Origin of the sequence: Burkholderia aenigmatica, assembly GCF_902499175.1 — a bacterium.
GTDB lineage: Bacteria > Pseudomonadota > Gammaproteobacteria > Burkholderiales > Burkholderiaceae > Burkholderia > Burkholderia aenigmatica.
In genome coordinates, this window is sequence record NZ_CABVQC010000001.1 from 114,142 (window position 1) to 169,469 (window position 55,328).

Here is a 55,328-nt window from a genome sequence, read left to right on the forward strand (position 1 = left end):
CCAGGCCACCATCCCGGGCAGGCACCCGTGCGCTATCTGGAGTCGGTGCCCGCGCTGCAGATTGCCCGCGAGCAATGCCCGGACTGGCTGTTGGGCGCCGCGTTGAACCCGTTCAAATACCGCGAAGAAGAAGGCGGCGCACAGTATCTGAAGGCGCAGAAAAAGCTTCTGGCTGGCGCTGATTTCTTTACGCTGCAACTGGGTTTCGACGCCGCCAAGCATGTTGAAGCCCAGACCTGGATGCGCGCTCAGGTACGCATGAAACCCATGCTGGCCTGTGTGATGAGGCTGACCGACAAACGCGCGGCCGCTCTGCAGACCGTGCCCGGCGTCGTCATCACCGAATCCATGCGCGAGTTGTTGGGCAGGGAGCAGCGAGTATCGCAGGCCTATGCCAGCGCACGAAGCCTCGAGCGTCTGACCCTGCAGATCGTGGGCCTGCAGCTGATGGACTATGCCGGCGCTCATGTGTCCGGGGTGCATACGCTGGATGAACTGCTTGCGCTGGAGCAGGCGATTACCGAGCAGCGGGACAGCGTGACCTCACTGACCGAGTGGGACGAACGATGGCGGGCAAGTTGGCAGATGCCTGGGGCGCCCCAGGTATGCTTCGCTCCCGAAATCGATGCGTGGGAAATGGGGCAATCCGATGTCACCGCCACCCGCCGGGAGCGCCTGCGACACACGCTGCTCTCTACCGCACATAGCCAGGTCTTCGGTGGCACGGGATGGCTCAGCAGAGCATTTGGCTGGAGCGTGACGCGTCCGATATGGAAGATCGGTGTGGCGGCTGATGCGCTACATGCTGTCGAGCGGACGGTCAAACGACCGCTGGTCGGCTGCGATACCTGCGGCAGTTGCCGCTTGCATGACACCCTCTACGTATGCCCCGAGACATGCCCCAAAGGTCTGGCGAACGGCCCCTGTGGCGGGACCCGGCTCAATCGTTGCGAATTCGGCGACCGGGAGTGCGTGCACAGTGTCAAATACCGGATTGCCAAATCGGCCAATCAGTTACCGGTACTGGCGCAGACATTGATTCCTTGTATCGAGGCGGGCAACCGGCACCGCAGCTCGTGGCCTGAATGGTTCGAACCAGAAGAGTCGACGCCAGGACGCTGAATCGAACCCCGGGAAATGATGGCTGGCCAAACACCCATGGCCCCACCGAGTTGCCCGGCCAGGCAATCAACGCAGCCGGCATACCAAGCGTGATCGCTACCTCGGCGCCCCTTTTGATGGATTGATGCAGTGCCGCTTCGGCTCCGGTGCCGAGCGTATTCACCGAGATGGTCAGGCGCTCAATTGATTGACACTTAAAAGAGGCCCGCGGAGGTCAACGCTCAAACCGCGTCATGCGCGGCGATGTTGCGATATTGCCCTTTGAAATACAGCAATGGCTGCGTAGCAGCAGCCTCTTGCACGTCCAACGCTTTCACTTCGCCAATCACGATCAGGTGATCACCCGCGGCGTGTTCGGCGTAGATTTCGCAATCAAGCCAGTGAAGGCTGCCGACAATGATCGGGTTACCCAGCGGCGACGCCTGCCATTCGACTCCGTGCCACTTGTCCGCGCCGCGTCGAGCGAACTGGTTGGAAATCCCGACTTGCTCGTCTGACAGGATGTTGACCACGAATCGACCTGCCTGGCGAATTTTAGGATAGCTGGCCGAGCTGGACATGACGCTGAACGACACCAGCGGCGGGCTCATCGACACGCTGTAGAACGACTGGCAAGTGAAGCCGATCGGCTCGTCATCAACGTGCGATGTAATGACCGTGATACCGGATGCGTAATGCCCGAGCGCTTCGCGAAAGCTCAATGGCTCGATGGCAGTGCTGGAAAGAGACATGGTAGACACTGAATACCGGGTGCGGCTCGAAAATATCAAGGAAGGCCTGAAGTCGTCAGGTCATTTTGGCTGACTTCAGCGGTTGTCAATTGTGCAAGCGGCCCATCGATCAAAATCGACCCGATAGCCCACTCGCTTCTCCGCGCTCGGCCGTCGCGAGCAGGTCGCGGCGACAATTTTGCGCATGACGGGCACACCGCTTCGGCGCCGACCGGCACATATCGGCGTGCCGGCTTTCTATAAACCCACTCGGCATCCGTGCCGATGTGTGCCGTCGTACCGAAGCAGTACGCGCCAGCCAACCTTCCGCGGCGCCACCTGATCCGCTTCGATCGTCGACAACTTCCTGCCGGCCTGCTTGTGCTCGTCGGCTTGATCGGAATCGAAAAGGGCCCCTGCTTCATCTTTACGCGGGAAATCCGGGCGGCGTATTCCAACGGAATCAGGGAGCCCGCTTGAGGCTCCCCCTGAAATCCACATCCGCTTCAATTTCCCGAGCCCCCCTTCCGACTACAGCCAGGAATTAGTTCGAGATTTCTCGTCGGACGATTTCCGCGCCTGCACTCAAAGCATTCAGCTTGCCTCGTGCGACTGCACGAGACAACGGAGCCATCCCGCAGTTGGTGCAAGGATAGAGCTTGTCGGCATCGACAAACTGCAGTGCTTTCCGCAAGGTGCTGGCGACTTCCTCGGGCGTTTCAACGGTATCCGTTGCCACATCGATCGCCCCCACCATCACCTTCTTCCCGCGAATCAGCTCGATCAGATCCATCGGAACGCGGGAGTTGTGGCACTCCAGCGAAACCATATCGATACTGGATTTTTGCAGCTTGGGAAAGGCTTCTTCGTATTGCCGCCACTCCGACCCCAGCGTCTTTTTCCAATCCGTATTGGCTTTGATACCATAGCCATAGCAAATATGCACGGCAGTCTCACACTTGAGACCTTCAATTGCCCGCTCCAGGGTCGCAACACCCCAGTCATTCACCTCATCAAAGAAGACATTGAATGCAGGCTCGTCAAATTGAATGATATCAACGCCGGCAGCCTCCAGTTCCTTGGCTTCCTGATTCAGGATCTTTGCGAACTCCCACGCCAGTTTTTCGCGACTTTTATAATGATCGTCATAAAGCGTATCGATCATGGTCATGGGTCCCGGCAGCGCCCATTTTATGGGTTGCGTGGTTTGCTGGCGCAAGAACTTGGCATCTTCGACAAAAACCGGCTTTTGTCGAGCAACGGCACCGACGACCGTCGGCACGCTTGCATCGTAGCGATCGCGAATTCTAACGGTCTTGCGGTTCTCAAAATCAACGCCGCTGAGGTGCTCGATGAACGTCGTCACAAAATGCTGGCGCGTTTGCTCGCCGTCACTGACGATATCGATACCTGCATGTTGCTGCTCTTGCAGTGACAAGCGCAAAGCATCTTGCTTGCCCTCAATCAGCCCCTCATCCTGCAATTTCCAGGGCGACCAAAGCGTCTCCGGTTGCGCGAGCCAAGAGGGTTTAGGCAAACTGCCGGCAGTTGAGGTAGGCAACAGTTTCTTCACAGTAGATGACCTTGTGTTTTTGATGAATCAAAGAGCGTAGTTAGCGGACCACTGTTCAAGGACAGCGTGGTACGGTTTGATGAAGTGCTCTTCGACAAACTTTCCCTGCTCGATAGCCAGCCGGCTGCGTTCTTCCCGATCATAAACAATTCGAGTTAGCGAAAAATCCTGATGCTTCAAACTTGGCTGATAGGATTTTCCCGCCGCAGAATTCGCATTGTAAATCTCGGGCCGGTAAATTTTCTGGAACGTATCCATCGTGCTGATGGTACCGATAAGCTCGAGATCACTGTAATCAGCAAGCAAATCGCCGGAAAAATAAAAAGCCAGCGGCGCGACACTATTCGGCGGCATGAAATAACGAACCTTCAAGCCCATTTTTTTGAAGTATTCGTCAGTCAGAGAGTATTCGTCCTGCAGATATTCGATACCCAAAACCGGATGCTGATTGGCGGTCCGATGATAAGTCTTGCTGCTCGAGACACTCAGGCAGATAACGGGCTGCTTTTTGAAGTTGGCCTTGTAGGCGCTTGAGTTCACGAAGCATTTGAACAGCTTCCCGTGCAGATCCCCAAAATTCTCCGGGGTGCTGAATTCGGCCTGATTCCTGGTGTGCTCCAGCAGCAGAACGCTGAAATCATAATCTCGTACGTAAGACGAGAAATTATTCCCTACGATGCCCTCGATGTGCTCACCGGTTTTTTGATCGACAATATTCGTTTTCAATATTTCAATCAACGGAAGGGAGGCGCCGTTGCTTTCACCGTCGATGCTCATTTCGACGGAAATGATTTCAAGCTTGACGGCATAGCGGTCGCCTTCAGGATTATCCCAATGCGCCAACGCATTGAAACGATTGTCGATCATCCTGAATGTGTTGCGCAAATTCTCTTGACGACTCGTTCCTCTCGCCAGGTTGGCGAAGTTGGTCGTGATACGCGTACTGTCTGACGGCCGATAGTCTTCATCGAAGCTAAGGCGCTTGATGGCAAATGTAAAATCTTGACTCATGTTGATCTGACACCCAGATTTCCGAGATGAAGCCTGAATTCATCCCTTGGTTTTTCAATGCTTTCCGATTTTGTTTTCTGGCTCTTGCTCAGAAATCTTCAAGATATCGGCATTCAAGACAAATTTTATGCCGAGCCATCCATGAATAAAAGTGAATAGATTTCATCAAACCATTAATCATGTTCATGGCCGGGGGTGCAGGTTGGCCTGCTCGCCTCTCTCCTTCCGCACCTTCATTGCGCGATGCAGTCAGCGATGCAGTCAGCGACGCGGTCAGCGACGCGGTCATATGACGCTTCATGCCCCAACGCGCTCGCGTCCCGGCGCATCTGCGTCAGGGGCTATCCTTGCTTGCGGGGTTTGACCGCCCCGGCGCTCGGCCACGCAGAAGGCCTGATCGCGAAGTCATAGAGCGAGCTTGGGGAACGCCTTGCGCGACCAGCGGGTTCGTTTGCTTCGGATCGAATCTAACGACGAACCGTGAAATGACGCGCGCGAAAAAGAGACGTCCGTCGCTGCGGGCCAACGAACGAGGATCGCAGCAGATAAGGGGCGCAGGACGGTTTCGAGCTGCTTCCGATGCGTCAGCGGAATGCCAAGCGCCTGCGCCGCGGCGATCAGTGGCATGCCTCCGACGGTACGCAGCCCGACCAGAGTTTTGCGCGAGTACGGGATCTTCAAGCCGTCCCGCTTGTTGATCCGGGAACGGATGGCGAGCTCAGGATTCGATTGCGGAGTCGTCGTCGCCGTAGAACTTCACGCCCAGCTGAATGCGTTCGCGGCCACTTTCCAGGCGATGCCGATTGGTGTCGCGTAGCGAGTAGACGCAGCCGCAATATTCTTGCTGGTAGAAGTTTTCTCGCTTGCTGATCTCGATCATGCGCGCCGAGCCGCCGCCTTTGCGCCAGTTGTATTCCCAATACAGCATGTCGGGATAGTGCGAGGCCGCGCGCACACCGCAATCGTTGATCTGTTGCATGCTCTTCCAGCGCGAGATGCCCAACGAACTGGTGATGACAGGGAAGCCGTGCTCATGGGCATACAGTGCCGTGCGCTCAAAACGCATGTCGAAGCACACGGTGCAGCGGATGCCGCGCTCCGGTTCGTTTTCCATTCCCTTGGCGCGCTCAAACCAGTTGTCACGATCGTAGTCGGCATCGATAAATGGAATACCGAATGTCTCTGCAAACCGGATGTTTTCCTGCTTGCGTAGTTCGTATTCCTTCAGCGGATGGATATTCGGGTTATAGAAGAAGATCGTGAAGTCGATGCCCGACGCCTGCATGGCTTCCATCACTTCGCCCGAGCACGGCGCGCAGCAGGAATGAAGCAGCACTTTCTTGTGCCCGCCAGGTAACGCCAATGGCTTGCGTTCGATTGTGGTTGCCATGAGAAGTGTCAATGAAATACGCCCGCGTCCGCCGGACTGGGGAGCCCGGAATTATGGTCTCCGCCCGGGAGAAATAAAAATGGATATATTTCATGTTCCCATGAACCACGTTCATGGATCCCGCTGCCACGAAGCATCACGCCATGTCAGGTCTCGTCGCGTGTTCGATACATGCACGCAGGCCATCGATACCCACGTCCGCCGCGCGAGCACCCGGAAAGATGTGTTTGGCAATGCCGTTCTCGCCGAGCCGTACTGGCACCACATCGAACTGGAATGTTTGTTTGACGTCTACGACCCCATCCGGGCACGCGGCACGAACGAAACAACAAACGGGCTTCCGAGACAGCCCCTCCCGAAAGGAACCCATCTCTCTGCCTGCTCGCAAGCCAGGCTCAACACATTGCCAGACGGCTCGACGAACGCCCGCGCAAGACACTAGCTTTCGATTCACCGGCTGAACGAATCCATCAACCTGTCGCATCGACCGGTCGAATCCACCGTCGACTACAGCCCCCGCCCGCTAAGACGCGTCCCGCGCCGCCACATGCTCAAGCAAATGCGCGACAAAGCGCGTCAGCTTCGGCAGCGGCCGCCGATCATGCCGATACACGACATGAATCGGATGCGGCTCGGGCAAGTACGCTTGCAACACCGGCACCAGCGCGCCACTCGCCAGATCGTGAGCCACCAGCACTTCAGGCTGCAACAACAACCCCGCCCCCGCGATCGCCGCCATGCGCAGGCCATGACCATCGTCGCACGTGAAAACCGGATCCTTCGAAACCTGCGGGCCATCCCAGCCTTTGAGCTTCCACCCGTTACGGCCATTCCACACCGAGTGAGACAGGCAGCGATGCACGCCCAGGTCCTGCGGCGTCTCCGGACGCCCATGCCGCGCGAGGTAACCGGGCGACGCACAGATCACCATCCGATACATGGCCAGCGGCTTCGCGATCAGGTCGACATCGCCCAGCGCACCAATACGAATCGCCAGATCGAACCCCTCGTCAACCAGATCGACGACGCGATTGCTCAACGCCAGCTCGATACGCACGAGCGGGTACATCTGCTGGAAAGTCGCCGCCAAAGGCGCGACGACACAGGACCCGAAGGTAATCGGCGCACTGATACGCAACGTGCCGGACGGCGACGCGCGCAACCGTTCGACCGACGTCTCGGCAATACGCACATGCTCAAGCGCGCGCTTGGCATCTTCGTAGAACACGCGCCCCGCATCCGTCAGGCTTTGCCGTCGCGTGGTGCGCTCCAGCATGCGCGCACCGAGGCGCTCTTCGAGTTCGCGCACATACTTGCCCACCATGACCGCCGATATGCCCAGCCGCTGCGCCGCCTCGGTGAAGTTGCCCCCTTCCACGACGGCAACGAAGGTTTCCATCGAACGCAGCTTGTCCATATTCCGAACCGGCGATTAGTAGTGTCGGAAATTAGAGCACATTTATCGCAATATTGGTTCGATGAACAATGGCCGCTCCAACCTGAAATCGAAAAGGAGTGGTTCCATGAAGATCGTTGTAATCGGCGCCGGTGGCGACGTAGGGCGTGCCGTGGCGGATGAGCTCGCGCGCGACGGAAAACACGACATCATTCGCGTGGGTCGCACCTCGGGCGACCATCAGGTCGACATCGCCCGTGACGAGAGCGTGAGCGCGCTGTTCGGAAAGTTCGGGCAAGTCGACGCGATCATCGTGGCCGCGGGCAATGTCGTCCTGGCACCGATCGAAAAGATGACGGCGGCCGAATTCCACAAGGGATTGCAGGACAAGCTGCTGAGTCAGGTGCGCGTCGCACTGGTTGGTCAGCACGCCCTGTCCGATGGCGGGTCGATCACGCTGACCTCGGGCATCGCAGTCGATGATCCGATTGCGCAAGGCGCCAACGCCGCAACGTCGAATGCCGGGATTGAAGGCTTCGTGCGCGCGGCCGCATGCGATTTTCCCCGGGGCATCCGGATCAATGCCGTGAGCCCGACCATGCTGACGGAATCCATCGACCGGTTCGGTCCGTTTTTCCCCGGCTGTGAGAGCGTGCCGGCGGCACGCGTGGCCATGGCCTATCGGCGCAGCGTGGAGGGGGTACATAGCGGTCGCGTCTATCGGGTTGGGCACTGACGTTGAGGGCTCGCCCCGCGAGCCCCCATCCCGCGCTCCGCCGCCTGCCCCAGATTCCGCCAGGCCATCACCGCACCGACCACCAGCAGCAGAACCGACACGATCAACGCCCGCGCCATCCCGTGCACAAACGCCACACCCCCTGCCTCGCGAACGAAGAAGCCAAACAGCGCGACGCCCATCACGCCGCCCACCTGCCGGGCCGTATTCAGCAACCCCGACGCCACACCTGACTGCGCACCGCTCACCGCCGCGAGCGCCGCATCCGTGATGGTCGGTATCGTCAGCGCGATGCCGCTGCCGGCCAGCAGCATCGGAATCGCGAGCAGCGCGTTGGAGTGCACGGCGATGGCCGGCCACATCGCCAGATAGCCGGCGGCGGAAATCGACAGTCCGGCCGTCGCCAGCGTGCGTGCGCCCAGCCGGCCGGTCAGTCGCCCGGCAACGATGCTCATGGCCATCAGCACGCCCATCATCGGCAGAAACGCCACACCCGTGCGCACGGGTGTCATATGCCAGACAGACTGAAACAGCAGGCTCAACGTAAACACGATGCCGTAGAACACCAGATTCGCGATCGCACCGATCACGATCGAACTGCGGACGATCCGGTCCTGCCACAACGTGGCCGGCAACATCGCGTCCGGATTGCGCGCTTCCAGCCGGATGAACGCGATGCCCAACCCGACGCACAACGCGAACGCACAGACGATGACCGGACTGCGCCACCCCAGCGCACTGAGCTCGGTCGACGCGAACGTGAGCGCCGCCAGCGCAAACGCACCGGTCAGTTGCCCGGGAAGATCCAGGTGCCTGCCGCGCTGCGCTTGCGTGTCGGGCGCAAACCGCCATGTCATCCAGATACCGGCCATGCCGACCGGCACGTTGACCAGGAAAATGCTGCGCCAGCCGACTGCCGCAATGAGCAACCCGCCTGCCAAGGGCCCCGCCGCCAGCGCGATGCCGCCGCCGGCGCCCCACCAGCCGATCGCGCGGCTGCGCGCCGCCGCGTCGTCGAATGCCAGGCGCAGCACGGCCAGCGAGTTCGGCACCAGCAGCGACGCGCCGATCCCCTGAACGAGACGCCACGCGATCAACGCGCCCATCGAATGCGCGATGCCGCAGCCGATCGACGACAGCGTGAATATCGCGTAACCGGCCATGAACACGCGCTTTGCGCCCAGCCGGTCGCCGAGGGCGCCTGCCATCAGCAGGGTCGCCGCGAACACGAGCGCATACGCGTTGACGACCCATTGCAAGTCGGTGACCGCTGCGCCAAACGCCGTGCGCAATGCATCGAGCGCAACGTTGACGACGCTGACGTCGATCAGGACGACCGCAAAACCGAGGCACGCCGCCGTTTGAACCAGCCGCGGATGAGGTGTGGAAGATGTCTGCATCGGCAATCCTTCGCATTCGGAGGATTGAAGCGTAGAGGATCGCCTTCTGTGCGAATATTCCGCAAAACAGCACAGCAACCTGGAGAAAATGCACCGATGTTCGACTGGGAAAACCTGCGTTACTTCGTTGCCGTCGCACAGGCGGGGAGTCTTTCGGCGGCGGCCAGGCGGTTGAATGTCGACCATGCGACCGTCAGCCGTCGCTTGAGCGCACTCGAAACCGAATTGAAGGTGCGCGTGATCGACAGGTTGCCACGCGCGTGCCGGCCGACCGCCGCGGGCCGGCAGATGCTCGAATTCGCCGAGAAAATGGAGGAGCACGCGTTCGCGATCGAGCGTCTCGCGCTCACGGAACATCTGCCGATGCACGGCACCGTGACGATCAGCGTGCCGCCCGTACTCGCCAACAATTTCTTCGCGAATCATCTCCATGAATTCGCGCAATTGCATCCGGGCATTCGACTGTCGATGGCCAGCCAGGCGCAAAGCGTATCGCTCGCCCGCCGTGAAGCGGATATCGCCGTGCGCCTGTTCCGCCCCGAGGAGCCGCAGAACGTGACGCGCAAGCTGGGCGAGATGCCTTTCGGGCTCTATGCGAGCCGCGACTATGCGCACGCGTCGACGCCCGACGATTGGGGCTTTATCTGCTACGACGCGCAATTCGCGGAAATGCCGCATCAGAAGTGGCTCGAGTCGATCGCTCGAGGCCGCCGCATCGCCTGCGAAGTCAGCGATATCACGACGCAGCAGGTCGCGGCCCGCACGGGAATCGGCGTGGCAGGGCTGCCCGTGTTCATGGGCGACCGCGATCCCGGGTTGCAGCGCCTGCCGTTCGACGGGGAATCGTACTCCCGCGAAATCTGGCTGGTCGTGCATGCCGATCTCCGGCATTCGCCGTCGATTCGGGCGGCAATCGACTTTATCGGAGACGTGACGGGCAGGACCTTCGCACCGGCTTCCGCGCGGTAGCAACGGCCGTCACGGCCGCCTGCGATACCGGGCGCGGGCGTCCGATCGTCCTGTCACGCGTGCGGCGACGGCTCGTACCTGAAATAACTCAGGTTGAAGTACCAGTAAGGATCGGAGGTCGGAAGATCCTCGTTCGGCCGCGCCCGATTCGGCCATCGAGAGACCTTTCGCAAATTGAAATTCTGCGGATCGGGCCAGCCGAACGCCCGGAAGATGCACTCGGCCAGTTCATCTTCGATGCTGTTGCGGAACTTCCATTTCCCCAGGAAGTAAAAAAACATCATGACGATGGCACCTGCGACCAGTGCCCCTCCCATCATGATCGCGAAGTCGCCGATGCTGCCTTCGCCACGAAATAAGTTGATCCCCAGGAAGACGGCCATGATCAACTCCACGAACACGAAGAACCCCAGCGTGCCCTTCCGCTCGAATCGGCCACGCGCCTTCGTACCCATGATCGCATTCGGATAGATCGACACCACGGCGTCCGAATCGCGCTGGACCGCATAGGCGAAATAGCGGTGCTCGCCGATTTTTTCGGCGACGACCTTGACCGCCTCTCCACTGCGCATCGGCATCATCCACAGCACACCGTGAAAATGATTGCCGTCCATCTCGAACTCCACCCAGTCCGCTTCGTCTTTCCAGCTCGATCCGTCGGTCGCATCGACCATCACCCGCGCCTGGTCGCCCATGCCCAGCAACGTCGCCGCAATCGCGGTCGCCCCCACGACGCCCGCTGGCGGCGGAGGTATCTGAGGCGGGGCCGCCGCGCGCTTTTTCGACACACGGGCCAACGTGCCCTCCAACAGAACCAGATTGTCCTTCCACCCCGGCACCTGGCCTTCCGGTTTCCCGGCTGCGCGCCGGGCCGCGATCAATGCCTGCAGTTCGTCTTCCATCAGCCGCTCCATGAAGTGACGATCCACCCGATATGGCGCGGGGGCGCTCGTCTGTCGTGGCGTCTCGTCGGCGCACGCGCGTCGAAATTGTGCCATTGCCCGGAAGATGCCTGCGCCGTTTTGCGTCACCCGTGAATGTCCATTCAGCCGCCCGCTCCCTCAAACCATCGCCCTCAACCACCCGAGCAAATCCGCCTGCTCACTCCCGGCCGCCACCGGTTCCGGCGTCAACAAGCAGTAATGCGAACCATCCTCGACGAATCCGAGCGGCGCGACCAGCACACCGCTTTCGATGTCGTCGCGAACGAGGTGCCACGGGCCGATCGCGACACCGAGCCCCGCGACGGCCGCCTGCAGGCTGAAGTAGAAATGGTCGAACGTCTGCCCGCGCCCGCCTGTGACGGGCTGATTCGCCGCTACCGACCATTCCTTCCACGCGTCCGGGCGTGTCCGCGTATGCAATGGCGGAGTGTCCTTCTTCAACGAGCGATCACCACGACGCGTGGCACACCACGCATCGACTTTATCTGGCCGGCAAACCGGCCCGACCCGCTCTGCGAACAGACGCTCCGCGTGATACCCCGCTGGCCACGCAAAGTCATTGCGTCGAATCGCCATGTCGATGCCGCTGTCGAATGAAAACGGGCCGCCCGCGGCAGCCAGGTGAATGTCGACGCCCGTATGCCGCGCCTGAAAATCCGGCCAGCGCGGAATCAGCCAGCGCATCAGCAGCGTCGGCTCGCATGACAGGACCCAGCGCCGCGCCCGGGCGGCTTCGGTGCGCAATTCGTGCGCGGCGTGACGCATCAGGCCCAGCCCATCATGGACGGCCTGCGCCAGCTTGCGGCCCGCATCGGTCAGGAAGACGCGACGGCTGCGCCGCTGGAACAGCGCCACACCCAGGTCATCCTCGAGCAGCCGCACCGCGCGGCTGACCGCGCCATGAGTCAGGCACAGCTCGTCGGCGGCACGGCTGAAATTCTCGTGACGCGCCGCCGCCTCGAAGCAACGCAAGGCCATCAGCGACGGCAGGCTGGCGCGAACGGATTGTGAGTCAATCTCACCATTCTGGTCAGAAATCATCGCTTTTCCCGATGTAACGTGACCCATAAGATTGCGTCATCAAGCCATCAATCGCAAGGACAAGACGATGACCGAACTGATAGTCGTAGTCACCATCACGCTGCTGGCCGTGATCAGCCCGGGCCCGGACTTCGCAATGGTCACGCGCAACAGCCTGATGCTGTCTCGCCGCTCGGGCGTGCTCACCGCGCTGGGTATCGGGCTCGGCGTGACGGTTCATGTGAGCTACACGCTGCTGGGCGTCGGCCTGCTGATCCGCCAGTCGCTGTGGCTCTTCAATGCCGTCAAGCTGGTCGGCGCGATCTACCTGATCTACCTGGGCGTGAAGATGCTCATGACGAAGGCAAGCAACGGGCAGCCCGACACACGCGTCGCGCCGCTGTCCGACCTGGCCGCGCTGCGCACCGGCTTCCTGACCAATGCGCTGAACCCCAAGACCACGGTGTTCATCGTCAGCCTGTTCATGCAGGCCGTGCGGCCCGACACGCCGTTGATCGTGCAGATCGGCTACGGCGCGTTCATCGCCGTCGCACATGCCGGCTGGTTCAGCCTGGTGGCGCTGTGTTTTTCCGCAACGGCTGTCCGCGATCGCCTGCTGGCGCTGCGGCACTGGATCGACCGCACCTTCGGCTGCCTGCTCGTGGGCTTCGGCGTCGCGCTGGCCATCGCGCGCGGCGGGCGCTGATCTGAATTTCCGGGCCGCCGCGCTTCAAGGACACCATCGCACGCGCTGATCCGGCCCCGCGCCCGGTTCAGCGCTTCGCGGTCAATCCCGCCCGCACGCCCACCGGATCCCGGCTGCGCCCGAGCAGCGCCGCCAGCGACAGATCCGCGAGCTTCCCGAACGGCGCGCGCAGCAGGCTCGGCAGGTTCCAGCGCCCCAGCACGAACACGCCCTTCGCATGGCTCATCGCGCGGAATCCCTCGATGCCGTGATACGCGCCCATCCCGCTCGGGCCGACGCCGCCGAACGGCAAGTCTTCCTGCGCGACGTGCAGGAGCGTGTTGTTGATGCCGACATTGCCCGACGTGGTGCGCGAGAGCAACGACGCGCAGTCGCTGTCCTGTGCGCCGAAGTAATACAGCGCAAGCGGCCGCGGACGCGCATTCACGTAGTCGACGACCTCGTCGATCGTGCGATACGTGCGCACCGGCAGGATCGGCCCGAAGATTTCTTCCTGCATGACGGTCGTATCGTCGCCGGCCCCGACGATCAGCGTGGGCGCGAGCGTCCGCTTGCGGGTGGCCGCCTGCTGCGGATTCACGCCCGCCTCGATCACGCGCGCGCCTTTGCTGCGGGCTTCGTCGATGAGATTTTTCAAGCGATCGTAATGCCGGTCGCTGACGATCGACGTGTAGTCCGGGCTGGTCGGCCCTTCCGGATAGAAGCGCGCGACGGCCGCATCGTATTGCGTGACGAACGCGTCCAGGTCGTCTTCATGCACCAGCGCATAGTCGGGCGCCACGCAGGTCTGCCCGCCGTTCGACAGCTTGCCGAACACGATGCTGGACATCGTCCGGTCATCGACGTGCCCCCTCGCGACGATCGCCGGGCTCTTGCCGCCGAGTTCGAGCGTCACCGGCACCAGATTGTCGCTGGCCGCCTTCATGACCTTGCGGCCCACCTGCGTGCTGCCGGTAAACAGCAGATGATCGAACGGCAAGCCGCTGAACGCGGCGCCGACTTCCGGGCCGCCGAGCACGACCGCGACTTCTTCGATCGGGAAAGTCTCCGCGAGCATCCGGCGCATCACCTCGCTGGTGCGCGGCGTCAGCTCCGACGGCTTGAGCATCGCGCGGTTGCCCGCGGCCAGCGCGGTGGCCAGCGGAATGAACGTGAGCGCGAACGGGTAATTCCACGGCGCCATCACGCCAATGACACCCAGCGGCTGGTATTCCACGTGCGCCTGCCCGGCGCGATAGAAGATGCCGACGTGCCGGCGCTGCGGCTTCATGAAGCGGCGCAGGTTGCGCGTCAGATAGTCGATCGCCTGGATCACGCCGACCAGTTCCATGATCGCGGTCTCGTGTCGCGAGCGATGCCCGAAATCGACGCTGACCGCTTCCTCCACTTCGCGGCGATACGCGAGCACCACGGCGCGCAGCCGCGCGAGCCGGGCCTTGCGCTGCTGCATGCTCGGCGGCCCCTCGCTGACGAATGCGTTGCGCTGGCGGGCCAGCAACACCGCCGGGTCGAAGCTCGAGCTGGATTCTGCGGAAACGGCCATGGTGCACCTCACGAGGTTGCGTCGATGTAGACACTGTCAACTTGCATGCGGCCGATCATAGGACCACAATGTGTTCCCTGTCAACATAGGAGCAATACGATGTCGTCGGATGGGGATGCGGATGCCGGGCAGAAGGCTTATCACCATGGGGATCTGCGTCGCGCGATCATCGAAACCGCGCTCGACACGCTGCAGGAGCAACAGGGCTGGCAGTTCACGCTGCGTGAAATCGCGCGGCGCGCGAACGTCAGCCACTCCGCGCCGTACCGGCATTTCCCGGACAAGGCCGCGTTGCTGCACGAGCTCGCACTGATCGGCTTCGATCGCCTGCGCGACGATCTCGCCGCGTCCGTCGATCCCGCAACCGATGCACCGGACGTGCTGCTCGCCCTCGCCTATGCCCATCTCGCGTTCGGGCAGCGCAACCCGGATCTCTATCGACTGATGTTTGCCGCGGATGCCGGGGAGCCTTCGGACATCCATCTCGATCCGCGCGTGCAAGCGCCCTTCCTGCTGGTCGTCGACATCCTGGATCGCGGCCAGCGCGCCGGCACGATCCGCCCGCGCCCCGCGCTCGGCCAGGCGACCGCCTGCTGGGCGCATCTGCATGGCCTGACGATGCTGGCGATCGACGGGCGGCTGGTGCGCGAGAAGGTCGGCGACCACGCGATCGAAGATGCGCTGACCACCTTGCTGGACGGACTCGTGCTGCCCGCCACGCCCGCGCGGGCGGCCAGGACGAAAAGGCCTTGACCTTCGACTTTGCTTAAAGGTTATGGTTTGCCTCGGCAGCGTATCGAGGTCGTGGGTATGTGCAATGCCATCCGACAATCCGGCGGTGCGTCGACGACGTCCGCCCATGGCCGATGAAAGGGAAACCGCATCATGAGCAAGCGCATCCTTCACGTCGTGAGCAACGTCGCGCACTACGCCGATCCGTCGCAACCGACCGGCCTGTGGCTGTCCGAACTGACCCATGCGCATCACATCTTCGCGGCAAAAGGCTATGAGCAGCAGCTCGTGAGCCCCAAGGGCGGCGTGTCGCCGCTGGAGCCGCGCTCGCTCAAATGGCCTCATGCGGACGCCGCCGCGAAAGCGTGGCGTGCCGACCAGGCCAACGCGGCGCTGCTGGCCACCACCGCACGCCCCGACGAGATCGATCCGGCCGATTTCGATGCGATCTACTTCACCGGCGGCCATGCGGTGATGTGGGACTACCCGGACGATGCGGGGTTGCAGCGCCTCACGCGCGAGATCTACGAGCACGGCGGCGTCGTGTCGTCGGTCTGTCACGGCTACTGCGGGCTGCTGAACACCAAACTATCGGACGGCTCGCTGCTGGTTGCCGGACGCCGGATCACCGGCTACTCGTGGGTGGAGGAAATCCTGGCCGGCGTCGCGAAGAAGGTGCCCTACAACGTCGAGCAGCAGATGCAACAGCGTGGCGCGCGCTACGAGAAGGCGCTGCTGCCGTTCACGTCGAACGTCGTCGTGGACGGCCGCCTCGTGACCGGCCAGAATCCGCAATCGGCAAAGGCGACCGCGGAACAGGTCGTCGCGTTGCTGTGATGTGATGCGCCGGCGCGCCGCTAGGCGCGGGGTGACCGGCGGCGCACAACCGCTTCGTCGCGATCGGCGGCGGCAGTCGCAGCCTCGCCGCCATCCGCCGCATTCCCGGGCGGGATGCGCGACAGCAATCGTTTCGCATGGGTTGCACAATCGACCGACTCCGGTTTTGCGGCGATGTCGGCGATCAGCGACACGATCTGCGCCTTGATTCGAGCGAGCCGCGCCTCCAGTGCCTCGATGTCCTGCACCTTGCGGTACAGCGCCTCCAGCAACGAATCGCAGGGCCACTGCGCGAGGTCGGCCGGCATCAGCGTGCGGATCTCTTCAAGACTGAAATCCGCCTTCTGCGCGGCCGTGATCAGGTCGAGCACCGTCACCGCTTCCTGCGGATAGGTGCGATAGCCGTTCGCTTCGCGCTCGACGAGCGTCAACAGACCGATGCGCTCGTAAAAGCGGATGCGCGAAGGGGTAAGGCCGGTGCGTTCCGCCAGTTCCCCGATCTTCATGTTCCGATACTCCCCGGCCGGACTACATCCGTCCATCTGCCCCGTCGTGACTGTCAGTCGTCTCCTGATGTTGATTCGCAATCCGATCTTTATCGGCTTCCTGTCGACTAGCCAGCGGACGGCACACGCGCTCAAATCACGTCGAAGCGCAACCCCGCATGGCGCACCAGCCGCTCGATGTAGCGCTCGTCGAACATCGTTGCAGGCGTCCAGAAGCCGCCGCCGCGTCCGGTCTTGACGCCATTGCCAACGCAATCCAGTGCGAGACTGATCGCGGCCTGGCCGAGCATCTTGCCGGTGGAGCCGTAGCCCGGATCGCGGTCGCCGGTGACTTTCACGCGCAAGGTCTTCCCGTCGTCGGTGCGGCCGAAGAATCGCAGATCGTAGCGGCCGGCCAGTTGCGCCGCGGCGCTCGGCCCCTCGCCGGGCTTCGGCAACAGGAAACGCTCCATCAGGCTGCGCACCGGCTTGATGACGACACCCACCATGAACGCGCCAAGGCCGGCCACCATCGTCACCGCGGTCAGGCGGCCCTTGAAGCCCGTGCCCGTCATCACCGCTTCGTCATACGTGAAGCGGCTGCCGTACGCGTTGCCGGCCAGTGCATTGGAGCGATGCACGACACGTTCGTTGATCGCCGCCATCACGAAGGGCGCGATCCACGCGTCGAAGTCGCGATCGAACGCGGCGGATCGCACCGCATGCTGGCGTGCCGTAAAACCATGTCCCTTCGGGCACAGCGAATAAGGATCGAGCAGTTCCCTGCGCAACGCGGGATCCGCCGCCGCTTCCCGAACGACGTTGATCACGCTCGCCACCGTGCCGCCCGACGCGCCGCCCTTCAGCGTTTTCACACGCATCTTCACCTGCGCGGCCGGTACGCCCCACTGTTGCCGCGCCTGTTGCTGCAGGAAGAACACGCCCATGTCCGACGGCACCGAATCGAAGCCGCAGCAATGAACGATGCGCGCACCGGATTGCCGGGCCGCCGGTTCGTACTTGTCGATCATCCGTTTGATCCACTGCGTCTCGCCGGTGAGGTCGCAGTAGTCGGTGCCGGTTTCCGCGCAGATCCTGACCAGCGGCTCCCCGTAAAGCGCATAGGGGCCGACGGTGGACACGACCACCCGCGTCTGCGCGCAGAGCGCTCGAAGCTGCGCTTCGTCGGCCGCATCGGCAACGATGATCGGTACCGACTGCCCGGCCGCGCCCAGCGTATCCCTGACCTGCCTGAGCTTCGCTTCGGAACGGCCGGCGATGGCCCAGCGCAGCGTCTCGCCGGCACCCGACAGGTACTCGGACAGGTAGCGGGCGAGAATCTGCCCGACAAAACTGGTGGCGCCAAATACGACGAGATCGTGAGTCGGCCGGGTCATGGGCGGTTCCTTCGCGCGGGCGTGCCGCGGCGTTGCGTGGCGTCAGCGTTGCTTTCCGGGTTCATCGAAGGCCTTCAACGAGGTCGGCAGGTTCAGCACCAGTTGCGCATCCTTCACTACGTCGAGACGCAGGATGGTGGACGCGCCAAGCCCGTCGAGCAGCTGGCTCAACGGACCGCCGTGTCGCACCAGCTCGACATTGCGCGGCAACAGGCGCTGGGCGAACGATAACGCATTCGTCTGCACCGATGTCTGGTGCCATTCGCCGTCGATGCGATTGATCATCGTCGACGTGCCCATGTGCGACTGCGACGCGACCTGGGTCAGCTCGGGCATCGGCACGCTCAGGCTCAGGTCCGGCCGGCCGCCCGGGCCGGCAATGCGGGCGGTGGCGGTGGCGCCGAGGTTCACGTCGATATCGGCGAGCCACTTGGGCAGCTGATAGCCATGCACGCCGCGCACCCGCGCGATTTCCGTGGTGACCGGTAGCGCCAGCACGTGCGCGAAGAAGCTCCGGCGCCGCATCGAATCGATCAGCTCGAGCGCATGCGACCCGGTTGCACCGGGCCGGCGGATGACCGCCGCGACGGACACTTCGTCATACGGATCGTTGTCGCACACCGAATACGAGAAGAAGGTCAGCGCGGCCAGCCCGTATCCGGGAAGCGCGCGCAGCGGTTCGAGCGGCACCGGCAGCGTGGTCCGCAGGCGTTCGAGCGGTGCCAGGAACAGCAGCTGAATGCTGCTGGAACGGTAGTAGAAATTCGGCGCCCAGGTCGGGCCGACCCTTGACGCGACCTGACGCTTCGGAATCCGACGGAAAAAATCGATGTTCCCCGCCGCGGGATCGCGCGCCACCTCGTCGAGGTCAGGATTCATCCGGAACCGGTCGTAATACCCGCCTTCGGGCACGTCGACCTTGTGCGGCCCGAATTCGACCTGTGTAAACCGCCTGTCCATGTTCGTCGCCTCTCGTCGATGATCGACCGTGGCAGGCAACACCCGAAGCCTGCTGACTCACTGCCGTCAGCAAGCACTCTAAGATTTAAGTCAACTTTAAGGTCAAGGGCCCAAATAGAGGGGCGCGTCGGATTGCTCATGGCATGCCCACGTCCAACGCCGAGACGATCAACGCCGATCTGCTCGCGTTCATCCGCGGCTGAACGCCGAACACCCCACTGCGGCCTTCAGTTGCCATCGCGGCTGAAGGCCGTCTTCCACCCGCTATCGAACGCAGCTAGTCGAGCGCGCAAAGAAAATCGGGGACCGCCTCTCCGATCGAGGCAAGATAGCCGGCCATCGCGCCGGCGACCTTGCGCACGGCGGGACGCGCCGTCATCCGTTCACGCCACGCGAGCAGGCGGGGCGTTTCGTCCGTCATCGGTGCGCCCTTGCGCGCGCCGAACAACTGCGCCATGTAGAACGCAATGTCGGCGCAGGAATACGTGTCGGCCAGAAACTCTCGATCCGCCAACACGCGCTCCATGCGCCGATAGTAGTGCGCCGCTTCCGCGCGCGCGGCCTGTGCCGCCGGATCGTCGGGCGTCGCTTCCAGCCCCATCAGCCGGACGACGTGCGGAAAATAGACTTCGTCGCTGCAGTGTTCGAGCTGACGCGCGATCGCGCGCGCCGTTGGATGCGCTGGCCATAGCGCGGGATCGGGCTTCAGATCCTCGAGATACTCGAAGATCTGCGTGGAATCGAACAGCTCCAGATCACCGTCGATCAGCACCGGCACCTGCCGCTTCGGGTTGATCCGCAACACGTCCGGATGCTTGGGATCGTAGCCGCGCAGTTGGCTGAACGGCACCATCACCAGCTCGAAGTCGATGCCCTTCTCGTGCGCCGCAATCTCGACCTTCGCGCCGAACATGCTCAGCGGCCCGGAAATGATCTTCATGGTTCGTTCCTCCGTGATGTCGTGTCGATGAAACGGATCGGAAATGCGGCAAAGCATAAGCCCGATAACATGACATCTCATGTCAGGTATTTGAGGTAACGTGTCGCTCATGAAAGCGAGCCGCCTGTTGTCGATCATGATGATGCTGCAAGCGCGCGGCCGGATGACTGCACCGGCGCTGGCCGACGCGCTGGAGGTGTCCGAGCGCACGATCCTGCGCGATATCGACCAGCTCTCCACGGCCGGCGTGCCGATCTGGGGCGATCGCGGCCGCAACGGCGGCTTTCAGTTGAGTGACGGCTGGCGTACCGATCTCACGGGGCTCACCGAGCATGAAGCGCACGCGCTGATTCTGGCGGGCCTGCCCGGGCCCGCGAGCGAACTGGGCCTCGACGGCATGGCGACCTCCGCGCGACTGAAGATGATGGCCAGCCTGTCGCCCGGCTCGCGCGAGCACGCCGATCGCGTCGCCAGCCGGCTGCACGTCGACACCGTGGATTGGTACCGGGCCCAGGAGACGCCGGCATTCCTGCGTGAAGTCGCCGATGCGGTGTGGGGGGCGTACCGTATCGATGTGAAGTATCAGAGCTGGCGCGGCGTGTCGCGCCGCGAACTCGAGCCGCTCGGCCTGGTGCTCAAGGGTGGCGCCTGGTACCTGGTTGCCCGGGTGGTCGGCAAGCCCGGCGCACTCACGTTCCGGGTCGCGAATATCCTCGAACTCGACGCATCGCGCCGCCGCTTCAAGCGCCCCGCGCGATTCGACCTGGCAACGCACTGGCGCGACGCGATGAGCCGGTACGAGACCGAGCTCAATCGGTTGACCGCCCATATCGCCGTGTCGCCGCGCGGCGAAACCTGGCTGGCCAACGCACGGATCAAGACCGTGCCTGCCGCGCAGGACGCCAGCAGCGCGGAGGTGCCGCCGGGATGGAAAGTGTTCCTGATGCCCATCGAATCCATCGAGCACGGCGCACGGAAGCTCCTGGGGTACGGCGCACACGTGAAAATCCTCGGGCCGCAGGCGCTCAAGGATGAATTCATCGAAGCGTTGTCGCAGGTGAAAGCGCTTTATCAGGCAGGCGACGATTGAAGCGTTGCCGTTTGCGTCGATGAGGCTTCGGCGATTCGAAACATTGGAACCCCTGCGCCTTCGTCACGTACGAAGTCGCACCTTTCAATGTCTCGCGTCGACGCGACCGTCATCCGCCCGAGTCCGGTTGGCTTATAGTGCGGGTTGCCGATTCGACAAGGAGCGCTGCAATGACCCTGCTGGCCAATGGTCCGTTTGAAGTGAAGCTGAATCCGGAAACCCTGAGTACCGTCGCGGAACAGACCGGGCTCGGTCGCATGTCGCTGGACAAGCAGTATCACGGCGACCTCGAAGCCGTCAGTCACGGCGAGATGCTCGCGTTTCGAAGCAGTATCCAGGGCTCGGCGGGCTATGTGGCCATGGAAACCGTGCAGGGCGTGCTGGGCGGCCGCCACGGCAGCTTTGTCCTGCAGCACAGTTCCACCATGACTCGCGGACAGCCGCAGCAGTCGATCACCGTCGTGCCCGACTCCGGCACGGGAGAATTGCTGGGACTCTCCGGCGCGATGATCATCACCATCGAAAGCGGCCGGCATTCGTACCGCTTCGACTACACGCTGCCTGACTCGCCTCAGTAAGCGGGCTTATGGGGATGCTGCGACTTCATCGCGTCGCCGCGCTGGTGCGGTAACGCCCTCTGTGCAGCATTCACCTGCTCGATACCCGGCGATTGCGCCTCGACGAAGGCATTGCCGGGTTCGCTCATGGTCGTGCGAATGCGTTCGGGCGCGGCGACGCATTCAACCATCGCCGCAGCATAACGCCACGATCGCAACGGGTTCAATTCCACGCATGGCGCGCCGGCCGCACGCCGTTCAGGTAGTAGTTGCCGACGAGGTGATATTTCCAGCGCACCGGATCGTGCAGCGTATGCGTGCGTGCATTGCGCCAGTGCCGGTCGAGGTTGTGCTCGGCCAGCGTCGCCTGCGTGCCGGCCAGCTCGAACAGCTTCTCGCCCGCGAGCAGCGCGATCTCCGTCGTCAGCACCTTCGCCTCGCCCACCGCCACCGACGCGCGCGCGACCTCGTCCTCGGTCACGTCGCCGCGCGCCGCGATCTCGTCGAGCGTACGCGCCGCGCGCTCGAGCAGCGCCTCCGCCGCATGCAGCTGGATGTGCAGACGGCCGATCTCGCGGATCGTCAACGGATCGTCGGCCGCCCGCTCGACGCCGCTGTCGACCCACGGCCGCGTGCGCGCGCGCACGAACGCCAGCGTATCGTCGAGCGCGGCCCTGGCGATGCCCGCGTCGATCGCGGCCTGGATGATCTGCGACAGCGGGCCGTTCAGCGTCGGCAGATCCGACACGCGCTGGGCCGGCAGCACGTGCGACGCCGGCACCCGCACGTTGTCGAGCACGACGGTGCCGCTCGCGGTGGTCCGCTGCCCGAACCCCGACCAGTCGTCGATCACGGTCAGCCCCGGCGCCGGCTGGCGAACGTACGCGAGCCACGCGCGGCGCTCGTCGTCGAGGCCGAGCACCGGCACGTAATGCGCGAACAGCGCGCCGGTCGAATAGAACTTGGTGCCGTCGACGACGTAATCGTCGCCGTCCCGGCGCACCCGCGTCTTCAGGTCGAGCACGTGCTTCGTGCCCTTCTCGGAAAAGCCGTTGCCGAACCGCTTGCCGCTCAGCACTTCCGCGAAGAAGTGGCGCTTCTGCGCGTCGGTGCCGGTCAGCGCGATCACGTCGACCAACCCGAAATGATTCTGCGGCAACTGCCCGAGCGACGCATCGGCCGCCGCGACGATCTTCACCACCTCCGTCAGCGTCACATGCGACACGCCCGCGCCGCCGTACGCCTTCGGCACGGTGATGGCCCACAGCCCCGACTGCGAGAACCATTCGATCTCGTCACGCGGCAGCCGGCGCTCCCGGTCGCGTTCGGCCGCCCCTTGCGCGAGCCGCTGCGCCAGTGCATGCGCGGCCGCGATGGCCTGCGCGTCGTCGGCGATCACGCGCGCTACCTGTGGTTGCGTATCGGCCGGCCGTTCCTGAATCGTGGCGCTCGTCTCTGACATCGGGCTCTCCTGCTGATTGACGGACACATTCAATCTAGCAGCGCGCCGCGTGCCGGCAAACCGAGCGATTCGCACAACGATATTCCTTCGCATGACAAACGATGCGGCACGTCGCTTGCAGCAAACCGCGCGTCAGCGACGATATCGACGCCCAGGCATCGATGCCATGCCGCCTCGCCCGCGTAATACCCGGTGGCGATAACGATGTACGAATCCGTTATTGGATCGTCCGCAGCGTGCTTCCTATACTGGCCTGCCGGCATCGACGGCCCCGCCTTTCAAGGACCCCGTATGACTTCGTCTCCCGCAGCAACCGAACTTTCCACCGGCACCGACTATGACGCGCTGGCCGGCCGCTTCAGGCCGATCTTCGAACGCATCGCGGCCGGCACCGCCGAACGCGAACGCCGCCGCGAACTGCCGCACGAGGCGATCGGCTGGCTGAAGGCCGCCGGCTTCGGCGCCGTGCGGCTGCCGGTGCGCGACGGCGGCGCCGGCGCGTCGCTGCCGCAGCTGTTTCGGCTGCTGACCGAACTCGCTGCGGCCGATTCCAATCTGCCGCAGGCATTGCGCGGGCACTTCGCGTTCGTCGAGGACTGGCTGAACGTGCCGCCCGACGCCGATCGCCAGACGTGGTTCGACCGCTTCGCGAGCGGCCAGCTCGTCGGCAATGCGTGGACCGAAACCGGCGACGTGGCGCTCGGCCAGACCATCACGAAGGTCTCGAAAAAGCATGGCCGCCTCGTGCTGAACGGCCGGAAGTTCTACAGCACCGGCAGCCTGTTCGCAGACTGGATCGACGTGTTCGCGCAACGTGCGGACGACGGCAGCGACGTGATCGTCGCCGTCGCAACCGCGCAGCCCGGCGTGATCCGCGAAGACGACTGGGACGGCTTCGGCCAGACCACGACCGGCAGCGGCACCACCCGCTTCGAGGACGCGACGGTCGATGCACGGGACGTAATCGACTTCGCGCGACGCTTCAAGTACCAGACCGCGTTCTACCAGCTCTTCCACGTCGCGACGCTGGCCGGCATCGGCCACGCGATCGTGCGCGATGCAGCCGGCCTGGTGCGCCGCCGCACCCGCGTGTACAGCCACGGCAACGCCCCGCGCGCGGCCGACGATGCCCAGCTGCAACAGGTGATCGGCGAGATCGCGTCGTGGGCCTATGCGGCCGACGCGCTCGCACTGCGCGCCGCGCAGCCGCTGCAACGGGCCTACGAAGCGCACTTCGGCGGCGACGCAACGGCCGAGCACGATGCCAACGTCGCGGCCGAGATCGAATCCGCGCAGAGCCAGCTCGTCGTGTCGGACCTCGTGCTGCGCGCGGCGACGCGCCTGTTCGACGCGCTCGGTGCGTCCTCGACCCGCAGCACGACGGCGCTCGACCGCCACTGGCGCAACGCGCGCACCGTGTCGTCGCACAATCCGCTCGTCTACAAGGCGCGGATCGTCGGCGACTGGGTCATCAACGGACGCACGCCGCCGTTCGTCTGGCAGGTCGGTAACGGCACGGGCACAAGCACGCATGCAGAGGCAGGAGCCGCACAATGAGCAAGACCATCCGTTTCAATGCGTTCGAGATGAACTGCGTCGGCCACCAGTCGCCCGGGCTGTGGGCCCATCCGCGCGACCGGTCGTGGCAGTACAAGGACCTCGACTACTGGACCGACCTCGCCCGCGTGCTCGAACGCGGGATTTTCGATGCGATCTTCATCGCGGACGTGATCGGCTATTACGACGTCTACAAAGGCAGCAACTACCACGCGCTGCACCAGGCCGCGCAGATCCCGGTGAACGATCCGCTGCAGCTCGCCGCGCCGATCGCGATGGCGACCGAGCATCTCGGCATCGGCATCACCGCATCGACGACGTTCGAACACCCGTACACGTTCGCGCGCCGGCTGTCGACCGCCGACCATCACACGAAGGGCCGGCTCGCGTGGAATATCGTCACGTCCTACCTCGAAAGCGGCGCGAAGAACGTCGGCGATCACGGCTTGCGCACGCACGATGATCGCTACGCGGTCGCAGCCGAATACGTCGAGGTGCTGTACAAGCTGTTCGAGGGCAGCTGGGAGGACGGCGCGGTGGTGCGCGACCGCGACGGCCGCGTGTTCACGCATCCGGAGAAGGTGCACGAGATCGGCCACAAGGGGCGCTTCTTCGACGTGCCCGGCTACCACCTGTGCGAACCGTCGCCGCAGCGCACGCCGGTGCTGTTCCAGGCCGGCGCGTCCGGCCCCGGCAAGGCGTTCGCCGCGCAGCACGCGGAATGCGTGTTCGTCGCCGCGCCGACCCGCCCGCAGCTCGCGCGCTACGTGGCCGACGTGCGCGCGCAGGCCGCCGCCGCGGGGCGCGACGCGAGCCAGGTCTTGATCTACAACCTCGTCACCGTGATCGTCGACGAAACCGACGAGAAAGCGCAGGCCAAGTTCGACGAATATCGCAAGTACGTGTCGTACGACGGCTCGCTGGTGTTCATGTCCGGCTGGACCGGCATCGACTTCGGCCAGTACGCACCGAACGATCCCGTCCGGCGCGTCGAAACGAATGCGATCGTGTCGGCGGTCGAGCATCTGGCGGGCGGCGACACCGCATGGACGATCGAGGAACTGGCGGCCTGGGGCGGCATCGGCGGCCTGGGCCCGGTCTTCGTCGGCTCGGCGGCGACCGTCGCGGACATCCTGCAGGAATGGGTCGCCGCCACCGACGTGGACGGCTTCAACCTCGCGTATGCGGTTGCGCACGAAACCTTCGAGGATGTCGTGCGTTATCTCGTCCCCGAGCTGCAGCGGCGCGGCGTGTATCCGACCGGTTATGCGCCGGGCACGCTGCGCGAGAAGCTGTTCGGCGGATCGGCTCGGCTGCCGGACGAACATCCGGCCGCGCAATTCCGCGACATCGAGCAGGTCAAGCGCGATGCCGAACAGGTGGCGGCCTACGCGTGACGTGAATGTGACGGCGGGTCGGTCCGCGTGTCCGCGAGCGGACCGGCCGGCTTCACGATGAACAGCAACCGGTGTGTCGGGCCGCTCGCCCGACTCGCCGCCCGATCGCCCCGCTCCTCTCGCTAGAAACCCGGTGCAGCGCCGATTCCCGTTCTGCTTCCGCACTCGCACATCGAATGGGTGAACATTGTGGCTGCGGCAATGACGACGCGCGCACTCGAGAATGCGCGCGCCATTTCCGGACTAGACACGATCTCGACCGCGCTCACACACCACCGTCGTCGTCGATATCGCGCGCCGTCGGCTCGTAACGCACGATCAACAGGAACACGATCGGCGTAGCGGCACTGATTGCGACAACCCAGAACATGTCCGTGCCGAGCCGCGCCTGCAGGATCGGCAGCACGAACAGGGCCAGCGCCTGACCGATGCCGCACAGCGACCGCCCGAAGCCGACGCCGGTGCCGCGAATCGTTGCCGGATACGACAGCGTCGGATAGATCATCATCTGCGCGCCGGGCCCGAACCCTTCGGCGAACAACCACGTGCCGAGCATCAACAGCACGAAGCCGATCGCGAGTGCGCCGTGCGGATGCCCGGCCAGCGCGAGCGCCACGAGCGCGACGAACTGGAGCGCGAAGCCGGCGATCGCGACATGACGCGACGCATGGCGATGGGCCAGGCGCATGCCCAGCAAGCCGCCGGTGAACGCAAACAGCACGTTCAGCGCCAGCGACGCCGCGATCGTTTCGAATACGCCCGCGCCGAGAAACTGCGACAGGATCGACGGCAGGAAGAAAGCGATCGCCGTGTACTCGAACGGAATGCACAGGTTCATCACGCTGGCGACGATCGTGCGCCCCAGGTACGGACGCTGGAACAGCACGCGAATACGCACGGGCGGCTGGCTCGGCGCGCGCGGGGCATCCTCCGCTTCGTGCGCATGAATCCCGTACGACTCGCGCAGAATCCTCGCGGCATTGGCCAGGTCGCCCTGGTTTGCCGCCCACAGCGGCGATTCGTTCATGAAGCGGTTCCTGAACAGAATGATGACGAGGGCGGGCACCGCGCCGAAGATCAGCGATGCGCGCCACAGCCATCCCGCATGCTCGGCAGGCAGCAGGAAATACAGTCCGAAGATCAGCAGAAAGCAGACCGAGGACGCCACGTACCACATCGGGCACCACGCCGCGAGCCGCGACGCCTTGTTGCCGCGACCGTCGAACTTCGAGAATTCCGCGAGAAACGCCATCGCGACGGGCAGGTCGATACCGACACCGAGCCCCATCACGAAGCGCGCACCGATCAGCACCCAGACGTTCGGCGCGAGCCCGGCCGCGATCGCCGCGACCACGAAAAACAGCATGTCGGCCATGAACACCTGATAGCGGCCGATCCTGTCGGTCAGCCATCCGCCGATCAGACTGCCGAAGATCGTGCCGATCATGATCGCGGACCCGACCAGCCCGGTCAGCGCGGGCGTCAGACCGAACTCGCGGGCCACGTCGTCGATCCCGTAGGACAGCGTCGTCAGATCATATGCATCGAGAAACACGCCGCCGAGCGCCAGCAGCACGATCATCCGGGCATGGCCGACCGAGCTGTCCACGGTGTTGATCAGGCGCGCGACATCGCTGGCCGAGCGGATGGGCGACGACACCGGGGGGACGGCGTTCAGATCGATCGAACTCATCGCATTCCTTAGTTTTCTGCCGAGTTGTCGGCAATGTCTACATGAAGCCGCCAACCGGACGTGCTCATTCGTGACCCGCGAGAATCCACTGCGACTGCGATCCTCCCGACACGCAATGCAGTCACGTTCCGGCAGCAGGCATTCTGTTCTCCCGGTCCCGTTATCCCAAGCGATATAAATCGATAAATTAATCGGCCCGCGTCATAAAGTTGCTCGCCGCGCGCGCTTAGCAGCAACGCACATGTTCAATTGCGGATTTCTTCGTTCGCGGATCGCCGCTGCTTCGTTACATTAGCCGGTCACCCTGCCTGTTCGCGGCACCTTGCCGCCCTTCCGGAGAATCCCGATGAAGCTGTCCTGGTCCCGCGCATGGCAAGCCGCGGCCCTCGTCGTTGCCGCGTTCGCCAGCCTCGTGTCGGTGCACGCCCGTGCAGCGACGCCCGCGGAAATCCGCGTCGACTACGCGTACTACTCACCGGAGAGCCTGGTGATCCGCCACTTCGGCTGGCTCGAAGACGAATTCAAGGCCGACCGCACGTCGATCCGCTGGGTGCTGAGCCTGGGCAGCAATCGCGCACTCGAATACCTGAACGGCGGGGCGGTCGATTTCGGTTCCGCCGCGGGTCTCGCGTCGGTGCTCGCGCGAGCGAACGGCAACCCGATCCATACGGTCTACGTGTTCTCCCGCCCCGAGTGGACCGCGCTCGTGGTCCGCAAGGATTCTCCGATCCGCTCGCTCGCGGATCTGAAGGGCAAGAAAATCGCCGCGACGCGCGGCACCGATCCGTTCCTGTTCACACTACGCGCGCTGCACACGGTCGGCCTGACCCGCGACGACGTCGAGATCGTCAACCTGCAGCATCCCGACGGGCGCACCGCACTCGCGAACGGCCAGGTCGATGCGTGGGCCGGTCTCGATCCGCACATGGCCGCGGCGCAGCTCGACGACGGCGCTCGCCTGCTCTATCGCAACGTTGCGTTCAACACCTATGGTTTCCTGAATGTCCGCGACGCATTCGCCAGCCAGTACCCGCAGGCGGTCACGCGTGTCCTGAAGGTCTATGATCGGGCACGCCAATGGATCGGCGCGCATCCGGCCGATACCGCGCAGATCCTCGCCGACGAATCGAAGGTATCGCTGCCGGTGGCGAAACTGCAGCTGCAACGCAACGACTTCAGCCATCCCGTTCCCGGCGATACCCAACGCACGGCGCTGAAGGCCGCGGCGCCGGTCCTGACGACAGAACAACTGACCAAGCCCGGCGTCGATCCCGCGAAGATCGTCGATGCGCTGATCGATCCGTCGTTCGCGCGCCCGCTGGTCGACGCTGCGCGCTGAGACGACCGACCATGACCGACACCGCTGCCCGAGACACCGCGCTCGCGCGTCGCCACCCCGCTTCGCCACGCGCCGGCCGGCGCGATCCGCTTCGCCGATGGCGGATCGCGGGCCTCGCGCTGCCGTTCGCGGTGCTCGCGTTGCTGGAGGCCGTCGTGCGGCAGGGCTGGCTGCCGGATCATCTGGTCCCGGCGCCGAGCGAGATTCTCGACACGCTCGTCCACATGGGCATCACGCGCGTGGCACGCCATGTCGGCGCGAGTACGCTGCGGGTCGCGACGGGCTTTGCCGCCGGCGTCACACTCGCGCTCGTCGTCGGCGCGGCGATGGGCCTGAGCCGCCGGCTCGACGCGCTGCTCGAGCCGACGTTCCAGGCGCTGCGCGCGATTCCGTCGCTCGCGTGGGTGCCGGTGTTGTTGCTGTGGCTCGGCATCGATGAAGCGCCAAAGATCACGTTGATCGCGATCGGCGCCTTCTTCCCGGTCCACCTCGCGGTGGTCGCCGGCATTCGCGACGTCGACCGCAAGCTCGTCGAGCTTGGCGCGGTGTACCGGCTCGGCCCGCTTGCGCTGTTCCGGCGCATCCTGCTGCCGGCCGCGCTGCCGCAGATCGTCACCGGCTTGCGCACCGGCCTCAGTCTCGCGTGGATGTTCATGGTCGCCGCGGAGTTGATCGCGGCCACGCGCGGCCTCGGCTTCCTGTTGAGCGACGGCCGGGAAACCGGGCGCCCCGATCTCGTGTTCGGTGCGATCCTGCTGCTGGCGTTGCTCGGCAAGCTGACCGACGGCGCGATGGCGCGCATCGAGTCGCACTGGCTCGGTTGGCGCGACGCGTTCGACCACTCACGCAAGGTGTCGACATGAGCATGCCCCCTTCCGCGCGCACGGCCGCGGGCGCCGCTACCCCGCTGCTCGACCTGCGCATCGTCCGCAAGCTTTACGGCGATCGCACGATCCTCGCCGACGTTCCGGTGCAGGTCGCGCGCGGCGAGATCGTCTGCGTGGTCGGCCCGAGCGGTTGCGGGAAGAGCACGCTGCTGCGGATCGTCGCCGGCCTCGACACGGATTTCCGCGGCAGCGTGACGGTAGGCGGCATCGCGCTCGACGGCCCGTCCCCGCGCGTCGGCGTGATCTTTCAGGAGCCGCGGCTGCTGCCGTGGCTATCGATCGCGGACAACGTCGGATTTGCGGCCGGCCCGCGCGGCGGGCGCGAGCCGGCCGTCGCCCGGCTGCTCGACGAAGTCGGCCTGGCCGGCGTCGCCCAACAACTGCCGGCCACGTTGTCGGGCGGGATGGCCCAGCGCGCGGCGATCGCGCGCGGGCTGTTCGGCGAGCCCGACCTGCTGCTGCTCGACGAACCGTTCAGCGCGGTCGATGCGATGACCCGGATGCGGTTGCAGACACTGCTGCTCGATGTCGTGGCCCGGCACCGGATGGCCGCGATCGTCGTCACGCACGATCTCGACGAAGCACTGTATCTGGGCGATCGCGTGCTGATGCTCGCGCCCAACCCGGGCCGCATCGACGACACGATCCACGTCGAGGTCGCCCGGCCGCGAGATCGGCGCGACGCGACGCTGGCCGTGCTGCGCGCGCGGCTGCTGGATGCGTTTCAACACTTTCAGGATCGAGCCGACGACGCGAAGCGCCAGCCGCGTGCCTATCCCACCTCCGGCATCCGCGCCGGCTGATTCGTCACCGGCGTCTCCCGGCCCCGATCCGGCACGTGGTCGGCACCGGGACGACGCGTTCGCCAAGTCGTGCCAGCGCGACAAGAATCACCATCACATCGATGGCCCCAACAGGGTGCGCGGGTATCGCGCGTGCCCGCTCGCGCCGCAGCGACGTGACATGCTGCAACGCGCCGGTGCACTTCAAACGTGCGTATGCCGCAACTCGCCGTCGATCGTCTGCGGCAGTCTCAACAGATTGAAGATCGGGCACACGGCCTCGACCGCCTGATGGAGTGCGCGAATCGACTCCGGCGGTTCGGGCGAGACGATATCGAGCGTATAGCGCAGGTTGTGCGGGAACACCGGCACATGCTCGAAACCCGGTTGCTGCGCGAGCGGATGCTGGTCGCCGGTTACCTCGACTTCGATCGAGTCGATCTTCAGCCCGCGTTCCGCGGCCTGAATCAGCGTGATGTGCGTCAGGCAGCTGCCCAGCACGCCGAGCTGCAACTCCGGCGATGCCGGCCCGAGGTTGTAGCCCGCGAAATCAGGCGGACTGTCGCTGATCACCTGGAAATCGCGAATGCGGATCTCCCGCACGCCGCTGCGGCCCAGCGCGCGCACGTTCGCTTTCAGCGGGGTCGCCTTGAAATCCGGATTGCTGCGGGCGGCGTCCTTTTTCGCGAGCCAGGCGTCGCGCTTCTGTTCGAGATAGTCGTTCAGTGTCGTCATGGTCGGGCCAGTACGGTCGCAATGATTGGCCGCGCATGCGGCGGCCAATGGAGAGGGGGTTTGATGCTATTCCCTTCCGCGACAGCCGCGAAACGATCTTTTCAGCAAAGCAATTCGCGGCGCGCGATGTCGCATGGCGACGTGCCATTTCAGGGACCGTCGGCGGCCCTTCACACTCCCGCGAGTTATCCACAATTTCCGTGCATAACCCTGTGGAGAACCTTGGCGCGATTGCGCTGCCGCCCTTGCCGACAAGCATCGCAGCGATGCCGTCGCCGCCTCGCGGGCACTGCACGCCAACCACTTCGCACCGGTTTCGACGATCGTCCGCGTGTCGTCCTTCACCGGACTGGTGCATGGTTTGCATCGATACAGGCAATCGGGATGTCCGCACCAGAAATGCGCCGCTCGACGACGGCCACACCTCGCGGGCCGCGCGCCCGGCTCGACGATCCGGCTCCGATCACCTGCATCCGTCCATCACACGACCACCTCGTCACGCAAACGGAACTGCGCGACCGCCGCGCTGAGCCGCGCGCCTTGTTCGTCGAGCGACAGCGCCGCGGCCGCGGCTTCCTCGACCAGCGCGGCATTGCGCTGCATGGTCTGCTCCATCTGGATGACCGCCGTGTTCACCTGCTCGATGCCCGACGATTGCTCTTCGAACGCGTTGCTGGTTTCGCTCATGATCGTATTGACGCGCTCGACCGCTGCGACGAGTTCGGCCATCGCGGAGCCGGCCAGTGCAACGAGGCCGCTGCCGTCTTCGACACGCTGCGCGGAATGGCCGATCAGCTCACGGATTTCCTTCGCCGCCGACGCGCAGCGCTGCGCGAGCCCGCGCACCTCGGTCGCGACGACCGCGAAGCCGCGCCCCTGCTCGCCTGCGCGCGCGGCTTCGACGGCCGCGTTCAATGCGAGGATGTTGGTCTGAAACGCGATGCTCTCGATCACGCCGACGATCCCGGAGATCCGCGCGGAACTGTGCGAAATCGCCGACATCGTCTCGACGACGCGCTGCATCGCTTCCCCTCCGCGCGACGCAATGCCCGCCGCACCTTCGACGTAGGTACGGGCATCGCGCGCATTGTCCGCGTTCTGGCGCACGGCCGCCGTCAGTTGCTCGACGCTCGCCGCCGCCTGTTGCAGCGAGACGGCCTGCTGTTCGGTACGCTCGGACAGGTCGACGTTGCCGCTCGCGATCGTGCGGACGTCGCCGACAATCGTCTCCGTGCTCGCGCGCACCTGGTTCACGGTGCCGACGAGGCCATCCTGCATCCGCTTCAGCGCATGCAGCAGATAAGCCATCTCGTTCTCGCCGGGCACGACGACCGTTCCGGTCAGGTCGCCTCTCGAGATTTTCTCGAACTGGTCGACCGCGAGCTTGATCGGTTCGATGATCGCCTTCGCGAGCATGCGCTGCGCAAAGAAGCCGACGACGAGTGCGAAGACCGCCACCGCCGCCATCCCCCACACGATCCGGTGGAAATGATTCCCCGCCGCATCGTAGCGCGCCTTTTCGCGGGCCACCTGGAACGATTCGAGCGCATCGATCGCCTCCTGGTAGGCCGCGAACAGCGCGGCCGGCGCGGTACGCTGCGTATCGAGGAAGCCGAAGCCGTCATCGCCGTCGAGTTGCGCCAGCGCCTTCAGGAACACGCTGTCAAGCAACGCCCGACGGCGATTCTGCAGCGTGTCGAACAGCGCCTGCTCGTCGGCGCTGCGCGCGTGCAGGCCCGCATAGGCGTCCAGTTCGTCGTTGCTCTGCTTGAGGAGCGTGCGGAGTTTCGCGATCTCTTCCTTGCCCGAGTGGCCGGCGCTAATGATCTGCGCGACGTCGCTCATGCGTTCGCGCAGCACGAGCATCCGCTCCGAGCTGGTCTTCAGGTACAGCAGCGACGCGGTGTCGTCGCGGTACATCGCCTCGAGCGAACCGTTGCTCGTATAGAGGGCCGCGATGCACGCGCCGACCACCAGGACGAGCAGCACGGTATAGCCGGCGATGGTCGCGACGAGACCACCACGGATAGTGAGTTGTTTTCGCATGACGTTCCCTAGCGCCGGCCGGGCGCGGCCAGCGGCGAATGTGAATTCCGGATCACGAAAGACGCGCGCCGCGTCGCAATACGTGGCGCATGGGCTGCGAACGGGTTAACGGCGGGGGAAACGGCAGGGTTTTATCTGCACGCGACGCGAATCTTGACGATTGCGACAGGGGAAGGAGGCGCATCGTGCCAGCAGGCGACCGTCTGCGGTCAGCGCGCGTTGAATGGGCTTCGTCAGTCGAGCGGTCGTGCGGGTGCGCGGCGCGCCGTCACGTCGCCGAACTGAACGCCGTCGCACACGCTGAACACGTAGTTAACCGAATTGTTGATGCGCCACGTCCCGTTGATAGGGTCGTAGTCGGCCGGATGCGTGGTGAGACTATCGATCGTGAAACACGAGTCTGCGTCCGCACCAACGGCACCCATTGCGCGATTGTCCGCCCGCCTGCCCAAGGGAGTGCCCCTTGAGTTGGCGTGCACGGCACGAGATGCGTCGCGCGTGAAAGCGATGATGACCGCCGTGGGCTCGTGCCGCTGTTCCGCTTCGATGATGACCTGCGGGTCTACTTGCACCGCGATCGGTCTGCCAAACTGTTGGCTGGCGGCAAGTCTTGCCGGCCGTTGGCGGCCACGCAGCGGTTCCCCGCGACGCACGAGACGTGCCCCAACGCGATGCCCCGCCGCACACCGGGCGACCGCCCTCAAGCGTTCGAGGCCGCACGGGCGGGATGCACATGCAACGCGCGGCGGCCCAGCGCCAGCACGGCCAGCGCCCCCACGCAGACCAGTGCCAGCAACAGCATGACCCCACGGTAGCCGGCGACAAAGCCGCCACCGTGCTCTGCGGCGAGCCGGTACAGCACGGTCGCGGCGGCCAGTCCAACCGAGCCGCCCACGTTGTGCACGGTCGTCGCCATGCCCAGCGCGGTGCCGGCCAGGTTTTCGGGCAGTGCCGACAGCGCAGCCGCCATCGACGGCCCCAGCACGCAGCCCCAGCCGATGCCCATGCAGGCGAACGCGGCCAGCACCCACGGCCAGCCCGTCGTCGCGGTAAAGGCCGACTGCATCAGGGCCGATAGCAGCAGCGCGGCAAAGCCGGCCATCATCACCGGCCCGGTGCCGAACCGGTCGCTGCCGCGGCCGGCCAACGGCGCGATCAGCGCCATCACGGCCGTCGTGGGCAACAGCAACCAGCCCGTCGCGGCGCTGTCCTGGCCGCGTAACTCGCCGAGGTACAACGGCATCAGGAAGAAAGCGGCGCAGTAGAAGAATGCCAGCGCCGCTGTCGCGCAGGCCGCGACTGCAAAGCGCGGCTGCGCGAACAGCGCCAGCCGCAGCAGCGGCACCGGCGCACGCCGCTCGACCCACGCCAGCACGCCGGCCAGCGCGCTGCCGAGCGCCAGCAGTCCCAAGGTCGCGGGCGATCCCCAGCCCCAGTCGGCGCCGTGAATCAACGCGGTCAGCCAGGACGGCAACACCGCCAGCAGCAAGGCGATGCCGAGCCAGTCGAAGCGTCTTCGCACGGGCATCGCCGGGCCAGCCTGCAACCGCCTCAGGCACAGCGCAAAGCTGATCACGATCAGCGGCACGTTGACCAGGAAGATCCAGCGCCAGCCCAGCGCGTCCACCAGCAAGCCACCCAGGACCGGTCCGATGGCCAGGCCCAGACCATTGACGCTGAACAGGAGGCCCAGCGCCTTGCCGCGCTCCTGCTCGGGAAACATCTCCGCCACTAGCGCCGCCGACGCCGTGTACAGCCCGGCGCAGGCCATGCCTTGCACCGCCCGCCATGCCACCAGCGCAGTCAGGTCCGAGGCCAGCCCGGCGCCCAGCGAGGTGACCCCGAACGACGCCATGCTGATGTACATCGCCCGGCGGCGGCCATGACGGTCGGCCAGTTGCCCCACGGCGATGGTGCAACTGGACAAGGCCATGACGAAGGCGCTGATGACCCATTGCACTTGGTCGATTTCAGCGTGGAAAGCCGACTGGATGGCGGGGATCGCGGTATTGACGATGGTGAAGTCGATGCAGCCCAGGAAGCTGGCGATGGCAATGCCAGCCAGGGCCAACCAGCGTTGCCGGCTTGACGAGCGAGACATGGAAAAGCACTCCTGAAAGAGCACGGCCAGACGGCACGTGCAGATAGGCAGGACATGCTAATCAATAAAACAGAGATTGAATTGATACACTCAATAGCAAGATTAAAGACTTTAACTATCAAATAGCCATGCAGCTTTCCGATCGTTTCCAGGGCATCCTCGCCTTCATCCAGGCCGTGGAGTGCGGCAGTTTCAGTGTGGCCTCGCGCCAGATGGGCATGTCGCCCTCCAGTGTCGGCAAGGCCGTTGCGCGCCTGGAGCAGCGCCTGGGCGTGCGACTGTTCCTGCGCACCACGCGGCGCATGTCGCTGACCGATGAGGGCGTCGCCTTCCACGAAAGCTGCTTGCGCGCCCTGGCCGAGCTGGATCAGGCCGAGTCGGTGCTGACCGAGCGGCGCCTGCTGCCCTCGGGCCGGGTGCGGATCGCGCTGCCGGCGCTGTATGGGCGCGAGCGTGTCCTTCCGATTCTCATGGGGCTGGCCGAACGCTACCCGGCACTCGACTTCGACGTGCAATTCTCCAGCCGGGCCGCGGATCTGGTTGAGGAAAACTTCGACCTCGCGGTACGCATTGGTCAGCTCGACGACAGCGCATCGCACGTCGCTCGCCCGTTGGGCGAACAGACACTGCGGCTGTGCGCCGCCCCGGACTACCTGGCGCGGCGCGGCACGCTCCGCACACTGGACGACCTGCGCGATCACGACTGCATCGCCCGTTTGCGCAACGGCACGGAAGAAGTCTGGCAGCTTGCGGGCGAGGCGGGCCAAGTGGGCCAGTCGCGCCACCTGCCGCGACTGGCGCGCCTGCGCCTGAGCGACTTGGCGGCGGTGAAAGATGCCGCGCTGGCAGGCCGGGGGCTGGCGCAGTTGCCCGGCTGGTTTGCCGAGCGCGACATCCGGACGGGACGGCTTGCCGTCGTCCTGCCCGATGCGCAGCCGGCGCCGCTGCCCATTCATGTGCTGTGGCCCAGGACCTCGCGCATGACCGCGCGCCTGCGCGTCACCATCGACGCGCTGACGGCCCACGCGTCGCAGGAAGCCGCGCCCGGTTGATCGCCGGCGCTGCCCGGGCTGTTACCACGACGTCAATGTCGGAGGCAGGAAGATCGAACATCGCGCGGCGGACAGAAATGACTCGCGCCGTCGGGTCGGCAGTCACCCCGCCTGGCTAGGGCCTGTTCACGCTAATGCAATGGCCGCTCGAGCTTGATGTTGTATCGCTTCACTTTTGCATACAGCGCCGGCTTCGATATTTCGAGGATGGCGGCACACCGCGTGACGTTGAACCGACACGCAGCAAGCGCTTCACTGATGGCGTTGCGCTCGACGTCCTTCAGCGATTGGACGCGCTGATCGCCCCGTCTTCCCTGCGTGTCCGGCCTCTCGGACGTCGACGCCGGTTCAGCGCCACTGCCGACGACACGGGATGGACGCAATAGCGCCGACACGTCGTCGATGGTGCCTTCCTCGCTCAGGTTCACCGTTCGTTCGACGAGGTTCTCCAGTTCGCGAACGTTGCCGGGCCACGCGTATGCGTTCATCTGGTCAAGCGCCTTCTTGCTGAAACCGAAAATCTTCTTGTTGAGCAGCGCCGCGTACTTGCTCAGGAAAAAGTTCGCGGTCGCCGTGATGTCCGCCTTGCGTGATCTCAACGGAGGGATCGCGATCTCGATGACGTTGCAGCGATAGTACAGATCCTCTCTGAACTCCTTCGCTGCCACCATGGCCTCGAGGTTCCGGTTGCTCGCGCAGATGATTCTCACATCGATCGGGATGCCCTTGGTATCCCCGAGCCTTGTCACCTCCCGCTCCTGGAGTACGCGAAGGAGCTTGGCCTGAACATCGACGGGAAGCTCGGATATTTCGTCAAGGAAAACGGTTCCGCCATCGGCGGACTCGAATTTGCCCGGCCGCCCTTCTTTGGTCGCCCCGGTGAAACTGCCCGGTGCGTGTCCAAACAGCTCGCTTTCGATCAGGTCATGCGGAAGCGCAGCACAGTTGATCGCGATGAAGGGTTCCGCCTGGCGCGCGCTCGCGTTATGAATCGCCTGCGCGAAAACCTCTTTGCCCACCCCGCTTTCGCCGCTGAGCAGCAGGTTCGCCGCACCGCGCGCGGCTTTGCGGGCGGCGCTGACTGCATCCAGAAGGCTGTCGCTCTGCCCGACGATGCTCTCGAACGTATAGCGTGCGTAGTTGCCTGCATACTTACCCGCGATGCTGCGCACGCGCTTGATCTCGCGGAACGTGTTGACGACGGACACCACCTGCCCGCAGCTGTTCTTGACCGGGATTGCCGTGTCGATCAGATGCAGATGGCGCGCGGGTGAGTCGATGATGAGCTCGCGGTCCACGTATCCCACGCCGGTTGTGAAGATCGGGGCGATGATGGGCTCGAAGTCGATCAGATCGCCGAGCGGCCGGCCAATGCTGGTCGCCGGATCAATCCCGAGAATGCGTCCTGCCACGGTGCTCGCATGTCGAACGACGCCACCTTGACCGAGCACCATCAGGCCATCGCCAATGTGGTCGATGATTGCTCTCTGCTCCTCGACCAGCGTCTGGTGTGCGACGAGATCGAAGTAACTTCTCAGTGAAACGCTCAAGGTTATGCTGAGTAACGCGAGCAGATCATGCAGTGGCCGAGCGTCACTCGCGCAGGGTTTCAAGGCGAAGAGATAGACCGTCGAAGACCCGATCGAAACACGGGTGGCGACGCAGTGAAGATCGGCTTCGCCGGCCGAAGGCACGTCGACCGTTGCCGTGTCGCGTTCCTGAAGCGAATCCCTGGCAACGCTCAGCAGGCGCTCGAGATCCAGCGCCCCGACATCGACCCGACACACGCGTGGCAACGCTTTCGCATGGTCATCCTCAGGCTCGAGCGGGATCGCTTCATCGCTCAACGTAAGGACATAAGCGCCGAACCGATGCGCCGCGACGCATCGTGCATCGAGCCAGCACGCTGTATCGATCGCTGACCGCAGATCGCGCAATCGATCGGCCGCGCGGAGATTTCGCTCATTCATTAGCGTTCGCAGAACGGTGGCAGGCCCAGCCAGCTTACCAGCGGCATAAACTTTCATGTTGATCCCCGTACCCACCCCATGACCGACGCACATGCCGCCGCCGGTCAACGCCGCGAACGCGCGCCGCGCCTTTCCTGATACGAACGCTTTCGAGTTCACTCGGTTGGCCCCGGCACGCGCTGATAAGCCCCTTACGTATCCTGCCCACTGACGACAGTGAGACAGGACCGCCCCGGGCTCCTGGAACCGAGGACGCCCCGGGCCATCACGGCGATCAGCGGCGCGACGCAGCCTTTTTCTCGATTGCCGCACGGTCGACGATCGCGCGCGCATGCGTGCCGCTTCCGACCTGGCCTTTCGAATCGCGCGCGATGATGTCGAATACGTACAGGTTCCCTTCCTGCCCCCGGAAGCTGGCCGTGGCGCTCACTTCCGCGCCGACCGGGGTGGGTGCCGAGTGGGTCAGCTGGGTCGTGACGCCGACCGACAGCTGATCGCCGTCGAGTTCGCCTCGCATGACTTCCGCGCATGCGCGCTCCATGAGCCCGAGCATCGCGGGCGTCGACATCACATCCGGGTACTGTTCATCCGAGTCGTTGCCGAAGGCAGAGGCCAGGTCTCGTACACCCACCAGGCGCGTCAGGGTCGCCGTTGCTCCAGAGCTGATCATGTAATCTCCTTGTTTGGTCAAGCCAACGCAGCAATACCCATGCCAGGCCGATCGGCAGAGGGACGGTTCCGCCCAGCGGGTTTCGCAGGGCCGGGCTGGAACGCCCGACACGAATCTTTCCGTTAAAAAAATTAACGCCCGTTTCGGTTGCTTATGCTTTTAGAAGTCGATTCGCCGATCCGACGCGGGCCCGCAGGTGATTGCCCGGCATCCGGAAAAATGGGCCGTCTTTCGACGGCCCAAGCGCTACAAAGGCACCGACAGGAGACCGGCTTCGATACTTCGATACGTCGATTCGCTACTTCGCGGTGACAGGGGTCAGATTGCCGCCCAACAGCTTGTAGACGGTCACCGGCGCATCGACCCAGTCGCCCTGATCGTCGAACTTCACCGGCCCGAGCATGCTCGTGAACGATTGCTGGCGCATCACCTTCGAATACGCTTCGGGTGACGTCGAGTTCGCCCTTTGCATGGCGTCCGCTACGACCAGCGTTGCAGCGTAGAAGGCGGGGGCATAGGTATCCACGTTCGCGCCAAACGTGCTTTTGAATGTGCTCTGGAAGCGCTTGCCGTCGGGCAGGCTGTCGAGCGGCGCGCCGCCCTGCGCACAAAACATCTTGTTGTCGAGCGCGTTGTTCGACAGCTTGCTGAACTCCGGCGAACAGATGCCGTCGCCGCCCACCAGCACGGCATTGATGCCGAGATCCACCATCTGGCGTGCCAGCATCGCCGCTTGAGCGTAGTAGCCGCCGTAGAACACCACCTGAGGATTCCGCGCCTTGATGTGCGTCAGGATGCCCTTGAAGTCCGTCGTCTTGTCCGTGCTGTATTCACGGGCCACGACGGTCATTCCGTCCTTCTCCGCCGTCTTGACGAACACGTCCGCGACCCCGGCGCCGTAGGCGGTCCGATCGTCAACCACGGCCGCGCGCTTGAGCTTCAATACGTTGGCGGCATAGTGCGCCATGCGGCCGCCCATGACATTGTCATTGGTCGCGAGGCGGTAGACGTAGGCAAATCCCAGCTTCGTCAGTTGTGGATTGGACGATGCGCCCGTGATCATCACGACGTGCGCATCGTTGTAGATGCGCGCAGCCGGAATGCTGACCCCCGAGTTGTAGTGCCCGATGACAGCGGCCACGCCGTCGTCGACGAGCTTTTGCGCAACGTTGACACCGACCTTCGGGTCGCCCTGATCGTCGACGGACACCAGTTGAAACTTCACCGGCTGCCCCCCGATGACAAGCTTGCGGGCATTCAGTTCGTTGATGGCCAGCTGCACGCCGCGTTCATCGTCCTTCCCGCTTTGTGCCGAACTTCCGGTAAGGGGGCCGGCCGCACCGATCTTGACGACGGTATCGGCACGCGCATACGACGCCATGCCAGTAGCATTCACACCGACGGCGGCGACTGCAAACATCAAGGTAACGCGGTTCATTTCGATTCCCCTGAAGCATTGGACGGCAGCTGTTCCAGGACATCCCGAACGGGCGACAACGTCTTGAACTCGAAATCAGGGCGTGGCTGCCACGGGCCGAGCGTGTCCCCGGTGCGGTTGACCCAGGCCACGTGCATGCCAAGCGGCTTTGCGCCATCGACATCCGCCCAGCTCGCGAGCGAGCAGTGCAACACGTTCGGCGCATCCAGCCCGAGGCGGTCCAGCGCCAGGCTGAAGATCAAGTGAGAAGGCTTGTAGGCCTTGGCCATTTCGGCGGTGGTGACATGCTCGAAGTAGCGCACCAGCTGGCTTCGGCGCCACAGGTCGCTGTCCATGTTCGTGATCGGCATCAGCGGATATCGAGCGCCTGCCCAGTCGAGAAACGCGACGGCATCCTCATGCGGCGGCGAAGACTCGACCAGATGCGTGAGCAGCACGTCCGTGAGCTTTTCGACGTCGTGACCGTTGAGCGCCTTCGGAAAGAGGGTATCGATGCATGCCGTCAAGGCGTCCTGTGCGACCGCCCGATAGCTCCGGTACGCGCCCCCTCGATAGGTCTGCACGTTGCGCCTATCCCAGTCGAGGTACACATCGAACACGGAACGGGGCGAGTCGACCCCGAGGATGCGCATGACTTCGGCGATACCTTCCATGCCACCTTTGTCGACATCCACCAGCGTGCCGAAATAGTCGAACGTCAATGCTTGAATATTCATGGTCATTTCCTCGTAGCAAACGCCTGGACGCGTCTGGCGGCCTCGGGTGTCGCAAACGCTGCAACGGTTGCGACCTGTTCCAGCTCGAGACTGCGGCCCAAATCAGTGGAAAGCTCCGTCGTCAGCAGGCGTTTCAGCCTCGATACCGAAAATGCCGAGCGTTCGGAAACGCGCGTCGCAAGTTCCCGTGCGGTTTCAAGGACCTTGTCCCGTTCGACGACCCGATTGACGAGGCCGAGCGAATACAACTGTTGGGCCGACTGACGCTCGCCCAGCAGCCAAAGCTCCATGGCGCGCTGATGGCCGACGCTTTGAGGCAGGAGTTGCGTCACCCCTCCCGTGACGAACTGCCCCCACGCCATTTCCGGAAAGAAGCACACCAGATCGTCCGAAGCAACGACCAGATCGCAATTGAGCAACCACTCGAACCCGCCGCCGACGGCGAAGCCGTGCACGGCGCCGATCACGGGCTTGCCATTGAACATCAGATCGCGCGTGATCTGCTGGATGCGTTCGACGTGACTGCGGATACTCGCATCACTTTCCGTCTGCTTGCCAAATTCCTTGAGATCGTCGCCGGCACAGAATGCCCGACCTTCGCCCGTGAATACGATGACCTTGCACCCTTCATCGGCATTGACCTCGACCAATGCTTGATGGAGGTCGTCCAGCAAATCCCCGCTGATCGCGTTCAACCGCTCGGGGCGATCAAGCACGACCGTCGACACGGCTCCCGACTTCTCGACTCTTGCGTAGCGCATCACGCCTCCTTTTCGACCCAACGCGTTTTACCCTCGGTACGCGGGAAATGTTCGAACGGCACCATCGTGACTTCCGCCGTCGAACCGACCTTCGTGCGAATCGCGGCCTCGACCTGCTCCCTGGCCTGTGCCCAGCTGTCTGCCGGCAATCCCTGCGCCGCTTCCACCGCCATCGTGATCCGGTCATACGGGCCATCTCCCTTCAGGACGATCCTGAAGATGCCCGATGCCCATTGCGGAACCGATTCGACGGCAACGCGAACGGCACTCGGGAAGACATTGATGCCGCGTACGTTGAACATATCGTCGGTCCGGCCGGTGACCCGGAATCGCCACGCCGTCCGGCCGTCCGGCCCCCGGTCGACGCCGGTCACGGTCACGACGTCTCGTGTCCTGTATCGAACGAGTGGCTGACATTCCTTCTGCAGGTGCGTACAGACGAGTTCTCCCACGGTCCCCTCCGCGATCGGGAGGCGCTGAAGCGTCGCGGGGTCGAGGATCTCCGCAAACACCACGTCACTCGCGTGATACAGCAAATCGTGGGTCCAGTCGGTTTGACCACCCAGGATGCTCAGCACCTCCGATAGCCCGAAATTGGCATTACGCACCTTGAAGCCCCACTTCTCTTCCATTGCGTTTCGCAGGTCCGGATTGTCGAGCCCCGCCTCTCCACCAAACAGCCCCAACGTCAGTTTCAGATCGCGAGGACGCAGGCCGCCCGATTCACGCAGAATCTGTTCGATGAGGCCCGGATACGACGGGGTGCACGAAATCGCATTGATGCCGAGATTGACGATGGAATCGATCAGCACACGCGTGTTGCCGACACCGAAGGGCACGACCGTCGCGCCGGTCGCCTCGAGGATCGTGTGATCCGTAAAGCCCCCCGTCCACATGCAGTAGTTCAGGCAGTGAACCACCCGGTCCGTCGGGCGCAAACCGGCCGCCCACATCGAACGCGCACCGACATGTGCGATCCGACGGGCATCGGAAGCGCTGTTCGCAAGAATGAGCGGACGCCCGGTCGTCCCGGAGGTGCGATGAAGGCGGGCAACGCTCGCCTCGCCGCATGCGACGTAGTCACCGAACGGGGATGCCGCCTCCTGACTGACCCGAAGCTCATCCTTCTCGGTAAAGGGCAGGTCTTGAAGCGAGTCCAATGTCACTTCCCGATCGATCCAGCGCGACAGCTTCGTGCGATAGAAGGACGACATGGAACGGACGTAGTCCCACTGGGTGGACCACAGTTTGTCCTGATGCCGGCGCACCTGGTCAAGCGGCAAGGTTTCGAATGCCTCGTCAAAAAGCGAATTGCCTGGATGATTCGTCGACTTCACTTTCATATCTTCCATTCCTTTAGCATGTCGAATTGATATCGTTTCAGTCAGAAATCGGAGGTTGCGACGTCAATCGGATTGACACCCGATTGCCGAGCGCTCGACTATCGAACGTGCGTGACTGCCGCTTGCAACCGGGCCCGCTGCGTCGGCTACGACGACGTCAAACCAGTACAGTTCACCGTCGAACATCCGAAATGTTGCCGTTGCGAAAACCTCGGCTTGCGACGGCGTGGGAGCCAAATGCCTGAAGTGCATGACATTGCCAATCGAACACTGGTCGCCCCGAATATCCTCACGCATGGCCTCGACGCATGCTTCTTCCACCACGCCAACGAGGGCAGAGGTTGACAGCACCTCGGGATGAAATTCATCTGCGCGACGGCGGCCACGCTCAACCAGCCCCTGCTTCCCCAAGATCATCGATATCGCTGTACGTTTCGCCGGCATCGGATCGCGCGTCTCCCTGTTCGTCTGCATCCAGATAACGCAAGGGCCATGCCAGGCTGACGTTTTCCCCGAAAGCCGCACCGCCGGTGACTTGCAGCCCGCACAGCAGGCCGTCGTAATCAATCTGGACGTCAGTATTTTTAACGGTCGTCAGGGAAGATGCCTGACTGCTGTCGCATGGGATGTCTCCGTGCGGCCATGAGAACAATCCGCTGATCCGACGTCGCATCCCGACCGGCAGAAGGATCGCCCGCTGCGCCCGTCGTTTGCGCAGTGCGTCCGATTTTCAGGCGATGACGGACATGCGTGGCACAACGCCTGCGTTGACCTGCGCGACGCCGTGGCCGTCGCCCACCCGGCGAATCCGTGCGCTAGCTCAGAACGTTTGATGTAAAGTACGCGGCTCGGACGCGCCCTTTTCAATTGACGCAAGCGCCGGATTTCTCGAGAGAAGAAAACACACGTATGGAACAGATAAGTTGGGACGATTTTCAGAAGGTTGTCATGGTGGCCGGCACCATTACGCGCGCCGAACCTTTTCCTGAAGCCCGCAAGCCCGCTTATAAAATCTGGGTGGATTTCGGTCCATATGGGGAACGCAAGACGAGCGCGCAGATAACCTCCCTGTACACGCCGGAAGCACTCGTCGGACGGCAGATCGTCGGAGTCCTTAACTTCCCTGAAAAACAAGTCGGGCCGATCAAGTCGCAATTTCTGCTGAGCGGATTTCACACGGACGACGGAGTCGTGATCACCACGCTCGAGCGGCCGGTTCCCAACGGGTCCCGCCTTGCGTAACGGACCCGACACGCTTTGAAGCAGCGCGTTATCGATGCCCGCTACGCGAAAGCAGCGAGCATTCCTGCATGGGAATCGGCCTCGTTGCTCCTCGCTGCCGACTGATTCACGCGTCTCGCACGTCGCGCCGTGCAACCCGTCCTCGATTAAAGGTGGTGCAACGACCGCTTGCATCCGCACCGGATAGCGGCCGGTCGCAAAGGGCTGCAGATCGACGCATCATGTGCGGCTGCTCCGGCCGCCCCTCGATGCAATCGTGCCGGCGGGAACCTGCACCATCGGCAGATCGGGCGTTTCAGACAGATAGGCGATGTTCGTCACGCTGCCGCACCGTTACGACGACAGCCTGACGGCACCGGCTTCGTCATACGCCACGATGTTCAACCCTTCCATCGCTACCGGCGCGACGAAGTACCGTGTGATCCGGTCGAATTCGGCGTCCGACGCCTGGAACGGATGGTCGCCTCGCGCATTGCGTGCGCGCAGCCGCGCCTTGCAGACCGCCTCGCCGACGTCGAGGTAATGCAGTCGATGGTCGCAGCCGACCGCCTGCGAAATGGCGAGCCCCCAGGCGCGCGCGGCGACGGTATTGAACGGCACGTCGAGCACCACCGACACGCCGGCCTGCAGCACCGCGCGGGCATGATCGGCAATCACGTTGCCGACGCGCGTTGCACACCGGACGTAGTCGTCGATCGACAGGATCTCGCCCGGATAGAGCTGCGCGAGCCACGCGTCTTCGCTGATCGAAACGACCGGCCCGGCACTGGCGAGCCGCGCGACGAGCGTCGATTTTCCGGACGCGATCTTGCCGCATACCATGTGGAGCAACACGGCATCGTTCGATGCCGTCGCGTGAAGTGACTTCCCTGTCTGCATGTCCAGGCTCTCCATCGAATGCCCAGAAAGCAAAAACCCGCCTTCCGGGCGGGTTGTGACGACATCCATTCAGTCGATCGCTACCCCGCCGGCAACATGGCGGCGCAAATAATCGAACGGGTTTGCGAATGGATCATGCGCACCAGAATAACCAACTCCCCGATCGTGAGCAAGCGGGTGATAATCAAAGCACGTCAACCTGCGCGCTTAAAACTGATACGCTAGACGAAATAATAAACAAGGCGTTCCCGGGCACCCCCGTCCGCCGCCATTCAGATAACAAACAGAGAAAAGGGCATTCCGAAATGAAACGTGGTTTTGTATTTGCCGCCCTGCTGGCAATGTCGTCCTTGGCCGCACCAGCGGCACTGGCGCAGGAAAAGGCCGCGCCGCCTGTCTATACGTGGCTCTCCGAGCGTTTCCCCGAGAACGTTCGCTACGATTCCCCCATACTGACCATCAGCGATTCCGGGTTATCGGCGGATCAAGGCATCGTCAACGCGCAATTGACGCTGGTGCAGTCACCGCAAGGCAACGATTCCGTACTGGGGCTGGCCGTCGCCTTCCATACGACGGAGAAGCGCAATTTCAATACCGTGCGCGACTACGGGAAATTCGGCACCCACTACCGGCAGCCCAAGATCCCGGTCGCGATTCCGACGCTGAACGGCGGCGGCTACAGCGACACCGAGAACTGGCCGCCGGTAGCCGATGGCGGCAAGACCTGGCCCGTGAACGGGGGCGTCTTCATCATGCTGAACCGCATCGACCTGAAGCCCTACGACATCAGCGGGACCGACCTGGTGCTCAGCCTCTCGGACTACGATACGGCCGACAAGGCCTTCCGGATCCGGATTCCGGCAGCGTTTCTGTCGCGCTTTCTCGCCAGCATTCCGAATGACCGCCGGCTGGTGCCGGAGGCGATGTTGAACCGTCCGTCGGTCTTCGGCGTGCATTTTGTCGAATTGAGCGAACAGGAGCAGACGGGGCTGAAACTCCCCGGCAGCGCACTGCAGATCCTCGCTGTGCTGCCCGCCACGGTCGCCGATCGCGCCGGCCTGAAGAATTACGATGTGCTGCTGCGGTTCGGCGATCGCCCGCTGAAGCAGATGGACGACCTGAGAGACGCCGTGCTTGCGACACCCAAGGGCACGGTGGTGCCGCTGACGGTCTGGCGCGATGCCAGGGAGGTCAAGCTGCAGGCGCAGTTCTGAGATCGCCGCCGGATCGTGGCGCCAGGCCGGCCAGGCGCCACGACGCATGCGTCACGCGGCCCCGTCGCGCCCCTTCGGAAACACGCCACGACTCATCGCATCGAGTTGCCGGCCGATCTCCGCGCGCAAGTCGGCCGATACCTCGATGCTGTCGAGCAATTGCGAAATCCACAGCCCGTCGGCGGCGAGCCGGCAGATCATCAGCGTCGCGGCCTGCTCGAGCGGCACGGGATCGGGGCGCGTCCATTCCCGCATCGGCACCGACCATCGCTCGCGCGTGTCCTGGTCGGTAATCATCGACGCGACCAGCACGCGTAGCACATCGGTACTCGCGGCCGGATGCGACTCGTCGAGCACCGCGTGCATGTAGGCCCGCGCCGCCGCACCGGCGCCGCCGGCATCCGACGCCACCCGCGCGGCCATGTGCGCGGCGAACCGCTCGGTCGCCTGACCGAACAGCGCATCCAGCAGCCCCTGCTTGTTCGCGAAGTGATACTGCAGCGCGCCTTTCGTCACGCCGGCACGCGCGGCCACCGCATCGAGCGTCAACGCGGCCACGCCGTGATGGGTCGCGATTTCCGATGCGGCCGCCAGCAACTGCGCGCGCACCTGGTCCGGCGCTTTTTTTCGCCGCACGCCAACGCCGGCGGCGGCCGACGCCGATGATACGGCAGATGCCCGTGCGCCGGCCTTTCCAGCCGGTTCGACGGGCGCAGACACGTCGTGCGGCGCGGGTTCGAGGCGTTTTTTCATGATGCGGATGGTAGCACCCGGGCGTCTCCATATAAACATTCCGGCTGGATGGTATGATCCGCCGCATGAATAAACCCGCCCCTTCCCCCTGGTCCGCGCTCGACACCGCCATCGCCCGTGGACGCGACGCCCTCGTGCGTCTCCAGCAACCCGACGGCAGCTGGTGTTTCGAACTCGAATCCGACGCGACGATCACCGCGGAATACATCCTGATGATGCATTTCATGGACAAGATCGACGACCTGCGCCAGGAGAAGATGGCGCGCTACCTGCGCGCGAACCAGCGGCTCGACACGCACGGCGGCTGGGCGCTGTACGTCGACGGCGATCCGGACGTGTCGTGCAGCGTGAAGGCGTACTTCGCGCTGAAGGCGGCCGGCGACAGCGAGCAGGCGCCGCACATGATCCGCGCACGCGACGCGATCCTGACGCTCGGCGGCGCGGCGCGCGCAAACGTGTTCACGCGCATCCTGCTCGCGACGTTCGGCCAGGTGCCGTGGCGCGCGGCGCCGTTCATGCCGATCGAGTTCGTGCTGTTCCCGAAGTGGGTGCCGATCTCGATGTACAAGGTCGCGTACTGGGCGCGCACGACGATGGTGCCGCTGCTCGTGCTGTGTTCGCTGAAGGCGCGTGCGCGCAATCCGCGCGACATCTCGATCCGCGAGCTGTTCGTCACGCCGCCTGACGAAGAGCGCGAGTACTTCCCGCCCGCCCGCGGCATGCGCAAGCTGTTCCTCGCGCTCGACCGCACGGTGCGCCATATCGAGCCGCTGATGCCGAAGGGCCTGCGGCAGCGCGCGATCCGTCATGCGGAAGCGTGGTGCGCGGAACGCATGAACGGCGAGGACGGGCTCGGCGGCATCTTCCCGCCGATCGTGTACAGCTACCAGATGATGCAGGTGCTCGGCTACCCGGACGATCATCCGCTGCGGCGCGATTGCGAGAATGCGCTGGAGAAGCTGCTGGTCACGCGGCCGGACGGCAGCATGTACTGCCAGCCGTGCCTGTCGCCGGTATGGGATACCGCGTGGAGCACGATGGCGCTCGAGCAGGCGCGCGGCGTCGCGGCACCGGAAACCGGCGACGCGGCCGGCGCACAGCGCGAACTCGATGAGCGCATCGCACGTGCATACGACTGGCTGGCCGTGCGCCAGGTGAACGACCTGCGCGGCGACTGGATCGAGAACGCGCCGGCCGACGTCGAACCGGGCGGGTGGGCGTTCCAGTACGCGAACCCGTACTACCCCGACATCGACGACACCGCGGTCGTCACCGCGATGCTCGATCGCCGCGGCCGCACGCATCGCAACGCGGACGGCACGCACCCGTATGCACCGCGCGTCGCACGCGCACTCGACTGGATGCGCGGGCTGCAATCGCGCAACGGCGGCTTCGCGGCGTTCGATGCCGACTGCGACCGCCTGTACCTGAACGCGATCCCGTTCGCCGATCACGGCGCGCTGCTCGATCCGCCGACCGAGGACGTGTCGGGCCGCGTGCTGCTGTGTTTCGGCGTGACGAAACGCGCGGAAGAACGCGCGTCGCTCGCGCGCTGCATCGACTACGTGAAGCGCACGCAGCAGCCCGACGGCAGTTGGTGGGGCCGCTGGGGCACGAACTACATCTACGGCACGTGGAGCGTGCTGGCCGGCCTCGCGCTCGCCGGCGAGGACAAGTCGCAGCCGTATATCGCCCGCGCGATCGAGTGGTTGCGCTCGCGACAGCATGCGGACGGCGGCTGGGGCGAGACGAACGACAGCTATATCGACCCGAAGCTGGGCGGCACCAATGGTGGCGAAAGCACGTCGAATTTCACCGCTTGGGTGCTGCTCGCCCAGATGGCGTTCGGCGACTGCGAGTCCGACTCGGTGCAGCGCGGCATCGCGTATCTGCAGTCGGTGCAGCAGGACGACGGCTTCTGGTGGCACCGGTCGCACAATGCGCCCGGCTTTCCGCGCATCTTCTACCTGAAGTATCACGGCTATACCGCGTACTTCCCGCTGTGGGCGCTCGCGCGCTATCGGCGGCTGGCCGGCGCGAAGGATGCGGGTGCAACCACGTCGTCCACGCCCGACACGCTCGGCGTACCGGCCACACGCGCCACGGACAGCGCGCTCGCCTGAGCCGAAACCCCGGCCGAAACGGCAACGCGCCGGCACGCCTGACGGCGTCCGGCGCGATCGAGACGATTCCCCTCCCCCTTCCTGCTTACGCGTCGCGCGGCACCTGCATCCGCGCAAACGCGTCCCGCAAGTCCACGCAGAACGCGTCGCCGATCATCGACAGCGGCTGCGACGCGGACGTCACCAGATAGAAATGATCGGGCACGGCGGGCTCGAACGGCTTGACGGCCACGCGCTGCCCCGCATACAGGGCCGTCACCGGATCGATCAACGCGACGCCCGCGCCGTTCGCAACGAACGCGACGATCGTCTGCGACAGCTGCGCCTCGATCGACAGCACGCGCGACACGCCGGCCTCGACGAACACGCGGTCGATCGCGCTGCGCGCCTCGAAGCTCGGCGGAAACGAAATGAACGGTTCGTCGCGCAGGTCGGCCGGCTGCACCACGCGCTTGCGCGCGAGCCGGTGCCCGCGCGGCACGATGCAGCACATCGCGCTTTCCGCGAGCCGTTCGCCGCGCACCGCCGGATGCGGCACGGGCTCGGCGATCAGCCCGACGTCGCACTGCCCTGACGCGACCTTGTCGACGACCGTGGACGCGCTGTGCGCGAGCAGCGTGATGTCGACACCCGGATGCGCACCCGAGAAGCGCGTGACGAGTTCCGGCAGCAGGTCGAGCGCGACGGCGGGCGAGCCGGCCACGCGCAGCGTGCCGCGCCGCATCGCGCGGATCTGCTCGGCAGCCTGCGCGACCCGATCGAGCCCGACGAACGCGCGCTCGACCTCCTCGTACAGCACGCGCGCCTGCGCGGTCGGCGTGAAACGCCCCTGCTCGCGCTCGAACAGCACGAAGCCGACGCGATCCTCGAGATCGGCGATCAGCCGGCTCACGGCCGGCTGCGAGATATGCAGGTCGCGTGCCGCGCGCGTGACGGTATGGCGCTGCATCACCGCGCGGAATGCTTCGATCTGACGAATTCTGAGCGAAGGCGTGGTCATAACATTGGATTATGGGTCGTTGATCAAGCTGTATTGGACAGTCTATTTTGCCTGCCCGAACATCGGTTCCGCAACGCAATAAAAGCCAGGAACCGCGCCAGCATGTCCCATAACACGCAGAGATTCACCCCTCGCCACCGGAGCCGCACATGACCGTGCGCCGCTTCGACGTCGTCGTGGCCGGCGGCGGTCTCGTCGGCATGGCGCTCGCGTGGGGCATCGCGCGGCTCGGCAAGCGCGTCGCCGTGTGCGACGGCGACGACATCGCGTTTCGCGCGGCACGCGGCAACTTCGGGCTGGTGTGGGTGCAGGGCAAGGGCGGGCGCTGCCTGCCCTACGCGCGCTGGTCGCGCGAATCGTCCGAGCGCTGGCACGCATTCGCCGCGCAATTGCAGCGCGAGACCGGCGTGGACTGCGGATTCGAACGCCCGGGCGGGATCGAGCTCTTCGAACACGATGCCGAACTGGAAAGCGCGACCGCGCTGCTCGAATCGCTGCATCGGCAGGACGCGGCGCTGTCGTATGAGGTGCTCGATCCGGCTGCGCTGCGCAAACGGATTCCGGCCGCGTCGCCGGCGCTGGCCGGCGCGCTGTGGTCGCCGAACGACGGTCACGCGAATCCGCTCTACACGCTGCGCGCCATGCTGCAGGCGTTCCTGCAAAGCGGCGGCGTGTACCTGCCGCGCAACGAAGTCAGCGAGATTCGTCCGCGCGCCGGGCACTTCGAGATTGATACCCGCGAAGGCCCGCTCGAAGCCGGGCGCGTGGTGCTCGCGGCCGGCCTCGACAACGCGCGGCTCGCACCGATGGTCGACATGCTCGCGCCGATCTCGCCGCTGCGCGGCCAGATCATGGTGACCGAGCGCCTCGCGCCGTTTCTCGACTATCCGACGCTGGTCGTGCGCCAGACGCCGGAGGGCTCGGTCCTGCTCGGCGACTCGGCCGAGGACGTCGGCTTCGACGACGGCCAGACGCGCCCCGCGATGGTCGACATCGCGCGCCGCGCACGCACCGCGTTTCCGGCGCTCGCGCACGCACGCATCGTGCGCGCGTGGGGCGCGCTGCGCATCATGACGCCCGACGGCCTGCCCGTCTACGAGACGTCGACCACGCACCCCGGCGCGTTCGTCGCGATCTGCCACAGCGGCGTGACGCTCGCCGCCGCGCATGCCGATCTCGTCGCGCCGTGGATCGCGGGCGACACCGCGCCCGCCGACCTGTCCGCCTTCACCACCGCGCGCTTTGCCGCGCCCACGGATGCCCGGCATGTTTGAATCCATCGTTCCCGCCGCCGCGCCGCTCGAGCGCGTGCGCATCCATATCGACGGCACGCCGCACGACGTGCCCGCGCATTACAGCGTCGCGGCCGCGATGCTCGCCGCCGGCGCCACCGCATGCCGCACGAGCGCCGTGAGCGGCACGCCGCGCGGCCCGTTCTGCATGATGGGCGTGTGCTTCGACTGTCTCGTCGAAGTCGACGGCGTGCCCAACGTGCAGGGCTGCATGACGCCCGTGCGCGACGGCATGCAGGTGGGCGCGATGCGCGGCAAGGCGAGGCTCGCATGACGCGCCGCCAGTACGACCTGCTGATCGTCGGCGCCGGGCCGGCCGGGATGGCGGCCGCCGCCGCCGCGCGCCACGCGGGGCTGTCGGTCGTCGTCGCCGACGAAGGCGGCGCGCCCGGCGGCCAGATCTATCGCAACGTGGCGGACGCGCCCGCGACGCTCGCGCGCTGGCTCGGCAAGGATTACGAAGCGGGCCGCCCGCTCGTCGACGGGCTGCTCGCGAGCGGCGCGCACTATCTGCCGCGCAGCACGGTGTGGCAGATCGCGTTCGAACCGGAGCCGGTCGCGATGCTCACGCAAAGCGGCCCGTCGGGCGGCACGCTCGACATCGGCGCGCGCGCGGTACTGATTGCCACCGGCGCGCAGGAACGCCCGTGGCCGGTGCGCGGCTGGACCTTGCCCGGCGTGATGGGCGTCGGCGCCGCACAAACACTGCTGAAATCGTCGGGGCTTGCGCCGTCGGCCGACACCGTGCTCGCGGGCAGCGGCCCGCTGCTGTGGCTGTTCGCCGCGCAGTTGCTGCATGCGGGACGGCGCGTGCGCGCGCTGGTCGACACGACGCCGCGCGACGCGTGGCGCCACGCGCTGCCGCATGCGCTGCCGGCGCTGCGCGGCGCCGACTATCTGCTCAAGGGCTGGCGCATGCTGCGCACGGTGCGCAACGCCGGCATTCCCGTCTATCACGGCGCGACCGACGTATGCATCGACGGCGACGGCCGCGCGCAGCACCTGCGCTTTCGCGACGCGGACGGCATCGTGCAATCGCTCGACACGTCGCTCGTGCTGCTCCATCAGGGCGTGATTCCGTCGACGCAGCTCGCCCGCTCGCTCGGCTGCGCGCACGAATGGGACGAACGCGCCGCCTGCTGGCGGCCGCAATGCGACGCACGCGGGCGCAGCAGCGTCGCGCACGTCTGGATCGCCGGCGACGGCGCGGGCATCGGCGGCGCACAGGCCGCGGCGCTCGCGGGCGAAGTGTCGGCGCTCGACATCGCGGTCGCGCTCGGCGCACTCGATCGCGACGCGCAACACGCACGCGAGCGCCCGGTGCTGCACGCGTTGCGCCGCCATCTCGCGGTGCGGCCGCTGCTCGATGCGCTGTACACGCCGGACGCCGCATTGCGGCGTCCCGACGGCGACACGATCGTGTGCCGCTGCGAGGAAATCACGGCCGCCGAGATCCGCGAGCTTGCGGCGCTCGGCTGCCAGGGGCCGAACCAGATGAAGGCGTTCACGCGCTGCGGGATGGGCCCGTGCCAGGGACGCTGGTGCGGCACCACGGTCGGCGAACTGATCGCCGACGTGCAGCAGCGCGACGTCGGCGACGTGGGTCACTACCGGATCCGCGCGCCGATCAAGCCGGTCACCGTCGGCGAGATGGCCGACGCCCTCGAACTGTCGAACGATTTCCGGCGCGGCGAATTCCCGAGCTGACGCGCGGCCCGCGCACCCCCACGCTAGTCCACACGAACGGAGCCTGATCATGAAGAACAAGACGCGCATCACGATACTGCTGTCCGCGGCCGCGATGGCCTTCGCGACGCTCGCCTCGGCGAAGGAATGGACGACGATCCGCATCGGCGTCGATCCCACCTACCCGCCGTTCGAATCGACCGCGACCGACGGCAGCGTCAAAGGATTCGACATTGATCTCGGCAACGCGCTGTGCGCGAAGCTCAACGCGAAATGCGTGTGGGTGTCGAGCAGCTTCGACGGGCTGATCCCGGGGCTGCAGGCGCGCAAGTTCGACGTAATCCTGTCGTCGATGGCCGCGACCGAACAGCGCCGCCAGCAGATCGACTTCACCGATCGCCTGTACCGCAACCAGACACGCCTGATCGCGCGCACCGGCTCGGGGCTGCTGCCCGAGGCGGCGAAGCTCGCCGGCAAGCGCGTCGCGGTCGAACAGGGGACGATCCAGGAAACCTATGCGCGCGACAAATGGTCGGCGGCGAAGGTCGAGGTGGTGCCGTATCCGAGCTACGACCAGGCGTATGCGGACCTCGTGACCGGGCGCGTCGACGGCGTGCTGATGGATGCGGTGCAGGGCCAGCTCGGCTTCCTGTCGACGCCGCGCGGCAAGGGCTTCTCGTTCGCGGGCGGCGTCGTGTTCGACCCGAAGATCATGGGCAACGGCGACGCGGCCGGCGTGCGCAAGGCGGACACCGACCTGCGCGACGCGTTGAACCGCGCGATCGCGCAGATCCGCAGCGACGGTACGTACAACAAGATCCAGTCGAAGTACTTCGACTTCGACATGTACGGGAATTGACGAAAGGCATGCAGCTCGCGCCTGCCGCGCGAGGCCGACGTCAGGCGTCAGGCTTCGCGCTCGTAGCGCTGCATCACTTCGTACCAGATCTCGCTGACCTTCCTCGCGATGGCGTCCGCGGTCGGAAACGCGTCGACCAGCACCGTGTCGTTCGCGACGAAGCGCTCGCGCAGCGATTCGATCGTCATCGTGATCAGGATGCGGATCGTGCCGGCATATTCGATGCGCTCGACGCCGACGAATTCGCGGCCGCGCCGCCGCCCCGACACGTGCACGATCTTCATCGCCCATTGCTCGTTGCGCCGTTCGCGGACCTTGCGCAGCGCCTCGTTGCGATGAATCGCGGCGAACAGGTTCGCGTTGGCCGCATAGGCGCGCGCGTACCAGGTGTTGGCTTCGAGGATCGCGTCGAACGTCGACAGCTCGCGCGAGCTGCTGACGCGGGTGCCCTCGATGTATTCGAAGAACAGGTCGAGCACCTCGAAGATGCAGTCGTCGATGTCCTTGAAGTGGTTGTAGAAGGTGCTGCGCGCCAGCCCCGACTGGGCCAGCACGAATTCGACGGTGGGGTTCTGCGCGGAATGTTCCTGCAGGAAGCGCGCCGCGATCGTCATGAACACGTAACGGGTGCGCTCCCGCTTCGACAACGACCGATCCAGGGTCTTGCGGCCCAGCATCTCCTCGAATCGCAGGGATGAAGGTTCGCTGCCCACCCCGGAAAGCGAGTCTGCCGTCATCAGCTTCCCCCGTTACGCCTGTCAAAACGGCGATTATACCGAACGCGATCGGGCGACTTTTCGCGTGAAGCCGCAC

General features: G+C 64.6%; 54 protein-coding genes and 1 pseudogene (1 of these 55 running past the window's edge). 22 read left to right on the forward strand and 33 right to left on the reverse strand.

Annotated elements, in window-relative coordinates; translation table 11 throughout:
* Positions 1–1,122: the 3' portion of a methylenetetrahydrofolate reductase C-terminal domain-containing protein gene (locus BDO18943_RS00525; RefSeq protein WP_175020739.1), read on the forward strand. The gene continues 333 nt to the left of window position 1, outside the view; only the last 1,122 of its 1,455 coding nucleotides appear in the window; the start codon falls outside the window, past its left edge; it ends in the stop codon at positions 1,120–1,122.
* Positions 1,123–1,343: 221 nt separating this feature from the next.
* Here the strand turns inward: BDO18943_RS00525 and BDO18943_RS00530 are convergent, their stop codons facing one another.
* From BDO18943_RS00530 to BDO18943_RS00555, 6 genes are all read right to left on the reverse strand, one after another.
* Complete coding sequence (locus BDO18943_RS00530) at positions 1,344–1,853, reverse strand: flavin reductase family protein (RefSeq protein ID WP_175020740.1); 510 nt, start codon at positions 1,851–1,853, stop codon at positions 1,344–1,346.
* Positions 1,854–2,376: 523 nt separating this feature from the next.
* Positions 2,377–3,405, reverse strand: coding sequence for a methionine synthase (locus tag BDO18943_RS00535; RefSeq protein ID WP_175020741.1), 1,029 nt, complete (start codon positions 3,403–3,405; stop codon positions 2,377–2,379).
* Positions 3,406–3,432: 27 nt separating this feature from the next.
* Complete coding sequence (locus BDO18943_RS00540) at positions 3,433–4,416, reverse strand: DUF1852 domain-containing protein (RefSeq protein WP_175020742.1); 984 nt, start codon at positions 4,414–4,416, stop codon at positions 3,433–3,435.
* Between the two features lie 88 nt (positions 4,417–4,504).
* Entirely contained in the window at positions 4,505–4,705 is a 201-nt protein-coding gene (locus BDO18943_RS00545) for a hypothetical protein (RefSeq protein WP_175020743.1), read from the reverse strand.
* A gap of 116 nt (positions 4,706–4,821) precedes the next feature.
* Positions 4,822–5,097 (reverse strand): hypothetical protein, encoded by a 276-nt coding sequence (locus BDO18943_RS00550; protein WP_175020744.1) that lies wholly within the window; start codon positions 5,095–5,097, stop codon positions 4,822–4,824.
* A 37-nt stretch (positions 5,098–5,134) separates the two neighbouring features.
* Complete coding sequence (locus tag BDO18943_RS00555) at positions 5,135–5,806, reverse strand: epoxyqueuosine reductase QueH (protein ID WP_175020745.1); 672 nt, start codon at positions 5,804–5,806, stop codon at positions 5,135–5,137.
* Between the two features lie 310 nt (positions 5,807–6,116).
* Between BDO18943_RS00555 and BDO18943_RS42480 the strand changes: the two are divergent.
* Positions 6,117–6,298: pseudogene (locus BDO18943_RS42480) on the forward strand (IS30 family transposase); the annotation flags it as partial.
* 31 nt (positions 6,299–6,329) lie between these two features.
* Here the strand turns inward: BDO18943_RS42480 and BDO18943_RS00560 are convergent.
* Positions 6,330–7,223, reverse strand: a complete 894-nt coding sequence (locus tag BDO18943_RS00560) for a LysR family transcriptional regulator (protein WP_175020746.1) — start codon at positions 7,221–7,223, stop codon at positions 6,330–6,332.
* A 106-nt stretch (positions 7,224–7,329) separates the two neighbouring features.
* Between BDO18943_RS00560 and BDO18943_RS00565 the strand changes: the two genes are divergently transcribed.
* Positions 7,330–7,938, forward strand: coding sequence for a short chain dehydrogenase (locus tag BDO18943_RS00565; RefSeq protein WP_175020747.1), 609 nt, complete (start codon positions 7,330–7,332; stop codon positions 7,936–7,938).
* On the opposite strand, the gene BDO18943_RS00570 is transcribed toward BDO18943_RS00565, so the two are convergent.
* A complete protein-coding gene (locus BDO18943_RS00570) occupies positions 7,920–9,338 on the reverse strand; it encodes an MFS transporter (RefSeq protein ID WP_089454458.1) in 1,419 nt (472 codons plus the stop codon). The two genes, BDO18943_RS00565 and BDO18943_RS00570, sit on opposite strands and share 19 nt — an antisense overlap.
* On the opposite strand from BDO18943_RS00570, the gene BDO18943_RS00575 reads away from it, so the two are divergent.
* Positions 9,300–10,307 (forward strand): LysR family transcriptional regulator, encoded by a 1,008-nt coding sequence (locus tag BDO18943_RS00575; RefSeq protein ID WP_321533517.1) that lies wholly within the window; start codon positions 9,300–9,302, stop codon positions 10,305–10,307. The two genes, BDO18943_RS00570 and BDO18943_RS00575, sit on opposite strands and share 39 nt — an antisense overlap.
* Before the next feature lie 53 nt (positions 10,308–10,360).
* Here BDO18943_RS00575 and BDO18943_RS00580 read toward each other — a convergent pair whose 3' ends face one another.
* Both BDO18943_RS00580 and BDO18943_RS00585 read right to left on the reverse strand, forming a co-directional pair.
* Positions 10,361–11,209, reverse strand: coding sequence for a putative type VI secretion system effector (locus BDO18943_RS00580; protein WP_175020748.1), 849 nt, complete (start codon positions 11,207–11,209; stop codon positions 10,361–10,363).
* A gap of 159 nt (positions 11,210–11,368) precedes the next feature.
* The gene (locus tag BDO18943_RS00585; protein ID WP_175020749.1) at positions 11,369–12,292 is read right to left on the reverse strand and encodes a LysR family transcriptional regulator; all 924 of its coding nucleotides are present in this window, start codon (positions 12,290–12,292) and stop codon (positions 11,369–11,371) included.
* Between the two features lie 67 nt (positions 12,293–12,359).
* On the opposite strand from BDO18943_RS00585, the gene BDO18943_RS00590 reads away from it, so the two are divergent.
* Positions 12,360–12,977: a LysE family translocator gene (locus tag BDO18943_RS00590; RefSeq protein ID WP_043184544.1), complete on the forward strand. Its 618-nt coding sequence runs from the start codon at positions 12,360–12,362 to the stop codon at positions 12,975–12,977.
* A 67-nt stretch (positions 12,978–13,044) separates the two neighbouring features.
* On the opposite strand, the gene BDO18943_RS00595 is transcribed toward BDO18943_RS00590, so the two are convergent.
* Entirely contained in the window at positions 13,045–14,520 is a 1,476-nt protein-coding gene (locus BDO18943_RS00595) for a coniferyl aldehyde dehydrogenase (protein WP_175020750.1), read from the reverse strand.
* Between the two features lie 99 nt (positions 14,521–14,619).
* On the opposite strand from BDO18943_RS00595, the gene BDO18943_RS00600 reads away from it, so the two are divergent.
* On the forward strand, positions 14,620–15,273 hold the full coding sequence (locus BDO18943_RS00600) for a TetR/AcrR family transcriptional regulator (RefSeq protein WP_175020751.1): 654 nt from the start codon (positions 14,620–14,622) through the stop codon (positions 15,271–15,273).
* 132 nt (positions 15,274–15,405) lie between these two features.
* Positions 15,406–16,089 carry a type 1 glutamine amidotransferase domain-containing protein gene (locus tag BDO18943_RS00605; RefSeq protein WP_043184272.1) on the forward strand — a complete coding sequence of 228 codons (684 nt, stop codon included), beginning with the start codon at positions 15,406–15,408 and terminating at the stop codon, positions 16,087–16,089.
* 20 nt (positions 16,090–16,109) lie between these two features.
* Here the strand turns inward: BDO18943_RS00605 and BDO18943_RS00610 are convergent, their stop codons facing one another.
* From BDO18943_RS00610 to BDO18943_RS00625, 4 genes are all read right to left on the reverse strand, one after another.
* Positions 16,110–16,595, reverse strand: a complete 486-nt coding sequence (locus BDO18943_RS00610; protein ID WP_175020946.1) for a MerR family transcriptional regulator — start codon at positions 16,593–16,595, stop codon at positions 16,110–16,112.
* A 131-nt stretch (positions 16,596–16,726) separates the two neighbouring features.
* Positions 16,727–17,971 carry a saccharopine dehydrogenase family protein gene (locus BDO18943_RS00615; protein ID WP_175020752.1) on the reverse strand — a complete coding sequence of 415 codons (1,245 nt, stop codon included), beginning with the start codon at positions 17,969–17,971 and terminating at the stop codon, positions 16,727–16,729.
* Between the two features lie 42 nt (positions 17,972–18,013).
* On the reverse strand, positions 18,014–18,931 hold the full coding sequence (locus BDO18943_RS00620) for an acetoacetate decarboxylase (RefSeq protein WP_175020753.1): 918 nt from the start codon (positions 18,929–18,931) through the stop codon (positions 18,014–18,016).
* Between the two features lie 277 nt (positions 18,932–19,208).
* On the reverse strand, positions 19,209–19,871 hold the full coding sequence (locus BDO18943_RS00625; protein ID WP_175020947.1) for a glutathione S-transferase family protein: 663 nt from the start codon (positions 19,869–19,871) through the stop codon (positions 19,209–19,211).
* Between the two features lie 109 nt (positions 19,872–19,980).
* On the opposite strand from BDO18943_RS00625, the gene BDO18943_RS00630 reads away from it, so the two are divergent.
* Together BDO18943_RS00630 and BDO18943_RS00635 are read left to right on the forward strand one after the other, a co-directional pair.
* Positions 19,981–20,961: a helix-turn-helix transcriptional regulator gene (locus BDO18943_RS00630; protein WP_175020754.1), complete on the forward strand. Its 981-nt coding sequence runs from the start codon at positions 19,981–19,983 to the stop codon at positions 20,959–20,961.
* Positions 20,962–21,131: 170 nt separating this feature from the next.
* A complete protein-coding gene (locus tag BDO18943_RS00635) occupies positions 21,132–21,539 on the forward strand; it encodes a DUF3224 domain-containing protein (RefSeq protein ID WP_175020755.1) in 408 nt (135 codons plus the stop codon).
* Here the strand turns inward: BDO18943_RS00635 and BDO18943_RS00640 are convergent.
* A complete protein-coding gene (locus BDO18943_RS00640) occupies positions 21,533–21,751 on the reverse strand; it encodes a hypothetical protein (RefSeq protein ID WP_175020756.1) in 219 nt (72 codons plus the stop codon). The two genes, BDO18943_RS00635 and BDO18943_RS00640, sit on opposite strands and share 7 nt — an antisense overlap.
* Entirely contained in the window at positions 21,742–22,980 is a 1,239-nt protein-coding gene (locus tag BDO18943_RS00645) for an SfnB family sulfur acquisition oxidoreductase (RefSeq protein ID WP_175020757.1), read from the reverse strand. The genes BDO18943_RS00640 and BDO18943_RS00645 overlap by 10 nt, the downstream gene beginning before the upstream one ends.
* A 291-nt stretch (positions 22,981–23,271) precedes the next feature.
* On the opposite strand from BDO18943_RS00645, the gene BDO18943_RS00650 reads away from it, so the two are divergent.
* Positions 23,272–24,537 carry an acyl-CoA dehydrogenase family protein gene (locus tag BDO18943_RS00650; RefSeq protein WP_175020758.1) on the forward strand — a complete coding sequence of 422 codons (1,266 nt, stop codon included), beginning with the start codon at positions 23,272–23,274 and terminating at the stop codon, positions 24,535–24,537.
* On the forward strand, positions 24,534–25,934 hold the full coding sequence (locus BDO18943_RS00655; protein WP_043184262.1) for an LLM class flavin-dependent oxidoreductase: 1,401 nt from the start codon (positions 24,534–24,536) through the stop codon (positions 25,932–25,934). The genes BDO18943_RS00650 and BDO18943_RS00655 overlap by 4 nt, the downstream gene beginning before the upstream one ends.
* A gap of 265 nt (positions 25,935–26,199) precedes the next feature.
* Here the strand turns inward: BDO18943_RS00655 and BDO18943_RS00660 are convergent, their stop codons facing one another.
* On the reverse strand, positions 26,200–27,627 hold the full coding sequence (locus BDO18943_RS00660; protein WP_175020948.1) for an MFS transporter: 1,428 nt from the start codon (positions 27,625–27,627) through the stop codon (positions 26,200–26,202).
* Positions 27,628–27,973: 346 nt separating this feature from the next.
* On the opposite strand from BDO18943_RS00660, the gene BDO18943_RS00665 reads away from it, so the two are divergent.
* Genes BDO18943_RS00665 through BDO18943_RS00675 form a run of 3 tightly spaced genes read left to right on the forward strand, consistent with a single transcriptional unit; the run spans position 27,974 to position 30,656 of the window.
* The gene (locus tag BDO18943_RS00665) at positions 27,974–28,966 is read left to right on the forward strand and encodes an aliphatic sulfonate ABC transporter substrate-binding protein (protein ID WP_175020759.1); all 993 of its coding nucleotides are present in this window, start codon (positions 27,974–27,976) and stop codon (positions 28,964–28,966) included.
* Positions 28,967–28,977: 11 nt separating this feature from the next.
* On the forward strand, positions 28,978–29,829 hold the full coding sequence (locus BDO18943_RS00670; RefSeq protein ID WP_175020760.1) for an ABC transporter permease: 852 nt from the start codon (positions 28,978–28,980) through the stop codon (positions 29,827–29,829).
* Positions 29,826–30,656 carry an ABC transporter ATP-binding protein gene (locus BDO18943_RS00675; protein WP_175020761.1) on the forward strand — a complete coding sequence of 277 codons (831 nt, stop codon included), beginning with the start codon at positions 29,826–29,828 and terminating at the stop codon, positions 30,654–30,656. The genes BDO18943_RS00670 and BDO18943_RS00675 overlap by 4 nt, the downstream gene beginning before the upstream one ends.
* A gap of 183 nt (positions 30,657–30,839) precedes the next feature.
* Here the strand turns inward: BDO18943_RS00675 and BDO18943_RS00680 are convergent, their stop codons facing one another.
* From BDO18943_RS00680 to BDO18943_RS00695, 4 genes are all read right to left on the reverse strand, one after another.
* Positions 30,840–31,370, reverse strand: a complete 531-nt coding sequence (locus BDO18943_RS00680; RefSeq protein ID WP_175020762.1) for an OsmC family protein — start codon at positions 31,368–31,370, stop codon at positions 30,840–30,842.
* A 480-nt stretch (positions 31,371–31,850) separates the two neighbouring features.
* Positions 31,851–33,416, reverse strand: a complete 1,566-nt coding sequence (locus BDO18943_RS00685; protein WP_175020763.1) for a methyl-accepting chemotaxis protein — start codon at positions 33,414–33,416, stop codon at positions 31,851–31,853.
* Between the two features lie 233 nt (positions 33,417–33,649).
* Positions 33,650–33,988, reverse strand: coding sequence for a hypothetical protein (locus tag BDO18943_RS00690; RefSeq protein WP_175020764.1), 339 nt, complete (start codon positions 33,986–33,988; stop codon positions 33,650–33,652).
* A 128-nt stretch (positions 33,989–34,116) separates the two neighbouring features.
* The gene (locus BDO18943_RS00695; RefSeq protein WP_175020765.1) at positions 34,117–35,517 is read right to left on the reverse strand and encodes a DHA2 family efflux MFS transporter permease subunit; all 1,401 of its coding nucleotides are present in this window, start codon (positions 35,515–35,517) and stop codon (positions 34,117–34,119) included.
* A 128-nt stretch (positions 35,518–35,645) separates the two neighbouring features.
* Between BDO18943_RS00695 and BDO18943_RS00700 the strand changes: the two genes are divergently transcribed.
* Positions 35,646–36,569 (forward strand): LysR family transcriptional regulator, encoded by a 924-nt coding sequence (locus BDO18943_RS00700; protein WP_175020766.1) that lies wholly within the window; start codon positions 35,646–35,648, stop codon positions 36,567–36,569.
* A gap of 131 nt (positions 36,570–36,700) precedes the next feature.
* On the opposite strand, the gene BDO18943_RS00705 is transcribed toward BDO18943_RS00700, so the two are convergent.
* The 7 genes from BDO18943_RS00705 to BDO18943_RS00735 all read right to left on the reverse strand — a co-directional run bounded on the left by BDO18943_RS00705 (position 36,701) and on the right by BDO18943_RS00735 (position 43,941).
* Positions 36,701–38,698 carry a sigma-54 interaction domain-containing protein gene (locus tag BDO18943_RS00705; protein ID WP_321533518.1) on the reverse strand — a complete coding sequence of 666 codons (1,998 nt, stop codon included), beginning with the start codon at positions 38,696–38,698 and terminating at the stop codon, positions 36,701–36,703.
* A gap of 115 nt (positions 38,699–38,813) precedes the next feature.
* Entirely contained in the window at positions 38,814–39,209 is a 396-nt protein-coding gene (locus tag BDO18943_RS00710) for a thioesterase family protein (protein WP_175020767.1), read from the reverse strand.
* A gap of 298 nt (positions 39,210–39,507) precedes the next feature.
* Positions 39,508–40,647, reverse strand: a complete 1,140-nt coding sequence (locus tag BDO18943_RS00715; RefSeq protein WP_175020768.1) for a branched-chain amino acid ABC transporter substrate-binding protein — start codon at positions 40,645–40,647, stop codon at positions 39,508–39,510.
* Positions 40,644–41,363, reverse strand: coding sequence for an HAD family hydrolase (locus tag BDO18943_RS00720; protein ID WP_175020769.1), 720 nt, complete (start codon positions 41,361–41,363; stop codon positions 40,644–40,646). Before BDO18943_RS00720 ends, BDO18943_RS00715 begins: the two co-directional genes overlap by 4 nt.
* Positions 41,364–41,365: 2 nt before the next feature.
* Entirely contained in the window at positions 41,366–42,124 is a 759-nt protein-coding gene (locus BDO18943_RS00725) for an enoyl-CoA hydratase/isomerase family protein (RefSeq protein WP_175020770.1), read from the reverse strand.
* Positions 42,124–43,467, reverse strand: a complete 1,344-nt coding sequence (locus BDO18943_RS00730; RefSeq protein WP_175020771.1) for a phenylacetate--CoA ligase family protein — start codon at positions 43,465–43,467, stop codon at positions 42,124–42,126. The genes BDO18943_RS00725 and BDO18943_RS00730 overlap by 1 nt, the downstream gene beginning before the upstream one ends.
* 63 nt (positions 43,468–43,530) lie before the next feature.
* Complete coding sequence (locus tag BDO18943_RS00735; protein ID WP_235995724.1) at positions 43,531–43,941, reverse strand: thioesterase family protein; 411 nt, start codon at positions 43,939–43,941, stop codon at positions 43,531–43,533.
* Between the two features lie 435 nt (positions 43,942–44,376).
* Between BDO18943_RS00735 and BDO18943_RS00740 the strand changes: the two genes are divergently transcribed.
* Positions 44,377–44,709 carry a tRNA-binding protein gene (locus BDO18943_RS00740; protein ID WP_175020772.1) on the forward strand — a complete coding sequence of 111 codons (333 nt, stop codon included), beginning with the start codon at positions 44,377–44,379 and terminating at the stop codon, positions 44,707–44,709.
* A 333-nt stretch (positions 44,710–45,042) separates the two neighbouring features.
* On the opposite strand, the gene BDO18943_RS00745 is transcribed toward BDO18943_RS00740, so the two are convergent.
* The gene (locus BDO18943_RS00745; protein ID WP_175020773.1) at positions 45,043–45,588 is read right to left on the reverse strand and encodes an AAA family ATPase; all 546 of its coding nucleotides are present in this window, start codon (positions 45,586–45,588) and stop codon (positions 45,043–45,045) included.
* 128 nt (positions 45,589–45,716) lie between these two features.
* On the opposite strand from BDO18943_RS00745, the gene BDO18943_RS00750 reads away from it, so the two are divergent.
* Entirely contained in the window at positions 45,717–46,802 is a 1,086-nt protein-coding gene (locus BDO18943_RS00750; protein WP_175020774.1) for a PDZ domain-containing protein, read from the forward strand.
* A gap of 51 nt (positions 46,803–46,853) precedes the next feature.
* Here BDO18943_RS00750 and BDO18943_RS00755 read toward each other — a convergent pair whose 3' ends face one another.
* Positions 46,854–47,555, reverse strand: coding sequence for a TetR/AcrR family transcriptional regulator (locus BDO18943_RS00755; RefSeq protein WP_175020775.1), 702 nt, complete (start codon positions 47,553–47,555; stop codon positions 46,854–46,856).
* A gap of 53 nt (positions 47,556–47,608) precedes the next feature.
* Between BDO18943_RS00755 and shc the strand changes: the two genes are divergently transcribed.
* Positions 47,609–49,678, forward strand: a complete 2,070-nt coding sequence (gene shc / locus BDO18943_RS00760; protein WP_235995726.1) for a squalene--hopene cyclase — start codon at positions 47,609–47,611, stop codon at positions 49,676–49,678.
* A gap of 85 nt (positions 49,679–49,763) precedes the next feature.
* Here the strand turns inward: shc and BDO18943_RS00765 are convergent, their stop codons facing one another.
* Positions 49,764–50,678 (reverse strand): LysR substrate-binding domain-containing protein, encoded by a 915-nt coding sequence (locus tag BDO18943_RS00765; protein WP_175020777.1) that lies wholly within the window; start codon positions 50,676–50,678, stop codon positions 49,764–49,766.
* A gap of 149 nt (positions 50,679–50,827) precedes the next feature.
* On the opposite strand from BDO18943_RS00765, the gene BDO18943_RS00770 reads away from it, so the two are divergent.
* The 4 genes from BDO18943_RS00770 to BDO18943_RS00785 are packed head-to-tail and all read left to right on the forward strand — an operon-like array spanning position 50,828 to position 54,515.
* Entirely contained in the window at positions 50,828–51,952 is a 1,125-nt protein-coding gene (locus tag BDO18943_RS00770; RefSeq protein WP_175020778.1) for an NAD(P)/FAD-dependent oxidoreductase, read from the forward strand.
* Entirely contained in the window at positions 51,945–52,244 is a 300-nt protein-coding gene (locus BDO18943_RS00775; RefSeq protein ID WP_175020779.1) for a (2Fe-2S)-binding protein, read from the forward strand. Before BDO18943_RS00770 ends, BDO18943_RS00775 begins: the two co-directional genes overlap by 8 nt.
* On the forward strand, positions 52,241–53,677 hold the full coding sequence (locus tag BDO18943_RS00780) for an FAD/NAD(P)-dependent oxidoreductase (RefSeq protein WP_175020780.1): 1,437 nt from the start codon (positions 52,241–52,243) through the stop codon (positions 53,675–53,677). Before BDO18943_RS00775 ends, BDO18943_RS00780 begins: the two co-directional genes overlap by 4 nt.
* A 49-nt stretch (positions 53,678–53,726) precedes the next feature.
* A complete protein-coding gene (locus tag BDO18943_RS00785; protein WP_175020781.1) occupies positions 53,727–54,515 on the forward strand; it encodes an ABC transporter substrate-binding protein in 789 nt (262 codons plus the stop codon).
* Positions 54,516–54,562: 47 nt separating this feature from the next.
* Here the strand turns inward: BDO18943_RS00785 and BDO18943_RS00790 are convergent, their stop codons facing one another.
* Positions 54,563–55,252, reverse strand: a complete 690-nt coding sequence (locus tag BDO18943_RS00790) for a TetR/AcrR family transcriptional regulator (protein WP_175020782.1) — start codon at positions 55,250–55,252, stop codon at positions 54,563–54,565.
* Positions 55,253–55,328: the final 76 nt, after the last annotated feature.

Excerpts from the sequence above, each read along its gene's own strand:
- BDO18943_RS00530 (WP_175020740.1), bottom strand. The coding sequence starts at position 1,853 with ATGTCTCTTTCCAGCACTGCCATCGAGCCATTGAGCTTTCGCGAAGCG.
- BDO18943_RS00540 (WP_175020742.1), bottom strand. The coding sequence starts at position 4,416 with ATGAGTCAAGATTTTACATTTGCCATCAAGCGCCTTAGCTTCGATGAA.
- BDO18943_RS00545 (WP_175020743.1), bottom strand. The coding sequence starts at position 4,705 with ATGACCGCGTCGCTGACCGCGTCGCTGACTGCATCGCTGACTGCATCG.
- BDO18943_RS00555 (WP_175020745.1), bottom strand. The coding sequence starts at position 5,806 with ATGGCAACCACAATCGAACGCAAGCCATTGGCGTTACCTGGCGGGCAC.
- BDO18943_RS00560 (WP_175020746.1), bottom strand. The coding sequence starts at position 7,223 with ATGGACAAGCTGCGTTCGATGGAAACCTTCGTTGCCGTCGTGGAAGGG.
- BDO18943_RS00565 (WP_175020747.1), top strand. The coding sequence starts at position 7,330 with ATGAAGATCGTTGTAATCGGCGCCGGTGGCGACGTAGGGCGTGCCGTG.
- BDO18943_RS00570 (WP_089454458.1), bottom strand. The coding sequence starts at position 9,338 with ATGCAGACATCTTCCACACCTCATCCGCGGCTGGTTCAAACGGCGGCG.
- BDO18943_RS00580 (WP_175020748.1), bottom strand. The coding sequence starts at position 11,209 with ATGGAAGACGAACTGCAGGCATTGATCGCGGCCCGGCGCGCAGCCGGG.
- BDO18943_RS00585 (WP_175020749.1), bottom strand. The coding sequence starts at position 12,292 with ATGATTTCTGACCAGAATGGTGAGATTGACTCACAATCCGTTCGCGCC.
- BDO18943_RS00590 (WP_043184544.1), top strand. The coding sequence starts at position 12,360 with ATGACCGAACTGATAGTCGTAGTCACCATCACGCTGCTGGCCGTGATC.
- BDO18943_RS00595 (WP_175020750.1), bottom strand. The coding sequence starts at position 14,520 with ATGGCCGTTTCCGCAGAATCCAGCTCGAGCTTCGACCCGGCGGTGTTG.
- BDO18943_RS00600 (WP_175020751.1), top strand. The coding sequence starts at position 14,620 with ATGTCGTCGGATGGGGATGCGGATGCCGGGCAGAAGGCTTATCACCAT.
- BDO18943_RS00605 (WP_043184272.1), top strand. The coding sequence starts at position 15,406 with ATGAGCAAGCGCATCCTTCACGTCGTGAGCAACGTCGCGCACTACGCC.
- BDO18943_RS00610 (WP_175020946.1), bottom strand. The coding sequence starts at position 16,595 with ATGAAGATCGGGGAACTGGCGGAACGCACCGGCCTTACCCCTTCGCGC.
- BDO18943_RS00615 (WP_175020752.1), bottom strand. The coding sequence starts at position 17,971 with ATGACCCGGCCGACTCACGATCTCGTCGTATTTGGCGCCACCAGTTTT.
- BDO18943_RS00620 (WP_175020753.1), bottom strand. The coding sequence starts at position 18,931 with ATGGACAGGCGGTTTACACAGGTCGAATTCGGGCCGCACAAGGTCGAC.
- BDO18943_RS00625 (WP_175020947.1), bottom strand. The coding sequence starts at position 19,871 with ATGAAGATCATTTCCGGGCCGCTGAGCATGTTCGGCGCGAAGGTCGAG.
- BDO18943_RS00630 (WP_175020754.1), top strand. The coding sequence starts at position 19,981 with ATGAAAGCGAGCCGCCTGTTGTCGATCATGATGATGCTGCAAGCGCGC.
- BDO18943_RS00635 (WP_175020755.1), top strand. The coding sequence starts at position 21,132 with ATGACCCTGCTGGCCAATGGTCCGTTTGAAGTGAAGCTGAATCCGGAA.
- BDO18943_RS00645 (WP_175020757.1), bottom strand. The coding sequence starts at position 22,980 with ATGTCAGAGACGAGCGCCACGATTCAGGAACGGCCGGCCGATACGCAA.
- BDO18943_RS00650 (WP_175020758.1), top strand. The coding sequence starts at position 23,272 with ATGACTTCGTCTCCCGCAGCAACCGAACTTTCCACCGGCACCGACTAT.
- BDO18943_RS00655 (WP_043184262.1), top strand. The coding sequence starts at position 24,534 with ATGAGCAAGACCATCCGTTTCAATGCGTTCGAGATGAACTGCGTCGGC.
- BDO18943_RS00660 (WP_175020948.1), bottom strand. The coding sequence starts at position 27,627 with ATGAGTTCGATCGATCTGAACGCCGTCCCCCCGGTGTCGTCGCCCATC.
- BDO18943_RS00665 (WP_175020759.1), top strand. The coding sequence starts at position 27,974 with ATGAAGCTGTCCTGGTCCCGCGCATGGCAAGCCGCGGCCCTCGTCGTT.
- BDO18943_RS00670 (WP_175020760.1), top strand. The coding sequence starts at position 28,978 with ATGACCGACACCGCTGCCCGAGACACCGCGCTCGCGCGTCGCCACCCC.
- BDO18943_RS00675 (WP_175020761.1), top strand. The coding sequence starts at position 29,826 with ATGAGCATGCCCCCTTCCGCGCGCACGGCCGCGGGCGCCGCTACCCCG.
- BDO18943_RS00680 (WP_175020762.1), bottom strand. The coding sequence starts at position 31,370 with ATGACGACACTGAACGACTATCTCGAACAGAAGCGCGACGCCTGGCTC.
- BDO18943_RS00685 (WP_175020763.1), bottom strand. The coding sequence starts at position 33,416 with ATGCGAAAACAACTCACTATCCGTGGTGGTCTCGTCGCGACCATCGCC.
- BDO18943_RS00695 (WP_175020765.1), bottom strand. The coding sequence starts at position 35,517 with ATGTCTCGCTCGTCAAGCCGGCAACGCTGGTTGGCCCTGGCTGGCATT.
- BDO18943_RS00700 (WP_175020766.1), top strand. The coding sequence starts at position 35,646 with ATGCAGCTTTCCGATCGTTTCCAGGGCATCCTCGCCTTCATCCAGGCC.
- BDO18943_RS00710 (WP_175020767.1), bottom strand. The coding sequence starts at position 39,209 with ATGATCAGCTCTGGAGCAACGGCGACCCTGACGCGCCTGGTGGGTGTA.
- BDO18943_RS00715 (WP_175020768.1), bottom strand. The coding sequence starts at position 40,647 with ATGAACCGCGTTACCTTGATGTTTGCAGTCGCCGCCGTCGGTGTGAAT.
- BDO18943_RS00720 (WP_175020769.1), bottom strand. The coding sequence starts at position 41,363 with ATGAATATTCAAGCATTGACGTTCGACTATTTCGGCACGCTGGTGGAT.
- BDO18943_RS00725 (WP_175020770.1), bottom strand. The coding sequence starts at position 42,124 with ATGCGCTACGCAAGAGTCGAGAAGTCGGGAGCCGTGTCGACGGTCGTG.
- BDO18943_RS00730 (WP_175020771.1), bottom strand. The coding sequence starts at position 43,467 with ATGAAAGTGAAGTCGACGAATCATCCAGGCAATTCGCTTTTTGACGAG.
- BDO18943_RS00735 (WP_235995724.1), bottom strand. The coding sequence starts at position 43,941 with ATGCAGACGAACAGGGAGACGCGCGATCCGATGCCGGCGAAACGTACA.
- BDO18943_RS00740 (WP_175020772.1), top strand. The coding sequence starts at position 44,377 with ATGGAACAGATAAGTTGGGACGATTTTCAGAAGGTTGTCATGGTGGCC.
- BDO18943_RS00745 (WP_175020773.1), bottom strand. The coding sequence starts at position 45,588 with ATGCAGACAGGGAAGTCACTTCACGCGACGGCATCGAACGATGCCGTG.
- BDO18943_RS00750 (WP_175020774.1), top strand. The coding sequence starts at position 45,717 with ATGGATCATGCGCACCAGAATAACCAACTCCCCGATCGTGAGCAAGCG.
- BDO18943_RS00755 (WP_175020775.1), bottom strand. The coding sequence starts at position 47,555 with ATGAAAAAACGCCTCGAACCCGCGCCGCACGACGTGTCTGCGCCCGTC.
- shc (WP_235995726.1), top strand. The coding sequence starts at position 47,609 with ATGATCCGCCGCATGAATAAACCCGCCCCTTCCCCCTGGTCCGCGCTC.
- BDO18943_RS00765 (WP_175020777.1), bottom strand. The coding sequence starts at position 50,678 with ATGACCACGCCTTCGCTCAGAATTCGTCAGATCGAAGCATTCCGCGCG.
- BDO18943_RS00770 (WP_175020778.1), top strand. The coding sequence starts at position 50,828 with ATGACCGTGCGCCGCTTCGACGTCGTCGTGGCCGGCGGCGGTCTCGTC.
- BDO18943_RS00775 (WP_175020779.1), top strand. The coding sequence starts at position 51,945 with ATGTTTGAATCCATCGTTCCCGCCGCCGCGCCGCTCGAGCGCGTGCGC.
- BDO18943_RS00780 (WP_175020780.1), top strand. The coding sequence starts at position 52,241 with ATGACGCGCCGCCAGTACGACCTGCTGATCGTCGGCGCCGGGCCGGCC.
- BDO18943_RS00785 (WP_175020781.1), top strand. The coding sequence starts at position 53,727 with ATGAAGAACAAGACGCGCATCACGATACTGCTGTCCGCGGCCGCGATG.
- BDO18943_RS00790 (WP_175020782.1), bottom strand. The coding sequence starts at position 55,252 with ATGACGGCAGACTCGCTTTCCGGGGTGGGCAGCGAACCTTCATCCCTG.